Annotated in this window: 47 protein-coding genes and 3 tRNA genes; 29 read left to right on the top strand and 21 right to left on the bottom strand. The window is 67.2% G+C overall.

Annotation, left to right across the window (positions count from 1 at the left end; translation table 11 throughout):
* Window positions 1–138: 138 nt before the first annotated feature.
* The 3 genes from C666_RS03820 to C666_RS03810 form a co-directional block, all read right to left on the bottom strand.
* A complete protein-coding gene (locus tag C666_RS03820) occupies window positions 139–2,565 on the bottom strand; it encodes a TonB-dependent siderophore receptor (RefSeq protein WP_004333981.1) in 2,427 nt (808 codons plus the stop codon).
* Between the two features lie 131 nt (window positions 2,566–2,696).
* On the bottom strand, window positions 2,697–4,109 hold the full coding sequence (locus tag C666_RS03815) for a sigma-70 family RNA polymerase sigma factor (protein WP_162173256.1): 1,413 nt from the start codon (window positions 4,107–4,109) through the stop codon (window positions 2,697–2,699).
* An 89-nt stretch (window positions 4,110–4,198) separates the two neighbouring features.
* On the bottom strand, window positions 4,199–4,987 hold the full coding sequence (locus tag C666_RS03810; protein WP_004333977.1) for an N-acetylmuramoyl-L-alanine amidase family protein: 789 nt from the start codon (window positions 4,985–4,987) through the stop codon (window positions 4,199–4,201).
* A gap of 180 nt (window positions 4,988–5,167) precedes the next feature.
* On the opposite strand from C666_RS03810, the gene C666_RS03805 reads away from it, so the two are divergent.
* The 3 genes from C666_RS03805 to C666_RS03795 all read left to right on the top strand — a co-directional run bounded on the left by C666_RS03805 (window position 5,168) and on the right by C666_RS03795 (window position 8,258).
* Window positions 5,168–5,593 carry a c-type cytochrome gene (locus C666_RS03805; RefSeq protein ID WP_004333975.1) on the top strand — a complete coding sequence of 142 codons (426 nt, stop codon included), beginning with the start codon at window positions 5,168–5,170 and terminating at the stop codon, window positions 5,591–5,593.
* Window positions 5,594–5,643: 50 nt separating this feature from the next.
* Entirely contained in the window at window positions 5,644–7,023 is a 1,380-nt protein-coding gene (locus tag C666_RS03800) for a cbb3-type cytochrome c oxidase subunit I (protein ID WP_004333973.1), read from the top strand.
* Between the two features lie 185 nt (window positions 7,024–7,208).
* Entirely contained in the window at window positions 7,209–8,258 is a 1,050-nt protein-coding gene (locus C666_RS03795) for an NAD(P)-dependent alcohol dehydrogenase (protein WP_004333971.1), read from the top strand.
* Window positions 8,259–8,298: 40 nt separating this feature from the next.
* Here C666_RS03795 and C666_RS03790 read toward each other — a convergent pair whose 3' ends face one another.
* The 6 genes from C666_RS03790 to C666_RS03765 form a co-directional block, all read right to left on the bottom strand.
* Window positions 8,299–10,620 carry a heavy metal translocating P-type ATPase gene (locus tag C666_RS03790; protein WP_004333970.1) on the bottom strand — a complete coding sequence of 774 codons (2,322 nt, stop codon included), beginning with the start codon at window positions 10,618–10,620 and terminating at the stop codon, window positions 8,299–8,301.
* A gap of 162 nt (window positions 10,621–10,782) precedes the next feature.
* On the bottom strand, window positions 10,783–11,157 hold the full coding sequence (locus C666_RS03785) for an ArsR/SmtB family transcription factor (RefSeq protein ID WP_004333968.1): 375 nt from the start codon (window positions 11,155–11,157) through the stop codon (window positions 10,783–10,785).
* A gap of 168 nt (window positions 11,158–11,325) precedes the next feature.
* Window positions 11,326–12,945, bottom strand: coding sequence for a PepSY-associated TM helix domain-containing protein (locus tag C666_RS03780; RefSeq protein WP_004333966.1), 1,620 nt, complete (start codon window positions 12,943–12,945; stop codon window positions 11,326–11,328).
* A 3-nt stretch (window positions 12,946–12,948) separates the two neighbouring features.
* Window positions 12,949–13,266 carry a hypothetical protein gene (locus C666_RS03775; RefSeq protein WP_004333964.1) on the bottom strand — a complete coding sequence of 106 codons (318 nt, stop codon included), beginning with the start codon at window positions 13,264–13,266 and terminating at the stop codon, window positions 12,949–12,951.
* Window positions 13,263–13,541, bottom strand: coding sequence for a hypothetical protein (locus C666_RS03770; RefSeq protein ID WP_004333962.1), 279 nt, complete (start codon window positions 13,539–13,541; stop codon window positions 13,263–13,265). Before C666_RS03770 ends, C666_RS03775 begins: the two co-directional genes overlap by 4 nt.
* A gap of 27 nt (window positions 13,542–13,568) precedes the next feature.
* Window positions 13,569–14,585, bottom strand: a complete 1,017-nt coding sequence (locus tag C666_RS03765; protein WP_004333959.1) for an alpha/beta hydrolase — start codon at window positions 14,583–14,585, stop codon at window positions 13,569–13,571.
* Between the two features lie 198 nt (window positions 14,586–14,783).
* Between C666_RS03765 and C666_RS03760 the strand changes: the two genes are divergently transcribed.
* The 7 genes from C666_RS03760 (at window position 14,784) to C666_RS03730 (ending at window position 20,863) form a co-directional block, all read left to right on the top strand.
* On the top strand, window positions 14,784–15,854 hold the full coding sequence (locus tag C666_RS03760) for a type I glyceraldehyde-3-phosphate dehydrogenase (RefSeq protein WP_004333957.1): 1,071 nt from the start codon (window positions 14,784–14,786) through the stop codon (window positions 15,852–15,854).
* A gap of 119 nt (window positions 15,855–15,973) precedes the next feature.
* On the top strand, window positions 15,974–16,582 hold the full coding sequence (locus tag C666_RS03755) for a cytochrome c oxidase subunit 3 family protein (protein ID WP_004333956.1): 609 nt from the start codon (window positions 15,974–15,976) through the stop codon (window positions 16,580–16,582).
* Window positions 16,583–16,592: 10 nt separating this feature from the next.
* Window positions 16,593–16,874 carry a cytochrome C oxidase subunit IV family protein gene (locus C666_RS03750; RefSeq protein WP_004333954.1) on the top strand — a complete coding sequence of 94 codons (282 nt, stop codon included), beginning with the start codon at window positions 16,593–16,595 and terminating at the stop codon, window positions 16,872–16,874.
* Entirely contained in the window at window positions 16,871–17,683 is an 813-nt protein-coding gene (locus C666_RS03745) for a CbbQ/NirQ/NorQ/GpvN family protein (RefSeq protein ID WP_004333953.1), read from the top strand. Before C666_RS03750 ends, C666_RS03745 begins: the two co-directional genes overlap by 4 nt.
* A gap of 15 nt (window positions 17,684–17,698) precedes the next feature.
* A complete protein-coding gene (locus tag C666_RS03740; RefSeq protein ID WP_004333950.1) occupies window positions 17,699–18,106 on the top strand; it encodes a magnetosome magnetite crystal formation protein family in 408 nt (135 codons plus the stop codon).
* 34 nt (window positions 18,107–18,140) lie between these two features.
* Window positions 18,141–20,078 carry a nitric oxide reductase activation protein NorD gene (locus C666_RS03735; RefSeq protein WP_004333947.1) on the top strand — a complete coding sequence of 646 codons (1,938 nt, stop codon included), beginning with the start codon at window positions 18,141–18,143 and terminating at the stop codon, window positions 20,076–20,078.
* A 17-nt stretch (window positions 20,079–20,095) separates the two neighbouring features.
* Window positions 20,096–20,863 (top strand): Crp/Fnr family transcriptional regulator, encoded by a 768-nt coding sequence (locus C666_RS03730; protein ID WP_004333945.1) that lies wholly within the window; start codon window positions 20,096–20,098, stop codon window positions 20,861–20,863.
* A gap of 364 nt (window positions 20,864–21,227) precedes the next feature.
* On the opposite strand, the gene C666_RS03725 is transcribed toward C666_RS03730, so the two are convergent.
* The 4 genes from C666_RS03725 to C666_RS03710 all read right to left on the bottom strand — a co-directional run bounded on the left by C666_RS03725 (window position 21,228) and on the right by C666_RS03710 (window position 26,665).
* Window positions 21,228–22,415: an NnrS family protein gene (locus tag C666_RS03725; RefSeq protein ID WP_004333944.1), complete on the bottom strand. Its 1,188-nt coding sequence runs from the start codon at window positions 22,413–22,415 to the stop codon at window positions 21,228–21,230.
* A gap of 137 nt (window positions 22,416–22,552) precedes the next feature.
* Complete coding sequence (locus C666_RS03720) at window positions 22,553–24,130, bottom strand: cytochrome D1 domain-containing protein (RefSeq protein ID WP_004333942.1); 1,578 nt, start codon at window positions 24,128–24,130, stop codon at window positions 22,553–22,555.
* Window positions 24,127–25,338, bottom strand: coding sequence for a heme d1 biosynthesis radical SAM protein NirJ (nirJ, locus tag C666_RS03715; RefSeq protein ID WP_004333940.1), 1,212 nt, complete (start codon window positions 25,336–25,338; stop codon window positions 24,127–24,129). Before nirJ ends, C666_RS03720 begins: the two co-directional genes overlap by 4 nt.
* A gap of 136 nt (window positions 25,339–25,474) precedes the next feature.
* Window positions 25,475–26,665, bottom strand: coding sequence for a class I SAM-dependent rRNA methyltransferase (locus C666_RS03710; protein ID WP_004333938.1), 1,191 nt, complete (start codon window positions 26,663–26,665; stop codon window positions 25,475–25,477).
* A 216-nt stretch (window positions 26,666–26,881) separates the two neighbouring features.
* On the opposite strand from C666_RS03710, the gene C666_RS03705 reads away from it, so the two are divergent.
* Entirely contained in the window at window positions 26,882–28,153 is a 1,272-nt protein-coding gene (locus C666_RS03705; RefSeq protein ID WP_004333936.1) for a bifunctional O-acetylhomoserine aminocarboxypropyltransferase/cysteine synthase, read from the top strand.
* An 83-nt stretch (window positions 28,154–28,236) separates the two neighbouring features.
* A complete protein-coding gene (dtd, locus tag C666_RS03700; protein ID WP_004333934.1) occupies window positions 28,237–28,686 on the top strand; it encodes a D-aminoacyl-tRNA deacylase in 450 nt (149 codons plus the stop codon).
* 60 nt (window positions 28,687–28,746) lie between these two features.
* Here dtd and C666_RS03695 read toward each other — a convergent pair whose 3' ends face one another.
* From C666_RS03695 to C666_RS03685, 3 genes are all read right to left on the bottom strand, one after another.
* Window positions 28,747–29,724 (bottom strand): WD40/YVTN/BNR-like repeat-containing protein, encoded by a 978-nt coding sequence (locus tag C666_RS03695; RefSeq protein ID WP_004333932.1) that lies wholly within the window; start codon window positions 29,722–29,724, stop codon window positions 28,747–28,749.
* 292 nt (window positions 29,725–30,016) lie between these two features.
* A complete protein-coding gene (locus C666_RS03690; RefSeq protein WP_004333930.1) occupies window positions 30,017–30,577 on the bottom strand; it encodes a sterol desaturase family protein in 561 nt (186 codons plus the stop codon).
* A complete protein-coding gene (locus C666_RS03685) occupies window positions 30,570–30,758 on the bottom strand; it encodes a hypothetical protein (RefSeq protein ID WP_004333929.1) in 189 nt (62 codons plus the stop codon). The genes C666_RS03690 and C666_RS03685 overlap by 8 nt, the downstream gene beginning before the upstream one ends.
* Window positions 30,759–30,952: 194 nt before the next feature.
* Between C666_RS03685 and C666_RS03680 the strand changes: the two genes are divergently transcribed.
* The 8 genes from C666_RS03680 to C666_RS03645 all read left to right on the top strand — a co-directional run bounded on the left by C666_RS03680 (window position 30,953) and on the right by C666_RS03645 (window position 37,987).
* On the top strand, window positions 30,953–31,432 hold the full coding sequence (locus tag C666_RS03680; protein ID WP_004333926.1) for an SUF system Fe-S cluster assembly regulator: 480 nt from the start codon (window positions 30,953–30,955) through the stop codon (window positions 31,430–31,432).
* 18 nt (window positions 31,433–31,450) lie between these two features.
* Window positions 31,451–32,926, top strand: coding sequence for a Fe-S cluster assembly protein SufB (sufB, locus tag C666_RS03675; protein WP_004333924.1), 1,476 nt, complete (start codon window positions 31,451–31,453; stop codon window positions 32,924–32,926).
* Window positions 32,927–32,943: 17 nt separating this feature from the next.
* A complete protein-coding gene (gene sufC, locus C666_RS03670; RefSeq protein ID WP_004333922.1) occupies window positions 32,944–33,723 on the top strand; it encodes a Fe-S cluster assembly ATPase SufC in 780 nt (259 codons plus the stop codon).
* 3 nt (window positions 33,724–33,726) lie between these two features.
* Entirely contained in the window at window positions 33,727–35,037 is a 1,311-nt protein-coding gene (sufD, locus tag C666_RS03665; RefSeq protein WP_004333920.1) for a Fe-S cluster assembly protein SufD, read from the top strand.
* Entirely contained in the window at window positions 35,034–36,299 is a 1,266-nt protein-coding gene (locus C666_RS03660; RefSeq protein WP_004333918.1) for a cysteine desulfurase, read from the top strand. Before sufD ends, C666_RS03660 begins: the two co-directional genes overlap by 4 nt.
* Window positions 36,300–36,311: 12 nt before the next feature.
* A complete protein-coding gene (gene sufU, locus C666_RS03655; RefSeq protein ID WP_004333917.1) occupies window positions 36,312–36,764 on the top strand; it encodes a Fe-S cluster assembly sulfur transfer protein SufU in 453 nt (150 codons plus the stop codon).
* An 11-nt stretch (window positions 36,765–36,775) separates the two neighbouring features.
* Window positions 36,776–37,345 carry a putative Fe-S cluster assembly protein SufT gene (gene sufT / locus C666_RS03650; protein ID WP_004333915.1) on the top strand — a complete coding sequence of 190 codons (570 nt, stop codon included), beginning with the start codon at window positions 36,776–36,778 and terminating at the stop codon, window positions 37,343–37,345.
* Window positions 37,346–37,459: 114 nt separating this feature from the next.
* On the top strand, window positions 37,460–37,987 hold the full coding sequence (locus C666_RS03645; protein ID WP_028792280.1) for a DUF3617 domain-containing protein: 528 nt from the start codon (window positions 37,460–37,462) through the stop codon (window positions 37,985–37,987).
* A 21-nt stretch (window positions 37,988–38,008) separates the two neighbouring features.
* Here C666_RS03645 and C666_RS03640 read toward each other — a convergent pair whose 3' ends face one another.
* Window positions 38,009–41,791, bottom strand: coding sequence for a DUF748 domain-containing protein (locus C666_RS03640; RefSeq protein ID WP_004333912.1), 3,783 nt, complete (start codon window positions 41,789–41,791; stop codon window positions 38,009–38,011).
* Window positions 41,792–41,952: 161 nt separating this feature from the next.
* Here C666_RS03640 and C666_RS03635 point away from each other — a divergent pair, with 161 nt between their 5' ends.
* Window positions 41,953–43,191 carry a BaiN/RdsA family NAD(P)/FAD-dependent oxidoreductase gene (locus C666_RS03635; protein ID WP_004333910.1) on the top strand — a complete coding sequence of 413 codons (1,239 nt, stop codon included), beginning with the start codon at window positions 41,953–41,955 and terminating at the stop codon, window positions 43,189–43,191.
* An 81-nt stretch (window positions 43,192–43,272) separates the two neighbouring features.
* Here C666_RS03635 and C666_RS03630 read toward each other — a convergent pair whose 3' ends face one another.
* The gene (locus C666_RS03630) at window positions 43,273–44,190 is read right to left on the bottom strand and encodes an AraC family transcriptional regulator (protein ID WP_004333908.1); all 918 of its coding nucleotides are present in this window, start codon (window positions 44,188–44,190) and stop codon (window positions 43,273–43,275) included.
* Window positions 44,191–44,255: 65 nt separating this feature from the next.
* Here C666_RS03630 and C666_RS03625 point away from each other — a divergent pair, with 65 nt between their 5' ends.
* The gene (locus tag C666_RS03625) at window positions 44,256–45,509 is read left to right on the top strand and encodes an MFS transporter (RefSeq protein WP_004333906.1); all 1,254 of its coding nucleotides are present in this window, start codon (window positions 44,256–44,258) and stop codon (window positions 45,507–45,509) included.
* Between the two features lie 16 nt (window positions 45,510–45,525).
* Here the strand turns inward: C666_RS03625 and C666_RS03620 are convergent, their stop codons facing one another.
* On the bottom strand, window positions 45,526–46,734 hold the full coding sequence (locus C666_RS03620; protein WP_004333905.1) for an MFS transporter: 1,209 nt from the start codon (window positions 46,732–46,734) through the stop codon (window positions 45,526–45,528).
* A 193-nt stretch (window positions 46,735–46,927) separates the two neighbouring features.
* Here C666_RS03620 and C666_RS03615 point away from each other — a divergent pair, with 193 nt between their 5' ends.
* The 6 genes from C666_RS03615 to C666_RS03590 all read left to right on the top strand — a co-directional run bounded on the left by C666_RS03615 (window position 46,928) and on the right by C666_RS03590 (window position 49,196).
* On the top strand, window positions 46,928–47,383 hold the full coding sequence (locus tag C666_RS03615) for a hemerythrin domain-containing protein (protein ID WP_004333903.1): 456 nt from the start codon (window positions 46,928–46,930) through the stop codon (window positions 47,381–47,383).
* On the top strand, window positions 47,380–47,598 hold the full coding sequence (locus C666_RS03610; protein ID WP_004333901.1) for a DUF2249 domain-containing protein: 219 nt from the start codon (window positions 47,380–47,382) through the stop codon (window positions 47,596–47,598). The genes C666_RS03615 and C666_RS03610 overlap by 4 nt, the downstream gene beginning before the upstream one ends.
* Window positions 47,595–48,866 (top strand): hypothetical protein, encoded by a 1,272-nt coding sequence (locus C666_RS03605; protein ID WP_004333900.1) that lies wholly within the window; start codon window positions 47,595–47,597, stop codon window positions 48,864–48,866. Before C666_RS03610 ends, C666_RS03605 begins: the two co-directional genes overlap by 4 nt.
* A gap of 58 nt (window positions 48,867–48,924) precedes the next feature.
* Window positions 48,925–49,001: transfer RNA gene (locus C666_RS03600), tRNA-Pro, on the top strand.
* Between the two features lie 27 nt (window positions 49,002–49,028).
* Window positions 49,029–49,105, top strand: a tRNA-Arg gene (locus C666_RS03595).
* A gap of 15 nt (window positions 49,106–49,120) precedes the next feature.
* Window positions 49,121–49,196 (top strand) — tRNA-His (locus tag C666_RS03590).
* A 93-nt stretch (window positions 49,197–49,289) separates the two neighbouring features.
* Here C666_RS03590 and C666_RS03585 read toward each other — a convergent pair.
* A complete protein-coding gene (locus tag C666_RS03585; RefSeq protein WP_004333898.1) occupies window positions 49,290–56,111 on the bottom strand; it encodes an LPD38 domain-containing protein in 6,822 nt (2,273 codons plus the stop codon).
* Window positions 56,112–56,228: 117 nt separating this feature from the next.
* Between C666_RS03585 and C666_RS03580 the strand changes: the two genes are divergently transcribed.
* On the top strand, window positions 56,229–56,519 hold the full coding sequence (locus C666_RS03580) for a WYL domain-containing protein (protein WP_004333896.1): 291 nt from the start codon (window positions 56,229–56,231) through the stop codon (window positions 56,517–56,519).
* Window positions 56,520–57,046: 527 nt separating this feature from the next.
* Here the strand turns inward: C666_RS03580 and C666_RS20775 are convergent.
* Window positions 57,047–57,313 (bottom strand): helix-turn-helix domain-containing protein, encoded by a 267-nt coding sequence (locus C666_RS20775; RefSeq protein ID WP_051019867.1) that lies wholly within the window; start codon window positions 57,311–57,313, stop codon window positions 57,047–57,049.
* Window positions 57,314–57,391 lie beyond the last annotated feature (78 nt).

The following is a 57,391-nucleotide window of genomic DNA, read 5'->3' as shown; positions in this document are numbered from 1 at the left end:
GCCAGCTGGGCTGGCCTTCTCCGTGCTCACGGCCAGGCTGTTGGGCACAGCCTTGCAGGGGAATGCTGCAAGGCAGCACGAATAGCCAGAAAGCAAGATGGATGAAAAGCGGCACCCGCGCCGCATTGGACTTGAAGCTCAGAACTTGTGCTTCAGGGAAAGCATGAAGTTCCGCGGGGGGCCGTACACGCCGATATCGGCAAGCGCCGTATAGTATTTCTTGTCAAAGACGTTATTGAGATTGGCAGTGATCTCCGTCGAACCGGACAGCTCGTAGCGCACCATCAAATTTGCCAGAACGTAGCTTTTCTGATCGTCCCATCCATTGTCCTTGGCGCCTTCCCAACCATACCTGCTTTGCCAGATGGCACCGCCGCCGAGGGTCCAGCGATTGAGCTCACCCGGCAGACGGTAGGTCGTGAAGGCTTTTACCGTATGGCGCGGAATGCGTTCCATCACACGCTTGCCTTCCTTGTCCTCGCTCACGCTGTAGGCGTAACCGGCGGAGACGTTCCAGCCATCGGCCAATTCGCCGCTCAGTTCCACTTCCGCGCCTTGGGTATTGATGCCTTCCAGCAACTTGTAAGCATTGATCGTGGCATCGAATTCCGCCACCTTCTCCTGTTCCACCTTGAACAAGGCCAAGTTGGCGTTCAGCTTCTGATCGAAGAAACCGGCCTTGACGCCGACTTCATACGCAGAGCCTTCTTCCGGGTCCAGCGGTTTTCTATTGATATCGACTACCGATGCACTCTGTGGTTGGAATATCTGTGTGTAGCTGCCGTAAAGTGTCCAGGTATCGTTCAGGTCATAGGTAACACCGGCATAGGGCACCACGACACCCGTCTCTTTTTTGACGGTTTTGCTCCTGGCGCCCGACAAGGGAATCGTTTCGCTCACGTCTTCCCAGTCCATCACCCTGGCGCCGACGATCAGATTGGCCTGGTCGGTCAAGTTGAAACGCGACGAGAAGTAGGCGGTATATTCCGTTGTCTTTCCCCTGCCATCGCTAACCTTGGTGAATTCCGGATAGTTGGCCTGGCTTCCATCCCACTCCCATATGGGGCTGTTGATCGTCCCGTCGTAACTGCTGTTCCAGGGCCAGAGCCACCCCCCGTAACCACCATAGTTGTCGCTGCGATTTTTTCGCTGAGAAAGAGAGAGCCCGGCAACGAATTCATGGCTGCGGCCAAACAGGGAAAAATCACCACTCAGAGATGCATCGACGTCGTATTGCCGACCATCGCCGTACCAGCGTGCCGGGGCCATGGTCTGCCCCAGCCCGGTTGCACGATCGACACTCCCGGTGCGCCAGTATGAAATTTCATCATGGCGGTCCTTCAGATAATTGAATTCGAGATTGGCTTTCCAGCCATTGGAAAAGCTGTGGCGAAGGGAGGCAAATGCATACGACTCCTCGATGTCGGAGTAAGACCAGTCTGGCGCATTGTTATAGGAACGTGGCAAGCCAATCTTGCTGCCATCGCTGTAGTACAGGGTGACACCTGACCTCAAGGGAGAATCATTGTCGTTTTTCTGATGGCTGAATCCCAGAGTCAGCAACGTATCATTGCTCAGGTCTATCTCGGTGATGCCATAAATCAGGCTGCGCTGGGTTTCATAACGATCCAACCAGCTTTTCTGATCCTTGTAATCGACCACCAGGCGGCCTCGAACATGACCGCTATCGGTCAGTGGGCCAGCCATATCCAGGCCCACGCCATGGCGATCCCAACTGCCCGCCTCCAGGCTGAGGCTGGTCTGTGCCTCACGGGTCGGCCGCTTGCGAACCATGTTGACGGATGCGCCGGGGTAACCCATGCCACTGGTCAGGCCGGTGGCACCGCGCAGTATCTCGACACGGTCAAATGCGGCCGTATTCATTTGCGTGCTTCTCGTCGATCCTGAGCGGGACACACCATCAACGAGGTAATTGGAAATGGAAAATCCTCGGGAATAGGGCTGGTCCAGGTCGGCCCCGACACTTTGCCGGAAAGTCGAAACACCAACGGTTGCCTCCAGCACATCGACTATTTTTTCCAGCCGCTGATCATCCAGCCGCTGGCGCGTGACGACACTGACGGACTGCGGCGTTTCCTTCGGCGTCAGCGCCAGCCTGGTCGCCGCGCGACTGGGGCCTTTCTGGGTGTAGCTGCCGGTGCCCTCGGTGGTGCCGCTGTAGCCGGTACCCGCGGTGACCGTGACGGGCGCCAGCTGCACATCCCGGCCTCTCGGCGCCGGCTGGATCACCAGCGTCTCCCCTCGCCGCACGGCCTGCAGGCCAGTGCCGGCGAGAAGGCGGTCGAGGGCCTGCGCGGTGGTGTATTGGCCGTTGAGCGCCGGCACGTTGCGGCCGGCGGCGAGCGCGGGGTCCAGTGCCAGTTGCAGGCCACTCTGGCGGGCAACGCTGGCAAGTGCGCCTTCCAGCGATTGTGCCGGCAGGTCGAGATTCAGGTTTTGCGCGTGGGCGGCCTGGGCGCCGGCCAGCACGGCGCCGGCGATCAGCCGGGCGAGCGTGCGGCGGGTGAGGAAGGACCGGGGCTCCCGGCATTTGTGCGGCTTCATGGGCAAGACTCCGATCGGTAGTGGTTGGGCTTACCTTCCACAAGTCGGATTTGCGCGCGGATTCCAGCACGAATTTTTGGATCGCCGGCATGCCTTGATGACAAAAGACGGAATCCGCCGGGGGCGGCACCTCACCCCAAGGGCCGCGCCGGTATCGTGCGGGCGTCGATGGCGAAGCCGGTGGCGGTTTCCCGCAGTTCGACCGGCAAGGCGGTGGGCAGCGCGCGCAGCCAGTCCTCGACGCGGTCGAGGCGGACGTCACCGCTGACCGGCAGCGCGGCCACGGCCTCATCCACCTGCACGGCACGGCCGTGGTAGCGTGCCAGCCTGTGCACGGCGTCCTTCAGCGGCACGCGGCTGAAGCCGATGCGGCCATCCCGCCACGGGGCGACTTGTTCCGCCGCGCCGGCCTGCGCGGGGGCGGCCTGCCAGGGCTGGCCGGGGACGATGCGCAGGCGCTGCGCCGCGCCCAGCACCACTTCCTGCTGGCTGCCCAGCCAGGCGCGCCAGCCGCGCGGCGCCACGGCAACGCGGCCGGAATCGACGTGCACCTCGATCCAGCCGTTCTCCTGCGCCGTACGCTCGCTTTCCACGGCGAAACGGGTGCCGAGCACGGTGACGCGCACGTCGGCCAGGTCGACCACGAAGGGCCGCTCCGGCGCGTGGGCGACGTCGAACCAGACGCTGCCGTGCAGCAGGCGCACATGGCGGCGGCCGGCGTCGAAGACGATTTCGGCGGCGCTGCCGGCGTCGAGGACGATCTGCGAGCCGTCCGGCAGGCCATGCGGCTGCGCCCAGCGCTGCGGGTTGCGCCATGCCTGCCGCCATTCCACGCGGCTTTCGCGCTGTGACTGCCAGGCCGCGCCACCGGCCCCGACGCCCAGCACCAGCATGCCAAGCAGGGCTTGCAGGCTGCGCCGCTTGCGCCCGCGTTCGGCCGGGCCGCCGGGCGCATCGCCGCGCCAGTGCCCGAGGGCGCGGTGCATGCGGTCGGTTGCGCGGATGACTTCGCGCTCGATGGTGCTGCGGGTGACGCCGTAGCGCGCGGCCAGTTCGTCGTGGCCGATGCCTTCGATGCGATGCAGCAGGAATACCTCCCGCGTGCGCTGCGGCAGCGCCTGCAGCGTACGCGCGACTTCCTGCAGGGCTTCGCGGTGCAGGTGCCGGTCGAGGACGTCGGCGCAGGCGAGGGTTTCGGGCTCGGGCAGGTCGTCGCCGTCCTGCGCCACGAACACCTGCCGCTTCTGCCGATGCTCGCGCAGGTGGTCGACGATCATGTTGCGGGCAATGGCGAAGAGGTAGGCGCGGGGGTTGGCGGGGCGCGCCTGGCCGCTGCCGGCCATGCTCAGGCGCACGCCGAGTTCCTGCACCAGTTCGCGCGCATCGTCGCTGTTGCCGAGGCGGCGCATCATGTAGCCGAGCAAGGCGCCGTACTGGCACTGGAAGGCCGCCAGCAGATCGCCCCGGGGGTCGTCGCCTGCCATGCCGGACGCGCGCCCGTCCTTGCTGAAGGCTGTCGGGGTGGCGCTAAGGCGTGCGGGCATGTCCATGGCGGCGAACGGGGCAGAAAATCGGCCGCCAATGTTACTCGACAACGCTACTGAGATGCATTCACATCCGTAGCTGGCACGGCTCACTCGCTGCTGGGCAGGACCGGCGGGCCATCCGCCGTGGGCTCGTCGTCGGCGGGCTGGCCGTTGAGCAGGCAGGCGGCCACGGCGGTGGCGATGCCGTCGGCCATGCGGGCGATGCGCGCGGGGTCGCGCAGCAGCCCTTCCTCATCCCGGTTCTTGATGACGCCGGCCTCGAACAGCAGCGCCGGCATGTGCGCATGGCGCAGCACGGCCAGGCCGTCGTAGTAGTGCACCGCATGCGCAGGGTCGGCGTAGGCGCGGCGGCGGCCGTTCTTGTGCGTGGGCTCGAAGCCCATGCGCTGCAGCCGCGCGCCGATGATCCTGGCGCACAGGATGCTGCGCGCGGTGTCGGGGTTGTCGCGCGACACGAACAGCGAATGCCCGGCGAAATCGTCGTTGTAGTCCAGCGCCTGCCCTTGCCACTGCCATGGCCGCAGTTCGAAGGCGTTGACCGAATCGTGATGGATGGAGAGCAGCAGGCGCGCGCCTTTGGCCGCCTGCGGCCTGGCCTTCAGGCTGGGGATGAGGCCGTCCTCGTTGATCAGGCGTGCCGAAAAGCCGCGCACCCGCAGGGCGGCGGTCACTTCGCGCCCCAGGTCGAGGTTGAATTCGAATTCGCTGCGCCCGCGCGCGCTCGTCGCCCCCGGCGCCGCCAGCGTATGGCCGATGTCCACCGCGATCTCGCCATGCAAGGCGGCGCCCGCCATTGCCGGGACAACCGCTAGTGCTGCCGCCAGCACGGCCACGCAGCCGCCGTGCATGGCCGGTTCTGCCGCCGTCATGATCATTTCCGCTCTCCAAGCCTGCCGCTACGGGGCCTTTCGGCGCCCTGCCAATCTTGATTCAAATCATGGAGGGGGGGCATGCACCTCCCTACCATTCGCTCACCGTCGGCCCTGCCGTGGAATGTAGTACCCCTGACCACAGACACCAATCCTGAAAACGAGACCAATGATGAGGAGTGCGCGATGAGCGGCATTTTCACCAAATCAATGGCGCGGAACATTTTCTACGGGGGAACGGTTTTCTTCTTCCTCCTGTTCCTGGCGCTGACCTTCGATACCGAACGCGAACTGCCATCGCGAGACAATTCGGCCAACATCACGCCCCAGGTCGCCGCCGGCAAGCACATCTGGGAAACACGCAACTGTATCGGCTGCCACTCCCTTCTGGGTGAGGGCGCCTACTTCGCCCCGGAACTCGGCAACGTCTACGTTCGCCGCGGCCCGGATTTCATCAAGGCGTGGATGATGAGCCAGCCCACGGGTGCTCCCGGACGTCGCCAGATGCCGAACTTCCATCTGACCGATTCGGAGCTCGACGAACTCGTCGCCTTCCTGAAGTACACCTCCGAGATCAACACGGCCAACTGGCCGCCGAACATCGAAGGCTGAGGCAGCGCAACCGCTGAGGCAAACCCGGAGAACCGACAAGGGGATCATCCATGCAATACAAATCACAAGCGGTCGCCATGCCCTACTTCATCGCGGCGATCGGTCTGTTCGTGGGGCAAATCATTTTCGGCCTGATCATGGGCATGCAGTACGTCGTCGGCGATTTCCTGTTCCCGGAAATCCCGTTCAACGTGGCCCGCATGGTCCATACCAACCTGCTCATCGTGTGGCTGCTGTTCGGCTTCATGGGGGCGGCGTACTACATGATTCCGGAAGAGTCGGAAACCGAACTGTTCAGCCCGAAGCTGGCGCTGATCATGTTCTGGATCTTCCTCGTCGCCGGCGCCGCCACGATTCTCGGCTACCTGCTGGTGCCCTACGCCACGCTGGCCGAGATGACGGGCAACGACCTTCTCGCCACCATGGGGCGTGAGTTCCTCGAGCAGCCGCTGCCAACCAAGGTCGGCATCGTCATCGTCGCACTCGCCTTCCTGTTCAACATCACCATGACCTCGCTCAAGGGCCGCAAGACCGCGATCAGCATGGTGCTGCTGCTCGGTCTGTGGGGTCTGGCGATCTTCTTCCTGTTCTCCTTCTACAATCCGGTGAACCTCGTCCGCGACAAGTTCTACTGGTGGTGGGTGGTCCACCTCTGGGTGGAAGGCGTGTGGGAGCTGATCCTCGGCGCGCTGCTGGCCTTCGTGCTGATCAAGGTGACGGGTGTCGACCGCGAAGTCATCGAGAAGTGGCTGTACGTGATCATCACGCTGGCCCTGGTCACCGGCATCATCGGTACCGGCCACCACTACTACTGGATCGGTGCGCCGGAATACTGGCAGTGGTGGGGTTCGATCTTCTCCGCGCTGGAACCGCTGCCCTTCTTCGCCATGACCGTGTTCGCCTTCAACATGGTGAACCGCCGCCGCCGCGAGCATCCGAACAAGGCTGCCGTGCTGTGGGCCCTGGGCACCGGCGTGATGGCCTTCCTCGGCGCCGGCGTGTGGGGCTTCCTGCACACCCTGGCCCCGGTGAATTACTACACGCACGGTTCGCAGATCACCGCCGCGCACGGCCACATGGCCTTCTATGGTGCCTACGTGATGGTGGTGCTGACGATCATCAGCTACGCGATGCCGATCCTGCGCGGCCGCGCCGCCAACTCGAACAAGGCGCAAGTGCTGGAGATGTGGAGCTTCTGGCTGATGACGATCGCGATGGTCTTCATCACCCTGTTCCTCACCGCCGCCGGCATCCTGCAAGTGTGGCTGCAGCGCGTGTCCGATGCGCCGATGTCCTTCATGGCAACCCAGGATCAGATCTCCCTGTTCTTCTGGATGCGTGAATGGGCTGGGGTGATGTTCTTCATCGGCCTGCTGGTGTATCTGGTCAGTTTCTTCGTCAAGGGTGAAACCCAGCCGACAAAGGCATGACGACAACCGGTGTCTCTCCGCAGTAACTCCTGGGCGACCAGGGGAAGGGGTTGGGGCGGCTTAGGCCGCCCCTTTTTTTTCTCGTCGCTGATCGCGCCGCCGGAGAAAGCGCGCCACGGCTTTTGCCTGCGGCGCCACTCCCTGTACGATCCCTTCCTCACGAGCCCTTCCACCGGAGACCGGACATGCAGACTTACGGCTATGCCGCCTACAGCAACGATTCGCCCCTGGCGCCCTTCAAGTTCGAGCGCCGCGCGCTGCGGCCGAACGACGTGGCGATGGAGATCCTCTACTGTGGCGTGTGCCACTCGGACCTGCACACCGCCCGCAACGACTGGGGCTGGAGCCATTACCCGATCGTGCCGGGACACGAGATCGTCGGCCGCGTGACCGGGGTCGGCGCCGGTGTTACCCGGCACAGGGTCGGCGACCACGTCGCGGTCGGCTGCATCGTCGATAGCTGCATGGAATGCGACCAGTGCGAACGGGGCGAGGAACAGCTCTGCCGCAACGGCTGCACCGGCACCTATGCCGGGCGCGACCGCATCACCCAGGCGCCGACCCAGGGCGGCTATTCCAAGCATCTGGTGGTGCGCGAGGAATTCTGCCTGCGCGTGCCCGACGGCCTGGACCTGGCCAAGGCCGCGCCGCTGCTGTGCGCGGGCATCACCACCTGGTCGCCGCTGCGCACCTGGAAGGTCGGCCCCGGCAGCCGGGTGGCGGTGATCGGCCTGGGCGGGCTGGGCCACATGGCGGTCAAGCTGGCGGTCGGGCTGGGTGCCGACGTCACGGTGCTGAGCCGCAGCAAGGACAAGGAAGCCGACGCGCTGGCGCTGGGCGCGCACCGCCTGCTGGTGTCCGCCGACGCCGAGGCGATGCGCCAGGCGGCCAGCGGCTTCGACCTGATCATCGACACGGTGCCGGTCAAGCACAGCCTAAAGCCCTATCTGCCGCTGCTGGACGTGGATGCCACGCTGGTGCTGGTGGGCCAGATCGGCCCGCTGGACGAACTGAGCACGGTGCCGCTGCTGTTCGGCCGCCGCCGCATCGCCGGCTCGCCCATCGGCGGCATCCGCGAGACGCAGGAACTGCTCGACTTCTGCGCGCAGAAGAACATCCTGCCCGACTGCGAGATGATCCGCATGGACCAGATCAACGCGGCTTTCGAGCGCATGGAGAAAGCCGACGTACGCTACCGCTTCGTGATCGACATGGCCACGCTGTCCGCCGCCTGAAGCCTCGGCCCGCCCCGCGCGCTGCGCACGGGGCGGAAATTCAGCCCCGCCCGAAGCGCAGCAGGCGCAGCGCGTTGAGCGTGACCAGCGCCGTCGCGCCGGTATCGGCCAGCACCGCCACCCACAGGCCGGTCACGCCCAGCACGCTCGTCACCAGGAACACGCCCTTGAGGCCGAGCGCGAACACGACGTTCTGGTGGATGTTGGCCATCGTCGCGCGCGACAGGGCGACGAGGTGGGCGAGATCGGTGACACGGCTCTTCAGCAGCGCGGCATCGGCGGTTTCGATGGCGACGTCGGTGCCGCCGCCCATGGCGATGCCGACGTCCGCCACCGCCAGCGCCGGCGCATCGTTGATGCCGTCGCCGACCATTGCCACGCTGGCCCCACGCTTCATGTCGCCGATCAGGCGCAGCTTGTCCTGCGGCAGCAGTTCGGCCTCCCACGCCATGCCCAGGTCGCCCGCAATGGCCTGAGCGGTGCGGCGGTTGTCGCCGGTCAGCATGACCGGACGAATCCCCATCGCCTTGAGGCGGGCGATGCCTTCGCGCGCATCCTGCCGCAGTTCGTCGCGCAGGGCGACCAGGCCCAGCACGCTGCGCGCTTCTTCATCGAGCAGCACCGACACGGTCTTGCCTTCGTTCTGCAGTTCCTCGATGCGTGCCCGCTGCTCCGGCGCCAGCCCCGCGGCCTGCTCGGCATACACGGGCGAGCCCACCGCCAGGCGGCGGCCGCCCACGCTTGCGTGCACCGCCCTGCCCGCGCTCGCCGAGGCCTCCGCCGCCGCCGGAATGGCCAGCCCGGCGCTTTCGGCCCGGCGGACGATGGCCTTGCCCAATGGATGGCTGGAGCCGGATTCGACGCCCGCGGCCAGGGCGAGCACGCCGTTGCCGTCTTCACCGGCAAAAGCGGCGACGTCGGTGACGCGCAGCCTGCCCTCGGTCAGCGTACCGGTCTTGTCGAAGGCGATCGTGCCGACGCGGCCGATGGTTTCCAAGGCATGGCCGCCCTTGACCAGCAACCCGCGCCGCGTGCCCGCGGCCAGGCCCGAGGCGATGGCGGCGGGGGTCGACAGCACCAGCGCGCAGGGGCAGGCGATCAGCAACAGCGCCAGGCCGCGATAGAGCCAGGTGCTCCAGTCGCCCCCCAGCGCCAGCGGCGGAACGAGCACCACCAGGGCCGCGATCGCCATCACCGCCGGCGTGTAGTAGCGGCTGAAGCGCTCGATGAAGCGCGCGGTGGGCGACTTGGCCGCCTGGGCCTGCTCGACCAGCTTGATGATGCGCGAGAGGGTGTTGTCGGCAGCGGCTTTCTCCACACGGATCCGGAGCGCGCCTTCGACATTGATCGTCCCCGCAAACACGCTGTCCCCGGTGGCCTTCGGCCTGGGGACGGACTCTCCGGTCACCGGCGACTCGTCCAGGCTGGAGACGCCCTCGACGATCGCCGCGTCGGCCGGCACGCGGTCGCCGGGACGGACCAGCACCTGGTCACCGACGCGCAGCGACGCGGCGGGCACCTCGCGCTGCCCGCCCTGCGGGTCCAGCAGGACGGCCGTCTTCGGCACCAGCGAGGCCAATGCCTTGATGCCGGCGCGCGCGCGGCCCGCAGCCACGTTCTCCAGCAGTTCCCCGATCGAGAACAGCAATACGACCGCAGCGGCTTCCTCGGCCTCGCCGATGGCCAGGGCGCCGAGGGCGGCGACGGACATCAGGGTTTCGATCGAGAACGGCGAGCCCGCCCGCGCCAGCGCGAAAGCCTTGCGCACGAACGGGAAGACGCCGAGCAGCACGGCGGCGGCGAACACCCATTGGCCGAACTGAGGCAGGAAATGCGCGATCGCATAGGCCGCGCCCATCAGCACGCCCAGGCCGACGACCACCCTGCCCTTCTTCGTCCGCCACCAGGACGGATCATCCGCGGCAGCGGGGGCCGCACTTGCCTCGGACGCCTGGTGCTGGAGGGCGGACACGCCGAAACCCAGCCCGCCGATGACTTTCTCGATGTCGCCGACGGCGGTGGCCGAATCCGGCGCCAGGGCCAGTTCGAGCGTTTCCGCGGCGAAGTTGAGCCGGATGCACGAAACCCCCGGCATGCGCGCCAGCGCGGTTTCGATCTTGCTCACGCAACTCGCGCAATCCATGCCCTCGACCCGCATGGCGACATTGGGCGGGCTTTCGCGGACGGCCGCGGTTGCCACCTCGCCCGCCGCGTGGCCATGCCGGACGGCGGCATCGTCCGCGCCCTGGCGGGCCGTGCAATGGCAATGATCTGTGCAGCCGCCCTGCTCCTGCCCCCCATCGTGCTGGAGGTGAGCGTGACCGTCGTGCGCCGCAACCCGCCCATCGATGTTCGAAGACATGCCGATCTCCTTGCCTGCCGATGCGGGAGGCGCGGAGTCGCGCCCCTTTCCCGCGGCATCATGTGCACCAATACTAGCACACATGAACAATTGTTCATGTATTTAAAAAAGACAGCCCCGTCCTGCCGCGGCGCCCGAACCGCACACCGGGCCGGAGCGCATTCAGTCGTCGGTATGCTCTTCGGCGATGTGGCTGGCCATGTCCTGCAGCACCTGGCTGACATGCTGGTCCGCGACTTCGTAGAAGATGTGCTTGGCGCGGCGAATGCCCTTGACCAGCCGCGCGCCGCGCAGCAGCCGCAGGTGGTGGCTGACCAGCGACTGCGAAAGGTCGAGGCTGTCGGCGATCTCGCCCACGGAGGTGGAGCCTTCCATGCAGCACAGCATGATTCTGAGGCGCGACGGATCGCCCAGCAGGCGGAAAGTTTCCGCCAGGATGGTGATGTCGTTCTGCGACAGCGCGGACAAGGCGAAGGCTTCGCCTTCCGCTGGCGCAGGCGGCAATTCGCTGCCGCCACGCGGTATGTATGAAGTCATGGCACGAAGATGGCTGTTCCCGGGACTGGCACGCCCGGCCCCGAATGGGCACGGGCAGCGGCATCGGCTTGCCGTGCCCGAAGCCGGCTTCAGAGCCCGGTAGCCGAGGATTACAACGCAGAACCCGGACCACGTCCAGCCCGCCGCGCATCCCGGCCCGGCCTGCGCTCAGGTCACCGCGCGGGCATCGGCGCCCTCGGCGGCGGGGTCAGCCGAGCCGCCCGCTGTGGACCAGACGCTGTCGGTATGGCCGTCGGCCATCCGTTTGCGCGTGTAGCGCGCCAGCATCAGGAAAACGGGCACGGCCGCCAGCGCAACGGCATCCACGGCAAAACCGGCGCCGGGATGATTCCAGGTGCCGCCGATGCCCCAGACGCCCGCCAGACTGCCAAGCGGCACCAGCAGGCTCGCCAGCGCCGCCAGCCGCAGCAGTTCGTCGGCGCCGCGCGCCGCGCCCCTGGCAAAGGCCCACGCCACCGCCGCGGCGAAGAACGCGTAGTAGAGGCCCTGATGCCACAGGGCGACGTCGTCGACACGCCCCGGCAGCCATTTGGTCGCCGCCAGCGTCGCCGAAATGCCGATCACGCAACCGAGGGACACGCCGACCGTGAGGCAGCCCAGCACCTGGGCCGAGCGCTTTTGCGCCGGCACGAGGCCGTCGCGCTGCTTCCTGCGGCGCGACTCGATCCACAGCAGGTTTCCGGTGTAGAACAGCAGCGCGCCGGCCAGCCCCATCACCAGATACAGCCAGCGCATCGCGTTGCCGCCGTAGCTGCCGAAATGCAGCATGAAGAAGGCATTCACGGCGGCATCCCATGATTCCATGCGCCCGGGCAGATCGTGCGGGTCGACTTCGCCGGTATAAGGATTCAGGTGCGTGCTCGCCTGGGTTCGCCCACGGGTACCGTGGCGAACGTCCAGGCCGGTGACGCTCGCCTCCAGTTGCCCCTGATCTTCACGGAAAATGAAACTGTACACCTCGAAGCCCGGCAGTTGCGCCTCGACGCTGCGCAGCAGTGCGTCCGCCGGCAGCGGGTATTCGTCGGGACCGGGCAATGGCGCAGGCTCGTGCTGCCCCCAGGGCAGGCCATGGGGATACACCACTTTTTCCTGGACCGCATAGAAAGGCGTATGGAAGGCGAACACCACGCTGGTCAGGGCCATGACGAGGTGAAAGGGCAGGCTCACGATGCCCAGCGCATTGTGCACATCCATCCACATGCGCTTGATGTTCTTGCCGATGCGCAGGGCGAGGAAATCCTTGACCAGCGTCGGCAGCACGATGATGAGCCCGGAAACCAGCGCCACGGCGTACATCAGCGCCACCGCGCCCATGATCTGGCGCGCCACGGCGTCGGGGAAAGGCAGGCCGACCAGCTGGTGGAGCGTGTCCACCAGTTGCGCAACCGGCGCCTTGGCCAGCTTTTCGACCTGCAGGCTGCCATCGGCGGCGAAGCTCGCGCCGTATTCGGTGAATTCGCGCCGCGTCTTTCCGGGTTCGCGCCAGATCACCCGCGCAGGCGCTTCGGCGCTCGGCCGAACGACGACGAGGTAGTGCTTCGCGGCTTGCGGATGGCTGGCGAAAACGGCCTGCAGCAGCGCTTCCGTGCGCTCGATCGGCGGCGGCGGAGCCAGCGCCGACGGCGGCGTGGCCCAGCGTTCGAGCGGCTTCTCGAACATGGTGATGGCGCCCGCGTAGAAGGCGATGAAGAGCATCAGCCCGCTGATGATGCCGACCCAGATGTGTACATCCTTGTACACCTTGATGATGTCGTTACGGATCTTCATTGCCTAACCCATGACCAGGCGGATCGCGCCCAACAGGCCGAAAGCGGCCAGGTTCGCCGCCCCCAGCCACAGCCACGCGCGCAGGCTGTCGCGGAACAGAAACACGAAACACAGCACGCCCGCCCAGATCGGCGAGATCAGCCACATGTTGAACTGCGTCTTGCCGCCATTGCCTTCGACGCCGCCCGGGCTGAGCCAGGCGAACAGGCCGGACAGGGCGACGGCCAAGCCGAAGCCCAGCAGCGCGCCGGCACAGCTCTTGCCGAACCAATGGCGGCTCTCGAGGCGCCGCGCAGCCGGCATGGCCCCCTTCCCGCTCATGAGAGCGTCCTCCGTCCTGCCCGCCACGCGCCGAGGAACGGGGCCAGCGTCCAGACCAGCATCACCAGCACCATCCAGCTCGCCACCGCCTCGGTCGCGCCCATCATCGACAGCAGCAGCGCCAGGGACAGCAGCAGCAAGGCCGTTCCGACCCCGGCAGATACGCGCGGCGAAGAGCGATGGGCCAGCCACTGCTGCCGTGGCGACGCGAGGTAGAGCAGCCACGCGCCGGCCACGCCGGACAGCGCCGAAAAAAAGACCATCCATTCGTTCATCGTATCGTCCTCGTCCAGCAACGCGCCTCAGCGCCCCTCGGGAAAGAGCGCGTCGAGAAACAGCGGCAGCGATGCGCCCAGGGTCTGCCCGTGGGACACCCCGGGCAGCTCCGCCAGCGCCACCTCCATGCCGCGCGCGCGCAGGCGCTCGGCCATTCTTTCCGCGGCATCGGGCGGCACGCTGCGGCGCGCCTGCTGCATCGCCTCGCGGGCGGCGCCGGCTGGCTGCACGGACGGCCCGCCCGGACCAGCACGCCCGGCGTCAGAGTCGCCGAGCCACAACCACAATCGCGGCGGCGGACCGGGGGCGGCGGCCGCGGCCGCCTCCTCGCGCAGGACATGGCCGTCGCCCCACCACAGCGAGGGGTCAATCGCCGCGTAATCGGAGAACGCGGCGGGCCGGGTGAACAACACGTGCAAAACGAATACGCCGCCATACGAATGCCCCCACAGGGCCTGCCGCGCCGGGTCCAGCGCGGCCCGCTCCGCGACGGCCGATCTCGCCTGCCCGGTCAGCAGGCCGAGAAAGGCATCGGCGCCGCCGTTGCGGCGATGCGCCGCCAGCGGGTCGCGCTGGGCGTCTTCGCCTCCGGTGCGGCGCGGCGTGTAGTCATGGGCGCGCGCATCGCCATCGATGCGCAGATCGTTGTCATGGGCGACGAACACGATCACCGGCGCCGGGGTCCGCCGCGCCAGACGCGCCAGCGTCTCCTCGCCGATATCCATCAGCGCCGCGTTGCCGTCGAGCAGCCAGACCGCCGGGTGGCCGCCCGGCGGCGCGGGGCTGTCCGGCAGCGCCACCCGCAAGCGATAGCCCCGCCCGTTGGCTGCCGGGTCCAGGGTGATGGTTTCGAAGCGATAGCCGGCGACGCCGGTGTCGGCAATGGTGGTGCCGGTCCGTTGCGCCAGATTCGGCTGCGCCAGCGCCGGCAGCACATTGAGCATCAGCACCCACCCGAACAGGCAGGCCCACAGCCGGGGCCCCGCCATGCGGCCCCTGCCGGCCAGGGTTTTGTTGTTCAGGCTTGCGATCCGGTCCTTCATGGTTTCCCCGTTGAGGCGAGCAGCAGTCATTTTCGACAGAGCTGTCCATTATATGGACAGAAACGAGAATCCTTCTTATTCGACCGGATTGTCGGCCGGATCGCATGCGCACACAGCGCCTTCCGCTGCACGGATACCGGCGACACGGCCATCAGCCAGTAGAATCCCGCTTCTCCATCCACCCAACCGGAAACCACCGTGTCACGCACCCAGCCTCCCGTCCTGTCCCACCCGCAACGCATCGCCATCAACGGCTACGGCCGTATCGGGCGCTGTTACCTGCGCGCCCTGCACGAGGCGGGATTGGCGGAACGCTTCCGGGTGGCGGCGATCAACGAGCCGGCGGACCTGGCGAGCATCGCCTACCTGACGCGCTTCGACTCCACCCACGGGCGCTTTCCCGGCAAGGTCGAGGCTGGCGACGGCCATCTGCTGATCGACGGCCAGGCCATCGCGATCTCGCATGCCAGCACGCCGGAGGCGGTCGACTGGGCCGCCCACGGCATAGACTTGGTGGTCGAATGCTCGGGCCAGTACGGCAGCCGCGCCGAACTCGAACGTTTCCTGCGGGCAGGCTGCCCGCGCCTGCTGCTGTCGCAGCCCGGCAACAGCGCCGAGGACGTCGACGCCACCATCGTGCACGGCATCAACGACGCCAGCCTGCGGGCCGGCGCGCGGCTGGTGTCGAACGCGTCCTGCACCACCAATGCCGTGGTGCCGGTGCTGGCCCTGCTGCACCGCGAGCTCGGCCTGGAAAACGTGCTGCTCACCACCTTGCATTCGGCGATGAACGACCAGCCGCTGATCGACGGCTACCATCACGCCGATCTGCGCCGCACGCGCTCGGCGATGCAGTCGATCATCCCGGTATCGACCGGCCTGGCGCGCGGCGTCGAGCGCCTGCTGCCGGAGCTCGCCGGCAAGGTGCAGGCCAAGGCCATCCGCGTGCCGACGCATAACGTGTCGGCCATCGACATGGTGCTGCAGTTCTCCGGCGGCGCCGACGCGGCGCGGATCAACGCCCTGCTGCGCTCCGCCGCCGAGGGCGCCTGGCGCGGGCTGCTGGCGTGGTCCGACGACCCCCACGCATCGATCGACTTCAACCACGACCCGCATTCGGCGATCGTCGACGGCGGCCAGACGCGCATGGTGGGCGCGCGGCTGGCCAACCTGGTGGTGTGGTTCGACAATGAATGGGGGTTTGCCAGCCGCATGGTGGATGTGACGCGGCACTGGCTCGAACGCCTGGCGCAAGCACGGGAAGCGTAGGCGCCGCCGCGCGTTCCGCCACATCGCGCACGCCATCCATTCCGCCCCAGGGCGCGGCGGCGCCTTTCAGTTAACCACGATCAAGTTAATTCCATGCGCCCCTGCCTAGACTGCGGCGCATGGAACAGAACACTCTCCCCACCGTCACGGCGGCTCCGCTCGAACAGGCTTCCGGCCCACGGCTGGCGGGCGACTTGGCGATCTGGTTCTTCATCCTCGCCGAACTGCTGGCTTTTGGCGTGTTCTTCGCCGCCTACGCCTTCACCCGCGCCAACAACATCGAGCTCTTCGACGCCGAGCAGGCGGCGCTGAACCGCAATGCGGGCGCGCTCAACACCGTGCTGCTGCTGACCGCCAGCTACTTCGTCGTGCGCGCGGTGCAGGCCGCCGAGCACAGCCGGTCGCAGGCCTGCGCGCACTGGCTGCTGGCCGCGATCGCCTGCGGCGCGGGCTTCCTGGTGGTCAAGATGTTCGAGTACGCGGCTGCCTTCGAGCACAACATCAGCCTGTCGAGCAGCCCCTTCCACATGTTCTACCTGTCGCTGACCTTCTTCCATTTCATGCACGTCATCCTCGGCATGGTGATCCTGGTCGCGATGTGGAACGGCGCGCGCGCGGGCCGCTACCGGCCGGGCGACATGAACGGCATCGAAACCGGCGCCGCCTACTGGCACATGGTGGATCTGGTGTGGCTGATCCTGTTCCCGCTGGTCTATGTCATCCACTGAGGGGGCGAAGATGAGTTCCGACGTACATGGCACACCGCGCCGTGCCACCCTGTTGTGGGCGACGCTGATCGTCGCCACGCTGCTGACCTGGGGCATGGGCGCGACGGGCGCCACCGGCAAGGGCGCGATCGCCATCCTGGCCGCGATATCGTTCTGGAAGGGCGCGGTCATCATCCTCGACTTCATGGCCCTGCGCCACGCACCGCTGCTGTGGCGCGCGCTGACGCTGGGCTGGATGATCCTCGTGTGGGCGGTCATCGCCATCGCATACATCAAAGGACTGCCGCAATGAAAATGGAAAACCTCACGGGCGCAGCGAAGCTCGACATCCCTTTCTACCAGGCCGCGGGCGACGAGGTCGCGGTGTTCGAGCACGCCTGGAAAAACCGCCTGCCGCTGCTGATCAAGGGGCCGACCGGCTGCGGCAAGACGCGCTTCGTCGCGCACATGGCCGCCCGCCTGGGCCTGCCGCTGCATACCGTGGCCTGCCACGACGACCTCACCGCCGCCGACCTCGTCGGCCGCCACCTGATCGGCGACGGCAGGACGGTGTGGTGCGACGGCCCGCTGACCCGCGCCGTGCGCGAGGGCGGCATCTGCTACCTGGACGAAGTGGTCGAGGCGCGCAAGGACACCACGGTGGTGCTTCACCCGCTGGCCGACGACCGCCGCATCCTGCCCATCGACCGCACCGGCGAACTGCTGGAAGCGCCACCCAGCTTCATGCTGGTGGTGTCCTACAACCCCGGCTACCAGAACCTGCTGAAGGGCATGAAGCCCTCGACCCGCCAGCGCTTCGTCAGCGTGCGCTTCGATTTCCCGCGCGCCGAACAGGAAGAAGCCATCCTGATCGGTGAAACCGCCTGCCCACCCGACCTCGCCCGCCGCCTGGTGACAATCGCCGGCGCGCTGCGCGCGCTGAAGGACCGCGACCTGGAAGAAGCCGCCAGCACCCGCCTGCTGATCTATGCCGCGCTGCTGATCAAGGACGGCATGGACCCGGTGGCGGCCTGCCGCGTCGGCATCGTCGAAAGCCTGACCGACGACGCCGAAGTCGCCGAGGCGCTGATGGAAGTCGTGTCGGCCACTTTCGGCCGCTGAAAGGGACGGCCGGCCATGTCGATCGAACGCCCCGACCCCCTGCGTCACGTCATGCCCGGCCCGCGTCTTGCGGTCGCCGCCGAGGCCCTGTTCCTGATCAACCTGATGCTGGCGCCGGGGCTCGCCTTCCTGGTGCTGATGGTGCTGTGGGCGAAACACCACGACCACCCCGATCCGCTGGTGCGCAACCACCTGCGCCAGACCGGGTGGACCTGCATCTGGGGCGGCACGCTGCTGGTCAGCCTGAGCGCCGCCATCTTCGTGCTCGGCGGCTTCGACAACCCGTGGTCGTGGGTGGTCGGCGTGCTGTACTTCACCTTCGTCCATTCCGGGCTGATCCTGCTCGGCGTGCTCGGCCTGTCGCGCGCGGTCAATGGCCGCCCCTGGCGCTATCCGATCTTCGGACCGCGCGAAGATGGCTGAGCCGACCGTTGCCCGCGCGAAGGAGCGCTGAATCATGGAAGAAACCGTCGGCAAACTCTGGCATCGCTTCATCACCCGCGCCGCGGGCGGCCACTTTCCCCAGGCCGCGGTCAGGCTGAAGGACATCGAACGCATGACGGGTGTGTTCTTCCGCGCCCTCGGCGGCGACCCCGGCCTGCGCGTGGCGGCGGCCACCGCCGACGTGCACGGCGCGCGCCGCAGCCTGCTGTCGCGCATCGCCGGCAGCGACGAACGCCTCGCCCGCGCCCGCATGGACAGCACCACGCTGCGCCTGCCGATGGAGCTGGACGCACTGCCCGAGCGCAGCCTGAACCGCGACCTCTACCTGTGGCTGGCCGCCCTCGCCGCGGCGCAGGGCGCGCCGGCCGGCGTCGAGGATGAAACCGCACTGGCCCAGGCCCAGGCACGCCTCGCCCCCCTGCCCGAAGGCGCCAGCGCCGACGCCGCGACGCTGGAGCTGCGCCTAAACCAGCTCGCCACGCTGCGCGCCCTGCTGCGCTGGCCCGGCCTGCAGTCGCGCTACGACCGCCTCGTGGCCGCGGTGCTGAAGCAGCGCCCCGATCCGGCCCGCCTGCCCCCGGTCGAAGCCGAGCGCGAGAATCTCGTCCGCCAGGCGCTGCGGCAACCCGGCAGCGTCGCCGCGCTGCCGCCGCTGCCCCCCAAGGGCATGCCACATCAGCCGGTGCTGCTGTGGCTGGGCGACCTGCTGCCGGGCGACGCCGCCACCGCGCGCGGCGGGCGCGGCGCCGAAGCCAGCGCCAACGCGCAGAACAAGCGCGACGAGCGCGAAACCGAACGCCAGGCCCACCGTGTCGAACGCGTCGACCAGCCGCAGGAAAAACACGGCCTGTTGATGATCTTCCGCGCCGAAAGCCTGCTGTCGGTGGCCGAGTTTCTGAAGGTCAAGCGCAGCACCGACGACGACCCCGACGACAACGCCGCCGACGCTGCCGCCAACCTCGAACAGCTTGCGCTGTCGCGCGACGAGGAGCGCGTCGCCTCCAAGGTGCGCTTCGACCTCGACCTGCCGTCCGCCGCCGAGGACGACGTCGTGCTCGGCGGCGGCATCCCGCTGCCGGAGTGGGACTACCGCAAGCAACTGCTGCGCGAGGACCACGTCCGCCTGCAGGAATTCACCGCCTCGCCGCACGACCCGCGCGCCGCGCCCACGCCGCTGCCGGCCCACCTGCGCCGCACCGCGCGCCATCTGCACCGCCAGTTCGCCGCGCTGCAGCCCGGCCGGCGCTGGCTCAAGGGCCGCATCGACGGCAGCGAACTCGACCTGGATGCCGTCGTGCGCGCCGCCACCGACCGCGCCATCGGCCAGCACCCGTCCGATCAGCTCTACCTGTCGCTGGAAAAGCGCGAGCGCGATCTCGCCTGCCTGGCACTGGCCGACCTGTCGCTGTCCACCGATGCCTGGATCTCGTCCGAGGCCCGCGTCATCGACGTCATCCGCGATTCGCTGCTGCTGTTCGGCGAGGCCTTGTCCGCCACCGGCGACGGCTTCGCGCTGTGCGGCTTCTCGTCGGTCAAGCGCAGCAACGTGCGCTTCCACCGCCTGAAGGATTTCTCGCAGCGCTTCGACGACGCCGCGCGCGGCCGCATCATGGCGATCAAGCCGGGCTACTACACCCGGCTGGGCGCCGCGATCCGCCATGCCACCAGCGTGCTCGAAAAACAGGCCGCGGCCCGCCGCGTGCTGCTGATCCTGTCCGACGGCAAACCCAACGACCTCGACCTGTACGACGGCCGCTACGGCATCGAGGACACCCGCGTCGCCGTCATCGAAGCGCGCGGCCGCGGCATCGTGCCCTTCTGCGTCACCATCGACCGCGAGGGCGCCAGCTACCTGCCCCATCTGTTCGGCCCCGGCGGCTACGCGGTGATCCGCGAGCCCGACGAGCTTCCCGCCCGTCTGCCGATGTTCTACGCCCAACTGACCCGCTGACGCATGAGAACCACGCCATGAATCATTGCGACATCCCGTGCCAGGAGGCACTGCGCGACGCAAGCCCGCCCGCCGACGCCCTCTCCCTGACACCCGAAGTCGAACGCCTGTGCCGCCTGCTGCGCCACGCCTCGCTGTTCCAGGGCCTGGGGCTGGGCGATATCGCACGCTTTGCGCGCGGCGTGCGCGAGATCAAGGCACCCAAGGGCGAGATCCTGTTCCACCGCGGCGACGCCTGCAGCGGCTTCCACCTGATCCTGTCCGGCCAGATCAAGCTCGCCTTCACCTCGTCCGAAGGCAACGAAAAGGTGGTCGACATCCTGCGCCCCGGCCAGAGCTTCGGCGAGGCGGTGATGTTCATGGACAAGCCCTACGTGGTGATGGCGCAGGCGCTGACCGACAGCACGCTGCTGCACATCGGCAAGCAGGTCTTCTTCGAGGAAATGAACGGCGACCCGCGCTTCTGCCACAAGATCATCGCCGGCCTCGCCCAGCGCCTGCACCGGCTGATGGGCGATGTCGAAAGCTACTCGCTGCGCTCCGGGCGCGAGCGCATCATCGGCTACCTGCTGCGCGAAGAGGAGATGAGCGGGGAAAGCGTCGGCACCGGCCGCGTCTCGATCCGCCTGCCCACCAGCAAGGGCACCATCGCCTCGCGCCTGAACCTGACGCAGGAACACTTCTCGCGCATCCTGCACGAACTCACCAGCGCCGGCCTGATCGAGGTCGAAGGCCGCACCATCCACATCCCCGACATCGAGCAGCTGCGCAGCAGCTTGGACTGAAGCACGGCAGCGGAAGATCAGACAAGAGGATTGGCGACGCGGATACCCGGCAGAGCATGGCCATGGTGCATGTCTTCACTGAGCAGGGTGTCGCAACCAGCCTCCCCCGTTTTCGCCGCAGCACGAAACCCAGCTCATTGATTATCTGCGGCGTGATCACCACGACTTCGGCGGCCTGGATAGCGTCCCGGGCACGTTCGTGGCGAACAGGATCAGAACTCGTCGGACGACTCAGTGCATCGACCTAGATGTTGGTGTCAACGCAGACGGTCATCATAAAGCTCATCCCGGTCAAGACCAGGATCGATGTCCGAGTCAACTGCCATATGTTGCCAGACAGGCAGCGAGTGCTGGTGAGCCGCTGTCACCCCTCCTTGCCGTCCACCCGCGCCTTCAGCAAGAACGGCGTGTAGCGCCACAGGTAGAGCAGGAAACCGAGCGACCACAGCGTGGCCGCGGCGTGGATGCCGCCGATCGCGGCGGCGGGGATCACGGCCACGGTCAGCACGCGGGCCAGCGCCGCGAGCTGCACCAGCGCATAGGCGGCGGTTTCGATCGGCCCGGCCACCAGCATGCGGCCGGTATGGCCGAGCGCGGTACGGGTGATCATGCCGATGATGAGCCCGCCGGTGGCGCCGATCGCCAGCGCGTGGATGCCGGCGGTGCGCGGCAGCAGGCCGAGCTGGGCCAGGCCGATCAGCGCCAGGCCCAGCGGAATCCACATGTAGGACAGGTGCAGCACCCACAGCAGCGACACCTTGCGCGTCGCCCACGGATTCCAGCCGCCGACGCGCAGCCCCTGCAGCACGGCGGCGGCGAAGGACACGGCCGCCGCCCAGGTGCCCGCCCCGGTCGCCCACAGCAGCAGCGCGATGCCGGTGGCGATGGCGGCCGCCCAATCGACGCGCTTGTCGCGCCACTGCTTGATGCCGCGGATGGAATTGAAGGTGAACATCGGGATGACGCGGCCGCCGATGATGGTCTCCAGCACCACGATCAGGCCCAGCGCGAGGTGCATCGCGGTCAGCGGATCGACGTCGATGACCTGCAGTACCGCCAGATGGAACACCAGGTTGGCCAGTGCCAGCAGGCCCGGCAGCACGCCGACGAAATAGTTGCGCCGGCTCTTGGCGCGGACCAGCACCCGCAGCAGCAAGGCCGCGGCCACCGGCAGGAAGGCGATGTCGACCACCGCCACCCAGGCCCCGCTGCCGAAGGCCATCGCCAGCCGCCCGGCCAGCCACAGCCCGGCGAGCACGGCGAGCTGGCCGCCGGCGGGCGTGTCCAGGCCGGTCCAGTTGCGCCCCGCGGTGAACAGGAAGCCGATGATGACCGCCACCGCGAAACCGAAGATCATCTCGTGCGCATGCCACCACATGCCGGGGATCGGCGTCTGCAGCCCGCCGGAGAACACGACCGCCCACACGGGGATCGCCAACACGGCGAAGGCCGCGGCCAGCAGGTAGAAGGGGCGGAAAGCCAGTGCCCACAGCGAGAAGGTATCGGGCGGTATGCGCTTGGTGGTCGGTTCTTCGAGGGGAATCAGGGCCATGTCGATCGCTCTTTGTCAGGGTGTTGCCGAGGCACTCCTACCGGCTTGCCTTCGGAGCGGGAACGAGGCGCACAACCGCGGGCAGTGCCGTGGCACGGGCAGAGCAACGCCGTCGTCGCTTCGAAGGCAGGGCGGTATCAGTGGCTGGTGCCTTCTTCGCGTGAAATCTTGTTCCACACATTGTATTTGCCTACCGGCTTTCTCATCGGCAGGCGTTTCACTTCTTCCAGCGTTTGCGCGTCATAGACGATGACGGCGCCCTCATCCTCCCACAAGCTGGCCAGCGCATAGCGGCCGTCTCGGGTGAATTCGACGTGTGCCAGCGTCTTGCCCGGCTCGCCGGTGATCTCCTTGACCACCTCCAGCGTCTGCTTGTCGATGACCTGCAGGATATGCTTGGCCTGCGGGCTCATCATCGAATCGACGAAGGCGTAGCGGCTGTTTGCATGGCTGCGCAGGAAGAAGCCGGGACCGCGGGTGGCGATGCGCTTGACGACCTCCCAGGACTTCATGTCGATCACCGTGACCTCGCCGGCCTTCAGGTTGGTGCTGGCCATCACCGTGCGCGCCGCGCCGCTGGCGTCAATCCACTCCCAGGTGATGCCCGAGCCCAGGTGCGGCATGCCGTCCAGCGGCAGGTCGGCGATCTTGCGCCGGATGTCGAGGTTGACCACCTGGCCCACACCCTCGCGCGAGGCGCCCATCAATTCGGCGTAGTCCTGGGTGAAGAAGAAATCGTCGAGCACTTCGCCCAGAACGGTGCGGCGCGGGTTCAGGTAGCCGGGGATGAAGCTGCCTTCCTTCTGCGCGTAGTCGTGGATGAAGCCGGTGGGAATGTCCTCCACTGCCTTGGTGTAGCTGATCTCCCACACTTCCGGCACGTCCTTCAGCGCGGCGATGAAGGACTGGCGCGGCGTGGCGTCATACACCGCCGACACGCGCGAACTGTGCTTGCCGTCGCGGTCGGTGGCGGCGATGGTCTTGACCAGGTTCAGGTCGCCGTCGAGCAGCACCAGGGTGTTGGGCAGGTAGTTGGCCACCGCCACGTGCTTGCCGTCCGGCGACGCGGCGACGTTGCGGGTGTTGATGCCCGCCCTCACCTCGGCCACCACCGTCAGGTTCCACAGGTCGTACTTGGTGATCCAGCCGTCGCGCGAGCCGAAGAACACGTAGCGCCCGCCCGCCGCGAACTTGGGCCCGCCGTGCAGGGCGAAGCGCGACTGGAAGCGGTGGATCGGCTCGAGCCTGTCGCCGTCGAGCACGCTGACGTGGTGGTCGCCGCCCTCGACGACGAGGAAGACGTTCAGCGGATCGGCATCGAACACCGGCTTGTCGGACAGCGTGGCCGAATCGACGTGCTGGATGCGCGAGGCGCGGATGTCGTCGTCGGTCCAGCGCGGCGGCGGATCGACCGGGCTGTAGATCCAGTCGATCAGCGCGGCGATCTCGTCCTTGGACAACTGTTCTCCGAAGCCCAGCATCTGCGTGGCCGTACGCCCCTCGGCGACGATCTTCAGCGCCTCGGGCTTGCGCAGGCGGGCGAGATTGTCCGGCAGCAGCGCCGGCCCCATGCCGCCGAGGCGATCGCCCGAGTGGCAGACCGCGCAGTGCCGGGCGTACAGTTCGGCGACGCCGGGGCGGCCGGCATCGGTCGCGTTGCCGCTCGCGGCCGCCAGCGCGGCGGCGGCCAGGAAGATGGAATGCAGCGCCTTCATGCCGGCACCTTCTCGATACGGGTCCAGGGGGTGGTGACGACGCGCGCGCGGCCGTCGTAGTCGGCGGCGGAGACGCCGATCTCCTCGTCGTCCAGATAACAGCCGGGGTCTTCCGCCCACGGGTTGTTCGTCACCTGCGCTGCGCGCACGCGCGAACTGCCGTTGCAGATGGCCAGGTGGCGACAGGCGCCGCAGCGCCCCTCCAACGTGCGCGGATGCTGCTTCAGGCCGGCCATCAGGGGGTTGGAGAGATCGTTCCAGATGTCGCCGAAGGCGCGCTTGCGCACGTCGCCCAGCGGCACGTGCCACCACATCGTGTCCGGATGGACGATGCCGAGGTTGTCGATGTTGGCCACGTTGACGCCGCTGGCGTTGCCCCCCCACTGGCGCAGCTTGGCCTCGATGTGCGCCGCGCGTTCGGGAAAGCGGCGCTGCACCCACTGCAGCAGGAAGGGCCCGTCGGCATCGTTGTTGCCGGTGACGAAATCCTTTTCGATGCCGCGCCGGTGCAGGTCCAGACAGGTGTCGAACAGCAGCTCCATGGCCTCGCGCGTGGTGCGGTGGCGGGCATCGCCGGCGCGGTTCTTGTTGCCGCGGCCGGCGTAGTTGAGATGCGAGAAGTAGAACTTGTCGATGCCCTCGTCCTCGACCAGCTTCAGCAATGCGGGCAGGTCGTGGGCGTTGCCCTCGGTCATCGTGTAGCGCACGCCGACCTTGATGCCGCGCTCCAGGCACAGGCGGATGCCGTCCATCGAGGCTTCGAACGCGCCCTGCTTGCGGCGGAAATGGTCGTGCGTGGCACCGATGCCGTCCAGGCTGACGCCGACGTAGTCGAAGCCGATGTCGTCGATCGCGTCGATGTTCGAGGCGTCGATCAGCGTGCCGTTGGACGACAGCGCGGTGTAGAAGCCCATCGCCTTGGCGCGGCGGGCGATGTCGAAGATGTCCGGGCGCAGCAGCGGCTCGCCGCCCGACAGGATCAGCACCGGCACCCGCGCGGCCTTCAGGTCGTCCATCACCTTGAACACTTCGGCGGTATCCAGCTCGCCGGCGAAATCCTTGTCGGCCGAGATCGAGTAGCAGTGTTCGCAGGTCAGGTTGCAGCGCCGGATCAGGTTCCAGATGACGACCGGGCCGGGCGGGTTGCGGCGCGGGCCGGCAGGCGTGGGCTGGTCGAGTTCGCGGATGAAGTGGGCGATGCGGAACATGGAGGCTCTCCTGAGTGGAACTCATTAGAGCCGAGCGGGCCGCGGGGAAAAATGACGCGGGTCAAGAGACCTGCGTGACGGCGTCCGGGCGGAGCAACGGCCCGGGCCGGCGGACGGGAAAACGGCGGCGGGAGCCTCAGCCGATCTGGCAGGCCAGCCCTTTCAGGTATTCGCCTTCCGGCACGGCCAGCCCGACCGGGTGGTCGGGCGCGGCGGACAGGCGGTACAGGACGCGCGCGTCGACGCCCGCATCCCTGGCCGCGCCGGCGACGATCTTCTGGAACAGTTCCAGCCCGATGCCGCCCGAGCACGAATAGGTCATCAGGATGCCGCCCGGATTGAGCAGGCGGAAGCCGAACAGGTTGATGTCCGTGTACGCCCGCGCAGCGCGCTCGGCATGCGCCGCGGACGGCGCGAACTTGGGCGGATCGAGCACGACGAGGTCGAAGCGCTGCCCTTCGTCCTTGAGATTGCGCAGCGCCTTGAACACGTCCGCCTCATGCCAGTCGGCCAGGCTGGGATCGAGCTGCGGGTTGAGCGCGAGGTTGCGGCGCGCGCCTTCCAGCGCCGGACCGGACGAGTCGATCGACAGCACCGACTTCGCCCCCCCGGCCAGCGCCTGCAGCGAAAAGCCGCCGGTGTAGCAAAAGCAGTTGAGCACGTCCCGCCCGGCGGCGAGCCGGCCGGTGAGCAGGCGGTTGTCGCGCTGGTCGAGGTAGAAGCCGGTCTTGTGCCCGCCCACCACGTCCACCTCCATGCGCACGCCGTTCTCGACGATGGAGAGACCGCCGGACGGCAGTTCGCCGTGCGCGCAGCCGGTGTGCGGCGCCAGCCCTTCCAGTCGGCGCACTTCGGAATCGGAACGTTCGTAGACCGCCGCGCAGCCGGTGGCCTGCACCAGGCCGGCGACGATCGCCTCGCGCCACTTGTCCGCCCCGGCACTGGTGAGCTGCAGCACGACGACATCGCCGTAGCGGTCGGCGATGACGCCCGGCAGCCCGTCCGATTCGCCGTGGATCAGGCGCACGCCCTCCTGCCCGCGCAGGGCCGGGATCGCCGCGCGCCGCGCCACCGATGCCGCCACCGCGCGCTTGAAGAAGGCGTGGTCGATCGCCGCCTCGGGATCGAAGCTCCACACCCGCGCGCGGATCTGGGATTCGGGCGCCCACCCCGCCCGCGCCAGCGCCTTGCCGTCGGCAGCCAGCACCGTCACCGTGTCGCCCGGCCGCGCCCGGCCGTCGAGCCGCTCGACCGAACCGGCGAAGATCCAGGGATGGCGGCGGAACAGAGAACGTTCCTTGCCGGGCTTGAGGATGAGCTGGGCCATGCGGGATTCCGGGCGAAATATGATGGATCGGGGGATGGATTTTAGCGGCTCGGCACGTTCGCGCCCATAGCGGACACGGGAAACAGCCCGCTGCGCCGCCCAATGAATACACATGGCATTTTCACCCGCTGGCATTGGTCAGAACGTTTAATGCTTACGTCCGCATGCCCGCGCTGGCTATACTCCCCGCACTTAGACCAAGGGGAGACCTGTCACATGAAGCTCGAAACCATCGCCGTGCACGGCGGCTATTCGCCGGACCCCACCACCAAGGCCGTGGCGGTGCCGATCTACCAGACCACCTCCTACGCCTTCGACGACACCCAGCACGGCGCTGACCTGTTCGACCTCAAGGTGGCAGGCAACATCTACACCCGCATCATGAACCCGACCACCGCCGTGCTCGAGCAGCGCGTGGCCGAACTGGAAGGCGGCATCGGCGCGCTGGCGGTGGCCTCGGGCATGTCGGCGATCACCTACGCCATCCAGACCATCGCCGAAGCCGGCGACAACATCGTCTCGGCCTCGACGCTGTACGGCGGCACCTACAACCTGTTCGCCCATACCCTGCCGCAGTTCGGCATCGAAGTGCGCTTCGCCGACCACCGCGATCCGGACAGCTTCGCCAGGCTGATCGACGGACGCACCAAGGCGGTGTTCTGCGAATCCGTCGGCAACCCGCTGGGCAACATCACCGACATCGGCCGCCTGGCCGAAATCGCGCACAAGGCGGGCGTGCCGCTGATCGTGGACAACACCGTGCCCTCGCCCTACCTGTGCCGCCCCTTCGAACACGGCGCCGACATCGTGGTGCACGCGCTGACCAAGTACCTGGGCGGCCACGGCAACTCGATCGGCGGCGTCATCGTCGACTCGGGCAAGTTCCCGTGGGCCGAGCACAAGGCGCGCTTCCGCCGCCTGAACGAGCCGGACGTTTCCTACCACGGCGTGGTCTACACCGAAGCGCTCGGCGCGGCGGCCTTCATCGGCCGCGCGCGCGTGGTGCCGCTGCGCAACACCGGCGCGGCGCTGTCGCCATTCAACGCCTTCCTGATCCTGCAAGGCATCGAGACGCTGGCGCTGCGCATGGACCGCATCTGCGAGAACACCGTGAAGGTGGCGGAATACCTGAAGGCGCATGCCAAGGTCGAGTGGGTGAACTACGCCGGCCTGCCCGAGCATGCCGACCACGGCCTGGTGCAGAAGTACATGGGCGGCCGCGCGTCGGGCATCCTGTCCTTCGGCGTCAAGGGCGGCATCGAAGGCGGCACGCGGTTCCAGGATGCGCTGAAGCTGTTCACCCGCCTGGTCAACATCGGCGACGCCAAGTCGCTCGCCTGCCATCCGGCGTCGACCACGCACCGCCAGTTGTCGCCGGAAGAGCTGGCGAAGGCCGGCGTGGCGCCCGACATGGTGCGCCTGTCGATCGGCATCGAGCACATCGACGACCTCATCGACGACCTGGAACAGGCGCTCGCCGCCGTCTGACCGGAGACGCCGCCCCGATTCCCTGGCGGCGGCGTCTCCGTGCCCGGACACCCAAAGGGGTCCGGGCCCCGAAGGCCACATCCATGCTCGCGATCCTGCAGCGCGTTTCCGAAGCACGCGTCACCGTCGATGGCGAAACCATCGGCGAGATCGGCCATGGCCTGCTCGCGCTGGTCTGCGCCGAACGCGGCGACACCGCTGCCGAAGCCGACAAGCTGCTCGCCAAGATACTGAAGCTGCGCATCTTTGCCGACGACGCCGGCAAGATGAACCGCTCGCTGCAGGATGTCGCCGGCGGCCTGCTGGTGGTCAGCCAGTTCACGCTGGCAGCGGACACGGCCGGCGGCAACCGCCCCAGCTTTACCAAGGCCGCCGCTCCACAGACCGGCCAGGCGGTGTACGAACACTTCGTCGCCAGCGCGCGCATCGCCCATCCCGAGGTGCAGACCGGCTGCTTCGCCGCCGACATGAAAGTCGAACTGGTCAATGACGGCCCAGTGACGATTCCGCTGCGCATCGCGCCGCCCGCCTGAGCGTTGCCGGGCCACACGCACGGTGGGCCTGCCGTGACGGCTTTTGGCAGAGCAACAGACTCATCTGCCGAGAATCGTGCCGCCGAAACCCACTGCCCAGCCGGAGCGGCCATCCGGTGTGAAGACGACCGCACGAAGTTCGTTCGGTGTGTCGCTTTGCTGCGGTACCCAGCTCTGCCCACCATCGATTGTGGCCAGAATCGTGCCACCAAATCCCACCACCCAGCCGAAACGACCATCTGGCGTGAAAGCGACCGAGTGAAGCTCGTTCGATGTGCCGCTCCGCTGCGATATCCAGGTTTGCCCACCATCGGCCGTGGCGAGAATCGTGCCGCCAAAACCCACTGCCCAACCGGAACGACCATCCGGCGTGAAAGCGACTGAGTGAAGTTCGTTCGGTGTGCTGCTCCGTTGCAGCACCCAGCTCTGCCCACCATCGACCGTGGCGAGAATCGTGCCGCCGAACCCCACCACCCAGCCGGAACGGCCATTCGGCGTGAAGGCGACCGAGCGAAGTTCGTTCGGTGTACCGCTTTGCTGCGGTACCCAGGTCTGCCCGCCATCGGCCGTCGCGAGAATCATGCCGCCAAATCCCACTGCCCAGCCGGAACGGCCATCCGGCGTGAAGGCGACCGCACGAAGTTCGTTCGGTGTGCCGCTCCGTTGCGGCACCCAGCTCTGCCCACCATCGATCGTGGCGAGAATCGTGCCGCCGAACCCCACCACCCAGCCGGAACGGCCATTCGGCGTGAAAGCAACTGAGTGAAGTTCGTTCGATGTGCCGCTCCGCTGCGATACCCAGCTTTGCCCGCCATCGGCCGTGGCCAGAATCGTGCCGCCGAACCCCACTGCCCAGCCGGAGCGGCCACCCGGCATGATGACGACCGAGTGAAGCTCGTTCGATGTGCCGCTCGGTTGCGGTACCCAGGTCTGTCCGCCGTCGGCGTTTGGTGGCAAGGCAAATGCGACGATCGATCCCAGGAACGTTGCGACGGCCCGCAAAGAAAAACCGAAAACGCGAGCAAGAACCGGCTTCATCCTATTTCACCTCCATCAGAGACCTGTCTCGTATCTGCCAGCGAATCCATTCTGGCTCATGCACTTCCCAGCCTCGGCGAGCGAAGCGAAGCCATCGAAAAGACGCGTCCGCGCGCTTGGGCATTCACGGCTTCCGCCTACAGTGCCCGCCTTCGCTTCTTGTACCGGCACTGGGCGGACCACGCTGGCTGGGCGCAGTGGCACCCGTCGGCGGTACCCTGATGATCCCGGGCTGGGCCACGCTCGCCAGCGAAGTGGCGCGTGCCAGCCGCCGCTGGCCCTGGATCCCGCTTCAACGCCTCTCCGCGGATGGCGGACAGGTACCGAAGCAACGGTCCCAGAAATCCGTCAACGTGCCGAAGGCAAGGCTTTCGTCCCTGAAGTGGTGCCCGCCATGGTGTTCGCGCAAGTGCGACAGCCAATGGCCGGACACCTCCTGCGCGTGCAGCCGCTGGTGCACGCTTTCCTGCAGCACGTCGCCAAGCAGCAGGCCGACCGAAAATGGCGCCGCCAGGCCATCCATCCCCAGCACGCCCAGTACCGCGAGCGGCAGGCCGAGCATGACCAGCACCAGCGCGAGGCTGAATGCGACCGGCACCCGGATCGGCGCCAGCGGGTTGCGGTGATGCGCCAGGTGCCAGGCGCGGAATGGCTCCACGTGATGCATCATGAAGCGGTGCAGCACGTATTCGAGCAGCGTCCAGGCGGCCAGCCCGGCCAGGGCCGCGATCGCCACGCCCCCCACGCCAGCCGCCTGCGGCCACAGCAGCCAGACGGCGCACAAGCCGAGCGCCGGTAGCGCAAGCGAAGCAGGAAAAGGCAGCGCCGCGCGGATCCACCACGACTCAGGCATCGCACTCTCCCTCGGGCAGAAGCTCCCATGCATAGAGCACGCCCGCCTCGGAAAAACCCACGCCCGTTTCCGCGTCGCGCCACCAGGCAAAGCCGCGGCCATCCCGGCCCTCGAAACGCCATGCCCGGATTTCGCCGCTGCACAGGCGCACCGGATAGATCCGGCCCGTTTCCAGTTCCATGTTCAGTCCTCCCGCAACGCCTCCTGCGCTTTCCATCATAGGCCCGGCGCCGGATTCACGCCCCGCTCCAGTGGCGCTCGCGCCACGCATCCGCCGGTTTCCATTTGCTTCCAAGGCGGCATCTTGCAAATACAGTACCAATTTAGTACAGTTTGCACACGCTCGACAGAAAGCCTTCCTGGAGACATCCCATCATGCTTCGGATCAGCAAGCTCACCGACTACGGCACCCTGATCGTGACCCAAATGGCGGCCACACCCGCACAAGTGGTGAGCGCGACCGAACTGGCCGACGCCCTCGGCCTCGGCCTCGCCACCGTCAGCAAGGTCCTCAAGGCCCTGGGACGGCACGGGCTGGTGCTGAGCCATCGCGGCACCCGCGGCGGCTACCTGCTGTCGCGGCCGCCCGAGCAGATCAGCATCGCCGACATCGTCGATGCACTGGAAGAACAGCCTTTCGGGCTCACCGAATGCAGCGCCGGCAGCGGTACCTGCAGCCTGGAAACCGGCTGTCGGATCCGCGGCAGCTGGATCCGCATCAACGCCGTGGTGCGCGAGGCCCTGCAGGGCGTGAGCATCGCAGAGATGACACCGCCCCCCGATCTCTCCAACGCCCCTTCCCCGGCCAGCCAGCGTGTATCCGGCCCCGGCCGTCTCGCACGCAACGCAGGCTGAACGACAGGAGAATTCCACATGAACGCCCCGCTCTCCCCCCCCTCCGCGGCCACCCGCGCCGACGCCCTCGGTGCCTTCCTCGAACAGGACTACACGGCGGGTTTCGAGACCCGCCTCGAAACCGACACCGTGCCCAAGGGCTTGTCCGAGGACACCATCCGCCTGATCTCGGCGCGCAAGGGCGAGCCGGATTGGCTGCTCGATTGGCGGCTGGAAGCCTACCGCCGCTGGCTGACGATGACGCCGCCGACCTGGGCGGCGGTGAGCTTCCCGCCGATCGACTTCCAGGACATCGTCTATTACTCCGCACCGAAGTCGAAGAAGGACGGCCCCAAGAGCCTGGACGAAGTCGACCCCGAGCTGCTGCGCACCTTCGAGAAGCTGGGCGTGCCGCTGCACGAGCGCGCGCGGCTGGCGGGCGTGGCGGTGGACGCGGTATTCGATTCCGTGTCCGTCGCCACCACCTTCCAGAAGGAACTGGGCGAACACGGCATCGTCTTCTGCTCGTTCTCGGAGGCGGTGAAAACCCATCCCGAGTTGGTACGCCAGTACCTCGGCACCGTGGTGCCGCCGGGCGACAATTTCTACGCCGCGCTCAATTCGGCGGTGTTCTCCGACGGCTCCTTCGTCTTCATCCCCAAGGGCGTCAAGTGCCCGATGGAGCTGTCCACCTATTTCCGCATCAATGCGCGCGACACCGGCCAGTTCGAGCGCACGCTGATCGTCGCCGAGGAAGGCGCATCGGTGAGCTACCTCGAAGGCTGTACCGCGCCGATGCGCGACGAGAACCAGCTCCATGCCGCGGTGGTGGAGCTGATCGCGCTCGACGACGCCAAGATCAAGTATTCCACCGTGCAGAACTGGTACCCCGGCGACAAGGACGGCAAGGGCGGCATCTACAACTTCGTCACCAAGCGCGGCGACTGTCGCGGCGCACGTTCGCGCATCTCGTGGACGCAGGTCGAGACCGGCTCGGCGATCACTTGGAAGTATCCGAGCGTGATCCTGCGCGGCGACGACTCGGTGGGCGACTTCCACTCGGTGGCGCTGACCAACAACCTGCAGCAGGCCGACACCGGCACCAAGATGATCCACATGGGGCGCAACACCCGCAGCACCATTCTCTCGAAGGGCATCTCGGCCGGCCGCGGCAGCAACACCTTCCGCGGCATGGTGCGCGTCACGCCCCGCGCCGAGGGCGCGCGCAACTACACCCAGTGCGACTCGCTGCTGATCGGCGACCGCTGCGCGGCGCACACCTTTCCGACCATCGAGGTGCGCCACCCGTCGGCCCGCGTCGAGCACGAGGCCACCACCTCGCGCATCGGCGAAGACCAGCTGTTCTACGCGATGCAGCGCGGCATCAGCGCCGAGGACGCGGTATCGATGATCGTCAATGGCTTCTGCCGTGAAGTATTCAAGGAACTGCCGATGGAGTTCGCGGTGGAAGCGCAGAAATTGCTGGGCGTGAGCCTCGAAGGCAGCGTCGGCTGAGGACAAGGAGAAAGAACATGCTGAAGATCGACAACCTACACGCCGCAGTGGATGGCAAGGCCATCCTGAACGGCCTGAACCTCGAAGTGAAGGACGGCGAGGTGCACGCCATCATGGGGCCCAACGGCTCGGGCAAGAGCACGCTGGCCCAGGTGCTGGCCGGCCGCGACACCTTCCAGGTGACCGGCGGCGCGGTCGACTGGGACGGCACCGACCTGCTCGCGCTGCCCGCCGAGGAACGCGCCCGCGCCGGGCTCTTCCTCGCCTTCCAGTACCCGGTCGAAATCCCCGGCGTTTCCAACGCCTACTTCCTGAAGGCGGCGGTCAATGCCATCCGCCGCCATCGCGGCCTGCCCGAATACGACGCGATGGATTTCCTCTCGCGGGTGAAGGCCGAGATGAAGGCCGTGGGCATGCGCGAGGAGTTTCTCTACCGCTCGGTGAACGAAGGCTTTTCCGGCGGCGAGAAGAAGCGCAACGAAGTGCTGCAGATGGCGCTGCTGGAGCCGAAGCTGGCGGTACTGGACGAGACCGATTCGGGCCTGGACATCGATGCGCTGCGCATCGTCGCCGAAGGCGTCAACCGCCTGCGCTCGCCCGAGCGTTCGATGATCGTCATCACCCACTACCAGCGCCTGCTGGACTACATCGTGCCCGACCAGGTGCATGTGCTGTCGCACGGCCGCATCGTGCGGTCCGGCGGCCGCGAGCTGGCGCTGGAGCTGGAAGAGCACGGCTACGGCTGGATCGACGCGGGCGCCAAGGCCGCCCCGGCGACGGGCGCGACGGGAGGCTGAACCATGAACGCCATCGACACCTGGGTCGCCCGCCATCGCGAGCGCGCCGCCACCCTGCCGGGTGCCGCCGTGCCGTGGCTCGCCACGCGCCGCCACGACGCGATCGAACGCTTCGCCGCGCTCGGCTGGCCGACGAGCCGGCTCGAAGCCTGGCGCCACACCTCGCTTGCCTTTCTCGAACAGCACGAGCTGGCCGCACCCGAAGCCGCGCCGCATCCGGCCACGACACTGGCCGCGCTGCGCACCGGCTTCGACGACGGCGACCACTGGCTGGTGTTCGTAGACGGCCGCGCCGAGCCGGCCCTGTCGGTGATGGCCGCAGTGCCGGCAGGCGTCACGATCTGCGCGCTGTCCGAGGCCCTGGCACACCGCCCCGAGGCGGTCGAGACCGCCTTCGGCACGGCCCGGGACGCCGCCGCCCCCCATGCGCTCAACCTCGCCCTGTGCAGCGACGGCGCCTTCGTCCATCTCGCGCGCGGCACCGCCCTGGAACATCCGCTGCACCTGGTCTTCATCGGCGCCACCGGCGCGGCCGACACCCATGTGCGCAACCTGATCGTGGCCGAGGCCGGCAGCGAAGCCAGCATCGTCGAACACCACCTCGGCGGCGGCGCCACGCTCGGCACCGTGGTCACCCGCGTGCAGGCCGCGCAGGATGCGCGCGTCACCCACGTCAAGCTGCAACGGCAGGACGAACGGGCGATCCACCTGGCACAGATCGAGGCCAGCCAGGCACGCGGTGCGCATGTCGCCTCGCACTCGCTGTCCTTCGGCGCCAGGCTGGCGCGCAACGACATCCACACCCGCTTCGACGGCGAAGGCTGCGAGGCGTTGCTCAACGGCCTGTACCACGTCGATGGCCGGCGCCACGTCGATCATCACACGCTGATCGAGCATGCGCATCCGCTGGGCACCAGCCGCGAGCACTACCGCGGCCTGGTCGACGGCAACGCGCGCGGCGTGTTCGCCGGCCGCATCATCGTCGCCCAGGATGCACAGCGCACCGACGCCATCCAGCGCTGCGACAACCTGCTGCTGTCGAAGCTGGCCGAGGCCGACGCCCGCCCGGAACTGGAAATCTACGCCGACGACGTGAAATGCGCGCACGGCGCCACCGTGGGCCAGATCGACGAGGACGCGCTGTTCTACCTGCGCACGCGCGGCGTGGATGAAACCCACGCGCGCCAGTTGCTGACCTACGCCTTCGCCGCCGAGGTGATCGAACGCATCGCGCAGGATTCGCTGCGCAGGCATGCCCGCGCCACCCTGCTCGCCCGCCTGCCGGGCAGTGCCCTGCTGGAGGAACTGCTGTGAGCACGACCACCCCTGCCGCCCGGCACACCGGCGCCGCGCCGCTCGACACCGCCGCCGACTTTCCCATCCTCTCCCGCACCGTGCATGGCCGCCGCCTCGTCTACCTAGACAATGGCGCCACCACGCAAAAGCCGCTGGCCGTGGTCGAGGCCGAGCGGCGCTTCTATCTGGAATCCAACGCCAACATCCACCGCGGCGTGCATTGGCTGTCGCAGCACGCGACCGAACTCTACGATGCCGCGCGCGCCACGGTGCAGCGCTTCATCAACGCCGCGCACGCGGATGAGATCGTGTTCACCCGCGGCACCACCGAGGCGATCAACCTCGTCGCGCAAAGCTGGGGGCGCGCCGAACTGCGCGCCGGCGACGAGATCCTCGTCACCGCGATGGAGCACCACTCCAACATCGTGCCCTGGCAGCTGCTGTGCGAGCAGACCGGCGCCGTGCTCAAGGTGGTACCGGTCAGCGATGCGGGCGAACTCGACCTCAACGCCTTCGATGCCTTGCTGACGTCGGACACCCAGCTCGTCGCCATCACCCACGTGTCGAACGCGCTCGGCAGCATCAACCCGGTGGCCGAACTCACCGCGCGCGCCCATGCTGCCGGCGCGGTCGTGCTCGTCGACGGTGCCCAGGCCGTCGCCCACCAGGCGGTGGACGTACAGGCCATAGGCTGCGACTTCTACGCCTTCTCCGGCCACAAGCTGTACGGCCCGACCGGCATCGGCGCACTCTACGGGCGCGGGCGCATCCTGCGGGCGATGCCGCCCTGGCAAGGCGGCGGCGACATGATCCGCACCGTGTCCTTCGAACGCAGCACCTGGGCCGACGCGCCGCAGCGCTTCGAGGCCGGCACCCCGAACATCGCCGGCGCCATCGGCCTGGCCGCCGCCATCGACTACGTGCAGGACATCGGCCTGGAACGCATCGCGGCGCACGAACACGCCCTGCTCGACCACGCCACGGCGGCACTCGGGGCGATTCGCGGTGTAAGGCTGGTGGGCACGGCCAGGCACAAAGCGGGCATCCTGTCCTTCCTCGTCGACGGCATCCACCCGCACGACCTCGGCACCATCCTCGACGCCGAAGGCGTCGCCATCCGCGCCGGCCATCACTGCGCCATGCCGCTGATGACGCGGCTCGGCATCCCCGGCACCGCGCGCGCCTCGCTGGCGATGTACAACACCACGGCTGATATCGATGCCCTGACCGCCGCCATCGGCAAGGCGCAGGACCTGTTCGGCACGCACCGGCATGCCTGAAAGGACGACGACATGAACGACAGCGCCCCCGATCTGCGCGAACTGTACCAGGAAGTCATCTTCGACCACAACCGCCAGCCGCGTAACTTCCATCCGATGCCCGACGCCGATCACCAGGCCGACGGCCACAACCCGCTGTGCGGCGACCAGCTCACGGTCTATCTGCACATCGAGGACGGCGTGGTGAAGGACGTGAGCTTCGTCGGCCACGGCTGCGCCATCTCCACCGCATCCGCCTCGCTGATGACCGAGGCGGTCAAGGGCAAGCCGGTGGCCGAAGTCGAGGCCTTGTTCCACGATTTTCACGCCCTGCTCACCGACACGCCGCCGGCGCGCGACTTCGGCAAGCTCGCGGTGCTCGCCGGCGTGCGCGAATTCCCCGCGCGGGTCAAGTGCGCCACGCTGGCCTGGCACACCCTGCACAACGCGATCGTCGGCGCACAGGCGCCGGCCCGCACCGAATGACGGAGACGATCATGGGCGAACGCTACGCCGAAACCGAATCCCGCGTGCTCGCGCGCGACTGCGACGCCGTCAGCGTGCCCTGGGGCCGGCCCGAGACATTGCCCGAGGGCGCTCATGCCTTGGTGACACAGCGCCTGGGCGGCTCGATCACGGTGATGTGCGGCGGCAACCTGTACCGCATCGCCGAACGCGACGCCGATGCGCTGGGGCTGGAGCCCCGGGCGGCAGCGCCGCGGTCCGCGCCGGCCGAAGGCGAACTCGACGCCGATACCGTCGAGCGCAGCGCCTGGGAAGTGCTGGGCACCTGCTATGACCCGGAAATACCGATCGACATCGTCAATCTCGGCCTGGTCTATGGCTGCACCGCGGAAGCACTGCCCGAAGGCGGGTTCCGCCTGGCAGTGCGCATGACCCTGACCGCGCCGGGCTGCGGCATGGGCACGCTGATCGCCGACGAGGCGCGCGAGAAGCTGCTCGAACTGCCGGGGGTGACGGAAGCCACGGTCGAACTGGCCTGGGACCCGCCGTGGAGCCGCGAGATGATGAGCGAAGCGGCGCGGCTGGAAATGGGAATGTTCTAAGGGGACTGTTCTTAAGCTCGCGAAAACAGGGCCGAGTATTGTCCATACTCAATTTCCACGCTGCGGCACTCAGTTAATCTGACGCCCATATCCAACCTATCGCTGGAACTGAACATGCGCGCCCTCGCTCCGCTGCTGCTCGCCGCCGCAACACTTCAAACCGCTTACGCCGATCCAGCGTCCCCCCCACACTCCATCGAAGCACCGCAACGGATGCATGGCCTCTGGCTGGTCAACCACGGGCCCGCAGGCGAAGCGGCAAAGACCGAGGGCTTTCACATCTGCATCACCGGGAAAGTCCGGGACGATGCGCTGGCCACACCGGCGAACGCCGGAACCAACTGCCGGGACCAGGCATGGTCGAAGGACGATCTGTACATCTACTACCGTGCCCAGTGCGACACGCAAGACGGCATCGCGACGATCGAAGGCAAATTCTCAGGCGACTTCCAGTACAACTTCCAAGGCGAGCTCAGCACATCCGCGGCAGGTGGCCGCGCTACAGCGGCCCGCACCGAGATCAACGGCCGCCGGCTCGGGCCCTGCCGCAGCGACCAGACGACAGGCAAATTCCTGATCAAGGGCCAGGACGGCGTCGGCAACCTGAACCTTGCCGAACCGATCAAGCCGCCCACGCGTTGAACGCTGCCCGGCGGATGCAGCTCAGCGCAGCGAGAACGTCACCTGCCCTTCGTCGCCAACTGCCTCGACCTTGGGTTCGAGCACGAAGATGCGCTCGCCGGGCACCCCGCCCTCGCCCGCCAGCCAGTCGCGCACCGCCTGGGCACGCTGCTGCGCCAGCGCACGCAGTTCGTTGTCGCCGACTTCGGTGTTGGCCAGGATCAGCGCCTCCATGTCGGCCACGGGCACATCCTTGGTCATGCCGATGAGATTCCTCGGCTTCTTGAAGTCGCCTTCGCGATAGGCCTTCTTCAACAGTTCCGGATACTCCGCCTCACCGAGTTCGATGTCGTCGAGCGACGGTGCCTGCTCGCCCTTGGCCACCAGCGCCTTGAGCTTCTGCGCCTTGACCATGCGCTGCAGCGCCGCCTGCTTGAGGCCGTCGACATCGACCGCGGGGTCGGCGCGGCCGGTGACGTCGAGCTTGAGCGCGGGCCGGTCGACCAGCGCCGTCGCCAGCGTGCCGAGTTTTTCCCGCTGGGCCTCGCCCGGCGCGGCCACGCCCGGCGCCAGCTCGAGATGCGACAGTTCCTCGCCTCCGCCCAGCACCGAGCCGAGCAGGGAGAACGGCGACGTGACCGCCTTGCCGATCAGGTTGAACAGCACCTTCACGACCAGGCCGAAGACGCTGAACTGCGGATCGTCCAAGGTACCGCTGACCGGCAGGTGCAGATCGATCTCGCCACGGCTGTTCTGCAACAGCGACACCGCGAGCTGCACCGGCAGGTTGACCGCGTCGGGGCTGTCCACCTTGTCGCCGAAGGTGAGCTGGTCGAGGAAGATCTGGTTGGTGGCGCTGAGCTTGCGTTCTTCGATCTTGTAGTTGAGTTCGGCCGACAGCTTGCCCTTGGCGATGCCGTAGCCCACGTACTTGCCGGCATAGCTCGACAGGCCGGTCAGTTCGAAATCCTTGACCGAAGCGAGGATATCGAGGTGCGCGTCGTGGCGGAAGGGATTGAGCTCGCCCGCCACCTTGACCGGCGCGGCCTTGTCCACCCTGCCCGTCAGGTCCAGCGTGGCGAGCGTGTCCGGGTCGGTCGACAAGCCGGTCAGTTCGCCCGCCATGTCGGTCAGGTTGACGTCGTAGTTCGGACGAATGAAACGGTCGCTGAAAGCGATGTTGCCGCGCTTGACCTCGATGCGGTCGATGCGGATCGGCGGCGGCGGCGCGCTGGGCTCGGGCAGTTCGGCGCTGCGCTGGCCTTCCACCTCGCGCGGCCCGCTGTTGGTCAGCGTCTGGTCGATGAAAGGATCGAGCGCCGCAGACTGCGAAGCCTGCTGTGACGCCGCCGAGGCATCCCCGCCGGCCTGCTCGCCGCCCCCCTGGATTTCACGCAGGTTCAGACGCCCTTGCTCGTCGAGGATGAGACGAGTGTAGAAATCGTCGAGCGTGATGCGCTGCACCGCCAGCGAAAAGGGCTCGGTGTGGACGTTGATGCCGCCCACGCGCAGGGTTCGCCAGCGCAGGAAGTCGGTGGCGTTGAGCCTGTCGACCGAGGCGAAATTGCCGACGCTGACGTCGCCGCGGAAGTTCGCGAGCAGATCGCCCTTGCGTCCGCTGTCGAGCTTGAGCCGCCCCTGGGTGCTGACGTTGCCACGCGAGATCGCGATCTTGGTCTGTTCGAGCACGTAGGGCTGGATGGGCAGCAGGTCCACGCTGCGCACATCGAGCTTCAGGTCTGCCTTGAGCGGCTCCAGGCCGAAGCTGCCCGACACGCCGAGGCGGCCGTTGCGGTTGATGCGCGAGTCGAGTTTGAGCTGGCTGAGCACGCCCTTGGCCGTCGAAAAGCCGTCGACCTCCAGCCCGATGTTGTCGACGGCCAGGACCACCGGCTTGCCGACCGTGCGGTCTTCGACACGCACCGACGCCGCCTGCAGCGCGAGCTTGCCGACGGCGACGGTCCACGGCGCCTCGGCCTGCTTGCCCGCCGATTTCGCGTTTCGGGCCTGGCCTTCGGGCTTGGCGCCCTTCGCCGCCGGCCCGGTGAGTCCGAGCAGATCGATTTCGCCGTTCTTGAGGCGCACGGCGGAGACGCTCGCGCCCTTGATGCCGAGTGCGGCGAGCTTGACGTTCTGCGCGCCGAGGTCGATCACCGCCTCGCGCACGTCCAGCTCGGGCACCTTCACCGCGGCATCCTTGGCCCCCTTCAGCGCCAGCGCGAAATCGCGCACGGCCAAGGCGTCGGCGCTGAGGTCGATACGGGGTTCGCCCTTGTCGTCGAGCACGATCCGATAGCGCAGATTGCCGCTGAGCTTGCCGCCGCGAAGCTCGCCGCCCGGCAAGGCTTGCGCCAGATAAGGCCCGTAGCGCGGCGCATCGATGGCCTCGAAATTCAGCAAGCCGTCGAATTCGAAGGGTTCGAGGCGCAGGCGGTCTTCGTGCACCAGCTTCTCGCCGGCATCGGTCACGTAGTCGAGCCGGATTTCGGCCGGCATGTCGGAATCGGTCGCGAGGTCACGCAGATCCAGGTTGATGGCGTCGATGCGCGCCTTGAAAGGCTGCGCCAGGCTGCGGTCCTCGAAGCGCAGCACGCCGTCGCGGATGCGGGCATGCGCGAGCAGGAAATCGGGCGCTGCGCCCTTGGCCGCAGCGGCCGCGGCAGCATCGGGTGGCACCGTGTCCGCCGCGGCGGCATCCTTCTTCGCGGCGGCATCCTTGCCGGTCGCCGCCGTCTTGGGCGCGGCGGCTTCTTCCGCCACCACCGGCACCAGCTTCATCAGATTGAGGCCGCCATCCGCCAGACGCACCAGATCGATTTCGGGCTGCGCCAGTCGCAGGCGGGTGAAATGCCAGCGGTTGATCAGCGGCTGCACGTCGGCGAACTCGAGCTCGAATTCGGGAACGCTCGCGACCGGCACGCCCTCCTTGTCCTGCAGCTGGAAGGCTTCGAGCTTGAGCGGCCCGCGCAGCGCAAGTTCGGGCGCGCCCTCGGCGGCCTGTTTGAACGACAGTTCGATGTTGCTGCTGAGCAGTGCCGACGGCAGGCGGAAAGCCGGCTCGAAGGGCGCATAGGCCAGCCACGGGGTGACGTCGAACTTGTCGAGCACCACGTCGAGGATGGTTTCGTTCAGATCGGCGAAAGGCTTGAGCCGCGCCTTCATGTGCAGCGGATTGCCGTCGAGCGTGGCCGACAGGCTGGGCTCGACGAAGACATCCACCTTCACCGGCAGGTTCGAGATGAAGGGCACGCCCACTTCGAGATCCGCGACCTCGTGCTGCAGCCCGCGCGGCTTGTCGTCGACGCGGATATGGCCGCCGCTGATGCGGATGTTGCCGATCGAGAACAGCGCGCCGGATTCGTCGGCCGCCGGGTCCTCGTCCTTCGCTTCGGCCATGGAGGCGATGCGCTCGGCGACGTCGCTCCAGCTGTGGCGCCCGTTTTCGTCGATGCCGATCTCGACGCACGGCCCGCTCAAGGCCACCTCGTGCAGCACGACGCCGCGCTGCACGAGGGATTCGATCACCTCGACGTTGGCGCGCAAGGCGTCGAAGGCGAATGCCTCGGTCCCGGCATCGGCGGAAAGAATCTTCAAGCCACGCACTTCGGCCGTGGCGGTGAAGGGGTTGAGGGCGACGCCTTCGACCGAAACCGGCCGGCCCAGCGTCTCGCCCAGGATCTTGACGGTGTAGTGCTTGGCCACCGGCGGCACGGCAAAAAAGCCGATTGCGCCGATCACGATCACGACACCCGCAGTCCACATCGCCGGACGAAGCAGGGCCCGCTTGCGGGGCGACGCGTTCGGGCCGGTGGTGGTATCAGTCATAAAGCACTCCAACGAACTGGCATTCCAGGTCTGGTTGTCATTAGATTCCGCTGCCCGGCCTGTGCCTGGCACTGCAGGCAATACGGGGGCAAACCGCTGCGGTTTGCCCCCTGGCGGCGCAGCGCGTATTCTGCGCCGCTTTCGTCATCGCAGGTACCCACGTGGCGCACTCCGCCCCACCCGATCGCCAGCCGGCGGACCGCAGCTACGATGTCGTCATCATCGGCGCGGGTGCCGCCGGCATGATGTGCGCAGCCACTGCCGGACAACGCGGGCGCCACGTGCTGCTCATCGACCACGCCGAAAAGCTTGCCGAGAAGATCCGCATCTCCGGCGGCGGACGCTGCAACTTCACCAACCTCCGCGTCGGCGCGGAAAACTATCTCGGCCGCAATCCACATTTCGTGCGCTCTGCCTTGTCACGCTACACGGCGGCGGATTTTATCGGGCTTGTGCGACACCACGGCATCGATTTCCACGAAAGGGGCTGGGGCCAGTTGTTCTGTGACGATTCGGCGCAACGGATCATCGACATGCTGCGCAGCGAATGCGAGGACGGCGGCGTCGATTGGGCCATGCCAGCCCGGGTCCTGGGCGTGGCGCATGGCGACACGCAGGCCGAGCGCTACACCGTCGACACCAGCATCGGCCGTTTCACCGCCCACAGCCTGGTGGTCGCCACCGGCGGGCTGTCGATCCCCAAGATCGGCGCCAGCCCACTGGGCTACAGGCTGGCCGAGCAGTTCGGCCTGGCCGTAATCGCGCCGCTGCCGGCCCTGGTGCCACTGACGCTGCCGCCCGAAACGCTGTCGCGGCTCGCGCCGCTGGCGGGCATCTCGCTCGAAGTGGAGGCCCGCTGCCGCGGTCCGGTGTTCCGCGAAGCGGCGCTGATCACCCACCGCGGCCTGTCCGGCCCGGCCATCCTGCAGGTATCGAACTATTGGCAGGCCCAGGCCTATGGAAACGGCGAGCGGGAACCCGTCATGCTCGACCTGCTGCCGGGCGTGGACGCCGAGCGCTGGCTGCTCGATCACGCGAACGAGCGCGGCCTGCTCCCCAATCTGCTGTCCGAGCGCCTACCGCGCCGCTTCGCCCACGCCTGGTGCGAGCTGCATGGCTGGACGCGGCCGCTGAACGCTTTCCGCCATGCCGAACTGCGCGCCATTGCCGCCGCGCTGTCCGGCTGGAAGCTGGCGCCGTCGGGCACGCAAGGGTATGCCAAGGCGGAAGTCACGCTCGGCGGCGTGGACACGCACGCGCTGTCGTCGCGCACGATGGAAGCGCGCGCCTGCCCCGGTCTGTACTTCGTCGGCGAGGTGATGGATGTCACCGGCCACCTGGGCGGCTACAACTTCCAGTGGGCCTGGTCGTCGGGCGTCGCCTGCGGCCAGGCGGCCTGATCGGCGGCCGCCTGCCGCACGTCGCCGCCCGGCCGATCGCTGCCGCGCACTGCGATGCCAGCCGGCAAGGCGCTCCGCCGCTCAGTCGTGCTGCAACCCCAGGAAGCGCGCCGGCGGCATGCCCACGGCACGGTGCACCATGGCGCTGAAGGCGCTCGGGCTGTTGTAGCCCAGTTCCGCCGCGATCTGCTTGATCGGCATGCGGCCGGCGGCCAGCGCCACGGCCCTGGCCAGGATCACCTGCTGGCGCCACTGGGTGAAGGTGCGTCCAAGGTCCTGGCGGAACAGGCGCGCGACGGTGCGCGGGCTGGCCCCGGTATCACACGCCCAGTCAGCCAGCGTCTCGTGGCGCGTGGGGTCGGCCAGCACTGCCTCGCACAACTGGCGCAGGCGCTTGTCGCGCGGCAGATCCACGCCGAGGGGCACGGCGCTGGCGCGGCGCATTTCCTCCAGGATCAACGCGCTCAGCAGCCGCTCGCGCTGCAGCGCCTCGGGCGGCAGCGGCGGCGCGTCGTCGGGCACGCAAGGCATCTCGCGCACCAGCGCGCGCAGCAGCTCGGATACTTCCAGCACCCGGCATGTGCGCCAGGGCGCCTCGTCCGCGGGCGCCACGCCCGGCCCGCAGCAGTCCGCCGGCTGGTGGAAGTACAGCGTGCGCATGTCCGCGTCCTCCACCACCGTCACCGCATGTTCCACCCCCGGCGGAATCCACAGCGCACGCCACGGCGGCACGATGTAGGTGCCGCGCTCCGTGCTCAGGCGGATCACACCGGTGGCGGAGATGGCCACCTGCGCCCAGGCATGGCTGTGCGGCATCACCCGCGTGTCGGCGCGCAGCTTGCGCATCTTCGCCCTCACCGGGCGTTCGGCCGTGGGCACGTAGAGGTGCGGCGTCATCGCCGCCACGCAGGCCTGGACGCGCCCACCACGGGACAGCGTCCGCGGGACGGCGCCGGGGTCTGCGGAAACGGCGGGATGGTGTTCGGCGTGGCTTGGCATGATCGCGACAGATTTTGTCCTGCTATCGTACATCTGCCGCCGGCGCGATACCTATCATCAGCCGCATGACTTCCATCGCACACGCCCCCTCGCTGCGGCAGGATGCCCGCACCATCAGCCTGATCGGCCTGGCCCACGGCTCGTCGCATTTCTTCCACATGCTGCTGCCGCCGCTGTTCCCGTTCCTGATCGCGGAATTCGGCTTCAGCTATTCCGAGCTTGGCCTGCTGGTTTCGGTGTTCTTCGCCATCTCCGGCGTGGGCCAGGCGCTGTCGGGCTTCATCGTGGACCGCGTGGGCGCGCGCCCGGTGCTGTTCTTCGCGTTGACCTGCTTTGCCGCGGCAGGGCTGGCCGCCGGCACGGCAAGCGGCTACGGCGGGCTGATGCTGGCCGCGGCGCTGGCCGGGCTGGGCAACGCGCCCTTTCATCCGATCGACTTCACCATTCTCAACCGGCGCGTCTCCGCGCAACGGCTGGGCCACGGTTTCTCGGTGCACGGCATTTCCGGCAATCTCGGCTGGGCGGCCGCGCCGGTTTTCATGGCGGGCATCGCCAGCGCCACCGGCTCGTGGCGCCTCGCCTGCCTGGGCGCGGCCCTGCTGGCGGCCACGGTGCTGGCGATCGCGCTATGGCACCGCGCCGACCTGGACGACCGCGACACCGGGATCGCATCGCCCCACAGGCAGACGGCGGACGCCGGCGCGCCCGAGCACCCCTTGGCCTTTCTCAGGCTGCCATCGGTATGGCTGTGCTTTTCCTTCTTCTTCTGGACCACCTGCGCCCTGAGCGTGATCCAGAGCTTCGCCGGCCCGGCCCTGCACCTGATGTACGGCCTGCCGCTGTCGGTGACCGCCATGGTGGTCACCGGCTACATGCTGTGCGGCGCCGCCGGCATGGTGGCAGGCGGATTCCTGGTGGGACGGACTGAACGGCTGGAACGCACCATCGCCGCCAGCCTGCTGGCCGCGGCCGCGATGCTGGCGCTGGCCGGCAGCGGATGGCTGCCCGGCATGGCGGCGCTGGCGCTGGCCGCTCTGGCGGGCCTGGGCACCGGCCTGGCCGGCCCGTCGCGCGACATGCTGATCAAGCGCGCCGCGCCGCCCGGCGCGACCGGACGCGTGTATGGCACGGTGTATTCGGGCCTGGACCTGGGTTTCTGCCTGGCGGCGCCGGTGTTCGGCGCGATGCTCGATGCCGGCATGACCTCGGGCATCTTCTACGGCTCGGCCGTGGCGATGCTGTTTGGGGTCGGCTCGGCCGGGCTGGTGGGGCTGGGCGTGGCCGCGCGCGCGGCCCAGCAGCGCCGCGCAGTGGCCTGACGATGACCCCGCCCCCTCAGTTCGTGCGCTTGAACAGGGGCAAGTAGCTGAACACCTGCAGTATCAGCAGTGCGGCCAGGGCGAGGCGCAAGGCTTCGGGCATCGCCCAGCCCCATGCCCGCAGCAGGTCCAGCGCCAGCCCGATGCCCCACTGCACGAGGAAGGCCCCCAGGAAGACCATGAGGTTGATCGAAGTGCTGACGCGACCGAACATCTCGCGCGGGAAGTGGTTCGCCGACGCCAGATAGGCCTGCGAGTTGACCGCCGACAACATGCCGAGCAGGAACCACAGCGCCACGGCCGGTCCGAGCCCGAACAGGATCGCGGCCTCGACCAGCAGCAGGCCCGCATAGCCGGTCTGCAGCAGACGCAAGGGCTGCACGCCACGCCGCGCCAGGCGCACGCCGAACACGCCGATGGCAAGCTGCCCAACCAGCATCCCCAGGTTCAGCACCAGCAGAATGCGGGCCGCTGCCGCAAGCTCCAGTCCTTCGACGTGCATCAGCCAGGGCACCGCCCACAGGCTCTGCAAGGCCATGAAGCCGCCGACGAAGAACAGCGAGGAACCGGCAAAGCGAAGAAAGGCCGGAGCCACGAAGATGCCCGCAACCCCCTCGAGAATGCCTGCCAGATTCCGCCGTTCGCCGGCCGGCGCCTCGCGCGGCAGGCTAAAGAACAGGTTGGCCGAGGCAAACAGCGCAACGGCGGCGATTCCCCAGAACACCCCCCGCCAGCCGACCAGCGGCATCATCGCCTCGAGCGGCGCACTGGCGGTCAGCGCACCCATCGCGCCGCAGGCCATGACGAAGCCCGTCATCGAACTCTGCCGCTCGGGCGGATACCACAGCGCGAACCCCTTCAGCGCCCCCATCAGACAGGCCGACACCCCCACCCCGATCAGTGCCCGCGCCAGGCCGAGGCTGCCCATCGAATCGCCCAGCGCGAACAGCATGGCGCCCAGCGCCGTCGCCAGCAGGAGCACACTCTCGACGCGGCGCGGGCCATAGCGGTCGAGCGCGATGCCGACCGGAATCTGCGCCAGCCCGAAAGCGAAGAAATACATGCTGGTCAGCAGTCCGAGCTGCGCGGCCGACAGGCCGAGCTCCATCGTGAGTGCAGGCGAGATCACCGCGTTCACGGTACGCAGCAGATAAGACAGGTAGTAGCCGAGCGCGAAGGGCAGGAAGATCCGGCTCCAGGCGCCTGGCGGAGCAGCGCGCGGCATGCCGCCTCCAGCGGGACGAAAGCGGCGATTGTGCGCCTTCGGCCCTCGATTCCTCAAATCCCGCGCCAGACGCGGCTCCGCGCCCGCACGGCCGTCCCGGCAAGCCGCCTCGGTGCCCGGGATCGACTTGACTCGCATCAATGCCAGTCGCCTGCCGCTGCGGAGAATGGCCTCCATCCCACCGGAGCAGAACATGAGCACGATTGCCGATCTGATGACCCACGACCATCGCGCATGCGACCACGACTTCGCGCATGCCGAAACACTTGCCGCCCAGGGCGACTGGGCCGGCGCCGCCGAAGCCCTGGATGCTTTCTCCCGCGCGCTGAATGCGCACTTCAATGCCGAGGAGCAACAACTCTTCCCCGCCTTCGAAGCCGCCACCGGCATGACCCAGGGGCCGACCCAGGTCATGCGCGGCGAACACGTCGACATGCGCGCCGGGCTCGAACGCCTGCGAGCGGCGCTCGAGGCCCACGATGCGGATGATTTCGCCGGCGAAGCGGAAACCTTGTTGATCATGATGCAGCAGCACAACATGAAGGAAGAGAACATCCTCTATCCCATGTGCGACGCCCGCCTCGGCCACGCCAGGGATGAACTCTGTACCCAGCTTTCACACTCACTCGCCGCGGAGCACACATCATGAACATGCCAATCGTCGACGCCCGCGGCCTGGAGCCGCCCGAACCCTTCGAACGCGCCATGGAAGCGCTGGCCGACCTGCAACCCGGCCAGCAGTTCACCCTCGTGCTCGATCGCATGCCGCATCCGCTGCTGCGCATGCTCGACCGCGACGGCTATCGCCACGACGTGAGCTTCCGGGACGATGGCGCCGTGGCGATCCTGATCGCCCGCCCATGAGCAGCGCCAACCCCGGGCTCGCCTACGAGGACACGCCGCCGCTCTCCGCACCGCTGCGCTTCTTCCTGACGGCGCCCTTGTTCGGCCTCTGCGCCGGGCTCGTGCTGCTGCTCGGCGACGGCGTGCTGAGTTCGCGGTGGACGCCGGGCGCACTCGCGGCTGTCCATCTGTTCGCGGCCGGCTTCATGCTGCAGGTCATGATCGGCGCCCTGCAGCAGATCCTGCCCGTCGTCGCCGGCGTCCGCTTCCCCGCGGCACTCGGCGTCGCCGGCAGCAGCCATGCCTTGCTCACGCTCGGCGCCATGGGGCTCGCCGGCGGCCTCGCCTTCGGCCGCCCCGATGCCATCATCGGCGGCGCCGTCCTGCTGCTCGGCGGCATCGGCATATTCCTCGTCGCCGCACTGGCGGGCCTGATCCGCTCGCCGTCGGTCAAGATCGCCAGCCATGCCCCGCGCGACCTGCGCCTGGCCATGGCCGGCCTGGCCGTGACGGCGGTGCTCGGCGTGGCGCTCGCGCTGGCCATCGGCCGCGGCGTGGTGCTGCCGCTGCCGCTGCCACAGGCCGTCGACCTGCATGCCACCTGGGGCTGGCTGGGCTGGGGCGGCATCCTGCTGGCCGCGACCAGTTGGGTCGTCGTACCGATGTTCCAGATCACGCCGGGCTATCCCGCCCGCTTCACCAGATGGTGGGGCCCCGGCGTGCTGGCCGGGCTGGTGTCGTGGTCGCTGGCGCGCGCGCTCGGCGCGGACGGTGCGAGCAGCGTGCTGGGTGTCACACTGGTCCTCGGATTTGCCGCCTTCGCCCTGCTTACGCTGCGGCTCCAGTCGCGCACCCGCCGCAGCACGCCGGACGCCCCCTTCCGGGCCTTCCGCATGGCCATGCTGGCAATCCTTGCCGGGCTCGCCGCACTGAGCTGCAACCTCGCCGATGACGCCGAACACTGGTCCGTGCTCGCCGGCGTCCTCATCCTGCACGGCGGCTTCGGCGGCGCCATCAGCGCGATGCTGTACAAGATCGTCCCCTTTCTTGCCTGGCTTCACCTCACCCAGGCCGGCATCCGGGCGCCGAACATGAAGAAGCTGCTGCCCGACACTCCCGTCCGGCGACAGCTGGCGCTGCACCTCGCGGTACTCGCCGCCCTCGTCCTCGGCGTATTCGCCGACAGCATCGCACGCATCGCGGGCTTGCTGATGATTACCGAGTTCGGCTGGCTGCTGCTCAACATGCTACGTGTTTTACATAACTTGAAACGCGCAAGGCATACATAAAAAATCCTGCAAAAGATGTTTGACGCCACAGCGGGACCTCTGTATAGTTCGCGGCTCTCGGGGTGTAGCGCAGTCCGGTAGCGCGCTTGCTTTGGGAGCAAGATGTCGGGGGTTCGAATCCCTCCACCCCGACCAGCTCACACTCCGATTGCCCGCGGGAATCTGCCCGTAGCTCAATTGGATAGAGCACCAGCCTTCTAAGCTGGGGGTTGCAGGTTCGATCCCTGCCGGGCAGGCCAGGACAGGTTTTAGTGGCGGCATTAGCTCAGTTGGTAGAGCACTGGATTGTGGCTCCAGGTGTCACCGGTTCGATCCCGGTATGTCGCCCCAAGTACAGAAAGGCCCCTGAGGAGTTATCCACAGGGGCCTTTGCTCTACAAAACAGTGCTTGCTCTACAAATGGCATGCCGCGGCAGGCCTTCCTTACTGCGCCCTCACCTCCTCGATCCTCTTCCCCTGTCGCTCCGTGATTGCGCTCTTCAGCGTGCTCAGGCGGTCGATCTCGCGGCGCTTCCACTCCCCGTCCCGATCCGACCGGCGCACCGCCTGCATCCGCTGGTTGATGTCGCTCAGTCTGCGCTGCTCCCGGTTCAGCGTCTGGCGCATCGCCAGCACGTTGCGGTGCTTCTCCCTCAGCGCGCCGGCATCCCCTCCCCTCCCCAGCTTCTGCAACTCCATCACATCAGCGTAGATCCGGTTCGATTCGCGCAGCCCTTCATAGAAGAGCGTGCTGTACCGCGTGTAGGGCGCCGGTGCGCCCAGGTCGCGGTAGAAGCGGCGGATCGGCTGATACTCACTCCAACGCTTGTCCGGCGCCTCCTGCCCCGTTGCCGTGCGCCAGATCGTATCGATCATGCCTGCGCCAGTTGTGCCTACGGCTCCCAGGTAGCCGCGGATCAGGTGATCCGCTTGAACAGGCGACACCGCCAGCGGCGTTTCATCCCCGAACGCCCTTGAAGCCGCGGAGAGCGCCCGGCCAGCGGCCGTGGTCGTGTCGCGCGCCCGCAGGCCTATGCTCAGACGCTCCATGCCTGTTGTCTCGATGTCGCGCCCCGTGAAGGCATCCTTGTTCGAATAGATGTCGATCGCCGGCTGGAACATCTGCGGAGTGGGGTTGAACGCAAAGGTCTGCAAAAGCATCTCCCACATCCTCTCGCGGAACAGCTTGCCGGTCGCCTTGTCGTCCATGAACTGCTGTGCCACGCGCTCGGCCATCGTGGCGATCGCGCCTACCTCGAATGGCTTGGGCAGGAAGAAGGCGTTGTCGCCGATGCGGAAGAACCAGTACGTGTCCTTCTGCCATTCCTCCAGCTTCTGGTACTCGTCGTCATCCGCATTCGCCATGTACAGCGCCAAGCTCGCCAGCGTCAGCGCGCCGGTCACAGTGGCGAAGCGTGCTGCAGCAACCCTGTCGCCGGCCGTACCCTTGCCCATCGCCGTCAGCAGAGCCGGCTTCGCGCCGGAACGATAGAGCTTGTCCAGGCCCTGCAGACGCGCGTTCAGGAATGGCACCACGCGGATCAGGAAACGTACCGCCGGCCATGCGCCGTGCTGGCTGAAGTCCATCACATCGCGCGCCTCGAAGGCTGCACGCAGCCGGCCCATCTGCTCCACGTTCTGAACATAGGTCGCCGCACGGCTGATGTTCTCCGAGGTGTTGATTGCCTCGTTCCACTTCCGCCAGCCCTGTCGCAAGATTTGCGGGATCATGCTCGAGTCGCTCACGAGCTGCGCGCCGCGAACACTCTGTCGAAGGCTCGCGCGTACCTCATCAGGGTCCATGCCGTAGATGTGCCCGAAGCTGAACGCCCCGCCGCTCGCCAGCATCTCGGCGCGCGTCTTGTCGTTGCGGAACGCCTGCACGCCCTGTACCGCATTGCGAAGCATGTTCTTGCTGGCAGGGCTCGTCGCAGACGCCTGCATCAAGTCGCGCAACGTGTTGGCAATGACAAACTGCGGCGTGACCGTGGTCATGTTGGTGAACGTCCGCTTGAAGGCCGACATAGCCCGCACTGCAAAGTTGTTCAGGCCAGGATCGGACAGTGACGTGATTGCCTCGAACACCAGCGGGTCATCCACCTGGTAGAAAACGCGCAGCCCCTTCTCGAGCACGAACGTACTGGTGTCGGTATCCCGGTTGCTTTCCGGCACCTTCCGCGCAATGCCCAGCTTCTCGGCGTTCTTGATCGCCTGCGCAGCCGCCTGGTTTTTCAGGCTAGCAGACAGCAGGTGATGGAAGTTCATCAGGGTGTTTTCCAGCAGATCGTTCAGGTTCTCGCGCCCGCCCTTCAGCTTCTTGTACGCTTCCTGCCGACTCAGCCCCTTGCCGGCACGCGGCCCCTTCGCGGCCCCTTCGTCTTCCATCACGCGGTAGAACGGCACATAGAACTCATCGCGCCACATCGTGCGGCTCTCTTCGCTGATGATGCCGGCTTCCTCGGCGATCGCCAGCACATCATCACGATACTGCTGGAACTCCCGGAACACCTTCGCGTACAGCGTCGGGCGCACCTTGTCATCAGCCGTCTTGCCGCCGTTCATCCGCTTGCCGGCTGCGATCTCCTCGGGCGAGAACAGGTGCTCCCGCCCCTCAGCCATCAGCTTCTCGGCCCGGTTCGCTGCGAGCCAGCCGAAGAACCGCTCGACCTCGGCCGGCGAACCGAGCTGATGCAACACTGCCGTCAGACCTCCCGTCGCATCGCCGTCCTTCATGGCGATCACTCGCTGCGCGCCGTCGAACACGATCCGGCCGGTGCTCATCATCGCATTGAGCGCGCCCGAGGCAGCCGATGACATCTTCGCCAGCACCCACGAGCTGTCTGTGATGGCAGAGTCGATGAAATCCTTCCCATGCAGATTCTCGTCGAGTTCCTTCAAGGCGGCGTAGCGATCGACGGCGCCTTGGCGAATCTTCAACCCGGCCCTGTCGAGGGCAGAGCGGATCGCATCGGCCGCTGGCGTGCGGCTCGCCCCGATCTTGCCCAGGTACTGCTGTTGCATGGCATCCAGATCTGAGAATGCCTTCGCCGCTACCGGACCGAAATCTCTTCCGGTGATCCTGCGACCAGCAGCCCGGGCGCGGTCGATAACAGCCCCCGTGGTATCGATGGCGGCCCCTGCTCGACTGAACCTGATACCCCCTCTCCCCGCATCCCCCTGGCTCGCCAAATCCCCTACGTTCATCTTTGCCAACGCAACAAGGTCGTCGATGCTCGGGTCGATCACTCCTACACCAGCGCGCAGCGCCCACGCCCTCACCATCGCAACGAAGTCACGCACCAGCTTGCCCACAGGCACGCCGATATGCGCATCGATCCAGTTCATCAGAGGGCCGTCGACCGCCGAGAACCCAGCCCGCCGGCCGGCGATCACGGCCTGCTCAACGATGTACGACGCAGCTTCCGCCGCATTGCCTGTCTCGCCGGCATTTTCCATCCGCGCAGCCACGCCATCCAAGAACGTCCGCAACGGCTGAGCCAGCGTCGTGCGGCGCTCGATCATGCTCAGTGCTCGAGCATCGATGCCGGCCCGTTGCTTGCCGTGGACCGCCTCATGCAACAGCACCGCCGGCGCCGTTACCGGATTGAGGTTCGGTCCGACCAGGAAGGTCATGCCCGATCTCGGATCGAAGAAGCCGTTGATCGCCCCCGCCTCGCTGAAAAGCTCGATCGAGTCATCCAGCGATCTCCCCGTCTTGCTTGAGAAGGCCTCTGCGATCCGCCGCGGACGGGCGTCATCGATCACAACCAAGCCGCCCCGCTTGCCCTCCCGGCCCTTCTCCAGCATGCGCTGCACTGGCGCCACCAGGCTGGGGAATTGCATCTCCATCGCGCGCAGCAAGCTGCGCTCGTTCATTGGGACCCGCCGGCGGGCGGCACTTTGGCCGGCAAAGCTGAACGGGACATTGACAACGTCAGCCTCGGTGATTACCCTCGGGTTGAGCCTCTTGATGGTGTTCGCCTCGGGCAATTGCAGCCCGACCGCACGAAGCCATTGAGGGGCTTTTCCCGTTTGGTAGTAACGCAAACTGCCATTCATCCATGCGGAAATTTCTTTCGCCCCGCCGCGACCGTAGATACTGGCAATCTTGTTGATGCGATGGAAACCGCCTCCCTTTGCGTCCAGGTGGATAGCAACGGCGACATCTCGGCCGCTCGCATCCTTGGCCTCAATGAACGCAACCAAGGCCCCGGTTTCGGTCTGAGAGTCGAACACCATCACCGGGTCGGCCAACAGAGCCGGCAGGTTGCGCAGCACTTCAACAGGCACGTCGTGATCACGCACTTCTGGCCGGCTGGCTTTGTGGATCACGCTTGACGGCATTTGAACCGGCAGAGCCTTGGCGCCCAGCGCACGCAGCACGGCCGGCGTGTCGCCCACGGTCAGATCAGTACGCGGCGCGGTTTCTGCTGCTGCGATGCGATCCACTGCCTGGGCGAACTGTTGTGCATCATATGGATCTGGGGAGAATGCGTTCCGTCCAGTCCGGCTGAAGCGAACACCATCCGGATCAGCCTCACCAGAAACGTCGCCCACCGCCTCGGCCGCGGTTGCCTGCTGCCCGGTACGCTCATCCAGCCAGTCCAGGAACGGCGTCCGGCGATCCTTCAGGTTCCCGGTCGGGATGCCTGCCGCGTCGTACAGCAGCCGCTCGACCTGCGGCACGCTCGTGCGGAACTTGTGGTTCGGCGCCGCCTCGATCTCGGCCGCGCTCTGTCCAGTGATCGCCGCAACGATCGCCGTGCGGGCATCCGCATTCTCCGGGCCGGTGAGACCATCGGGCGAGCCGTTGCCGTCGGTGCGATCCAGCAGGACGGACAAGGCCCGGCCGACGGGCGACCCATCGCCCGGCGCTACTGTCGCCCGCCCACCACTGGCGCCTCCAGCAGCCCCACCCTGCTGGCCGCCGGCCACAGTGTCTCGGGCAACGGGTTCCACTCCGCCCACGGCGGGCACATCAGACTGCTGTGGCGCAGCGCCTGCGCTTCCGGCCATGTCAGCGCCTGCTTGCGCAGCGCCCGGCGCAACCACAGGGGCATCGGTTCGTTCAGCAGGGATTGCGCCATCGGTCGTCGCTCCTTCATTCTGTGCCGCCGGCTGCGTCATGGCCCGCGCCAGCCTCTCACGCAGGCCGGCATTCAGCACCGTCCAGGGGATGCCCGGCACATTTCGGCGCTGGATCGGGTTGAGGCCGGCGCGATCTGCGATGGCTTGGCGATCTGCTGCAGGCATGCTCGCCCAGCGTGCGCCAGCCTCGACCGAAGAAACGGGCGCCTCGCTTCCTCGGGCTTCTGCCCGCGCGGCTACTTCCTCGCGGGCCTGCTGCGGCGCTTTCGGGCGGCGCTCGCGAATCCCCATCGCTGCCGCATCCAGCTCATTCGGCGCGCTCGGCTCGATGCTCGGTGACGGTTGCGCGTCACGCACATCCTGGAAGCGCTGGATGGTCTGCAGTTCCTCAGTCGTCGGCGCGTTTTCGCGGAAGCCAAGCCTGCTCAGCATGGCCCCGAAGCGCTCGGCCGGGTTCGCCGTCTCCGGGTCTTCCAGCACCGCATCCAGCACGGCGCGTCGGCGAGTCTGCGCCTCGCGCTGCATGGCTTCCGCCGTGCGCCGGTCGGCTTGCTCGAATTCGAATTCGCGGCGCTGCGTCTGTGTCTCGGCGACCTGTTGGCGTCGGCTGGATACGTCCTGGCGCTCCTGCCCGAGCAGATCGGCGAACTCGTTCATGGTTGAGAACGAGCCGGATGGCGGTGGAACGAAATCCCGCTCCCGGTCGACTGCCTGGCGCCGCCCGGCGGCAACAGGCGCCACAGGCGCTGCGCCGCTATCTACGGCCAGCGCCGCAGCAGACGACATCGGGCCGGCGCTTGGGTCTAGACCCATCTGCTCGGACGGCCGGCGAGCAGCCTGCAGCCTCTGACCGGCTTCAACGTTGCGCGACCGCTTCGCCATACGTTCATCGATCTCCGCATGGAACAAATCGATCTCGTACTTGCTGGTGGAAGTCTTCTGGCGGCCGTTCTCATCGATGATGACCTGCGGCTCGACCTCTTCGCGCAGCGCCTCCTTCATGGCGGTACCGCCGTCGTCCTCTGGATAGTCGGTATTGCGATCAATGAAATCGAGTACCCGCGCCCTTTGAACGCCAGTCACCCTATCCACTCGTCGCTGGACCTCCAGCGGGTCGCTGGCCATATCGGTGGGAGCGATCGGCGCTGCCTCGGGGGCTTGGTCAGCGTCTTGTTCGGGCTGCGGGCTGGGCTGGGCGCCGCGGCTTGCCGGCAACACGTTCGCCCCCGCCCCCATCATGCCGCCAGCAAGAGTGCCCTCCACTGCCGCGCGCGCCGCGCCTTCCATCAGCGGCTTGCCTTCGGCCCAGTTCTGCCACATCTGCTCCTGGACGGACTGCGGCAGCTCCTCGAACGCGCCCTCGGACATCGCGCCACCCAGCATGCGGCGCACCAGCCCGACCGGGGGGCGATCCGTCACTGCTCCAGCGGCTCCACCAGCGATGACGCTTTCAGGATCAACCACGCCCATGCGTTGCGCCAGGCGACCGCCGGCATAGCCCAGACCTGCGCCCACTGCGCCCGCGCCTGCCGCCGCGGCGGCTGCGGTTCTCGCATCCACGTCGTCGCTGATCTGGTCCATCGTCTGGCCCGCAATCACCGCGCCTTCGCCGCCGGCACCGGCGATTACCGCCTGCCGCGCAGCCTGGGCTGCTGTGGCTGGCGCCGCGATTGCGCCAGCCGCGCGCCCCGCCCCAAGCGCGGCACGCCCGGCAAGGCCGCCCGCCAGCATCGACGGCACGGACTCAGCCGCCAACCCCAGGACTTTTCCAGGATTGCGCAGGTACGCGCCGGCCACGTCCGTAGCAGAGCCCTCTTCCCAGGCCTTGTCGATCTCGGCGTCTGCCGCTTGGCGCTGCGGGCTGTATTCCGAACGCGCTTCCTCGGCCCACTTGCCGGGCTGGAAACCGGTCATCTCGCCCAACGCATCGGCGGCCCTGCTGGCGTGGCGCTCGCCCGTCAGCGCGGCTACGGGAATGTCAGCGAGCCCTGTCAGCGCACCGGGCAGTTGCTGGGCGCCGCGCTTCAGGTCTGTGCCGATGTCGCTGAAAAGAGATGTGTTCTGCTTGGGGGGCGTGTAATCCAACGGCTTGATATCGCCACGCTCCCAGTCGACATCATTTGACCCTGATGATACTGGCGAGCCAATTTCGCCCGTTTCCCAATCGATCTCAGCCATCACCTACTCCTACCTGTTTTTCCATACAGCACTGGCGATTTCTCCAGTTTCGCAACCGATGCGATAGACATAGATTCCAGGTGCATCACTTGCGATGCATTTAAAGGGAGGATCGCCATGAGCCAAACCATCATCGACGCCATCACCAATCGAGAAGTGCTTACCTTCACCTACGATGGATTTCCACGAACGGTTGAGCCGCACACCTATGGGATCACCACCGCCGGACATAAGGCGGTGCGTGCATACCAAACCGGGGGCAGAAGTTCCACGGGAACCCTTGGGTGGAAGATGTTCCTGGTCAGCGGCATACACGGCCTGACCAAGAGCGGAGCCACATTCGCCAGTGCGCGACCCGGATATAAGCAAGGTGACTCAGGGATGTCCAAAATCCTTGCCCAGCTCTAGCCGCGCCGCAGTCGCACGGACCGGCCGTCATGGCCGGCTCGTTATGCAAAGCGCATTCGCTCCAGTGAGTGCTTCGTGCCGCTCTCTTCACTGCTTCGATCATTTCCATTCCCTGCTCCTTTCTTGGCGAAGCTTCGCTGAGCACGGCATCAATCGCTTGAACGGCGGCGCTTGTGTCGATGCTCCACGTCTCATTCGGCGCAGCGCCGTCAGCGGCAATCAAGCCGTGCAAGGTCGTCAGTTCATGGCGCGCAAGTTCAAGCGCCTCGCGCTCGTTCAGTTGTCCAGTAACGTTCATCGCGTCCTCCACTCCAGTGCGCTCACGATTGGTCTAAAATTCATGCCAAGTTCTTCCTTCTGATGCCTCCAGATGGTTGAAACGAGAAGGCCCCGACCGTTGGTAGCGGTACGGGGCCTTCGACTTTCTGATGCCTTTCCAGGCCCGCCTGCGCATTGTCGGCGGCGAGCCAGCATTTACATCGCCCTACAGGGGTAGCATGGGCGCTCGGCGGTGCGCGCGGATCACGTCATGGCAGCATCCCGAATCCTAGCGGCACCTTCGGCTTAGCCTTCTTCGCGGCCACCACCTCCCGCTCCCTGGCCTCGATCTTCCGCAGTTGGCCGAACAGCTCGGCCGACTGCATATCGCCGCCCAGCGCCAAGTTCAGCAGGATCTGAACAGGCTCCGGGATCTCTCGGCCGCTCTCGTACCGGCTGCCGCCGGACTGCGTGACCCCCAGTGCGCCCCAGAACTCGAATTGCTTCAGCCGCATCGCCTTCCGCTTGGCCTTCACCTCATGTCACCGACCGGCACATTGGAGCCAGTTGATGATCGGCACAATGGAGCCACCGCGTGATCGGCATATAGAAGC

Origin of the sequence: Thauera linaloolentis 47Lol = DSM 12138 (genome assembly GCF_000310205.1) — a bacterium.
GTDB lineage: Bacteria > Pseudomonadota > Gammaproteobacteria > Burkholderiales > Rhodocyclaceae > Thauera > Thauera linaloolentis.
This window is presented reverse-complemented; position numbering and strand designations above follow the sequence as displayed.

Bases quoted from the DNA above. Each gene is read 5' to 3' on its own strand.
- C666_RS03775 (WP_004333964.1), bottom strand. From the start codon at position 13,266: ATGAGCGGGAAGGGGGCCATGCCGGCTGCGCGGCGCCTCGAGAGCCGC.
- C666_RS03820 (WP_004333981.1), bottom strand. From the start codon at position 2,565: ATGAAGCCGCACAAATGCCGGGAGCCCCGGTCCTTCCTCACCCGCCGC.
- C666_RS03625 (WP_004333906.1), top strand. From the start codon at position 44,256: ATGACTTCCATCGCACACGCCCCCTCGCTGCGGCAGGATGCCCGCACC.
- C666_RS03800 (WP_004333973.1), top strand. From the start codon at position 5,644: ATGCAATACAAATCACAAGCGGTCGCCATGCCCTACTTCATCGCGGCG.
- sufD (WP_004333920.1), top strand. From the start codon at position 33,727: ATGAACGCCATCGACACCTGGGTCGCCCGCCATCGCGAGCGCGCCGCC.
- C666_RS03640 (WP_004333912.1), bottom strand. From the start codon at position 41,791: ATGACTGATACCACCACCGGCCCGAACGCGTCGCCCCGCAAGCGGGCC.
- C666_RS03645 (WP_028792280.1), top strand. From the start codon at position 37,460: ATGCGCGCCCTCGCTCCGCTGCTGCTCGCCGCCGCAACACTTCAAACC.
- nirJ (WP_004333940.1), bottom strand. From the start codon at position 25,338: ATGTTCCGCATCGCCCACTTCATCCGCGAACTCGACCAGCCCACGCCT.
- C666_RS03785 (WP_004333968.1), bottom strand. From the start codon at position 11,157: ATGACTTCATACATACCGCGTGGCGGCAGCGAATTGCCGCCTGCGCCA.
- C666_RS03735 (WP_004333947.1), top strand. From the start codon at position 18,141: ATGGAAGAAACCGTCGGCAAACTCTGGCATCGCTTCATCACCCGCGCC.
- C666_RS03610 (WP_004333901.1), top strand. From the start codon at position 47,380: ATGAACATGCCAATCGTCGACGCCCGCGGCCTGGAGCCGCCCGAACCC.
- C666_RS03605 (WP_004333900.1), top strand. From the start codon at position 47,595: ATGAGCAGCGCCAACCCCGGGCTCGCCTACGAGGACACGCCGCCGCTC.
- C666_RS03790 (WP_004333970.1), bottom strand. From the start codon at position 10,620: ATGTCTTCGAACATCGATGGGCGGGTTGCGGCGCACGACGGTCACGCT.
- C666_RS03615 (WP_004333903.1), top strand. From the start codon at position 46,928: ATGAGCACGATTGCCGATCTGATGACCCACGACCATCGCGCATGCGAC.
- C666_RS03690 (WP_004333930.1), bottom strand. From the start codon at position 30,577: ATGCCTGAGTCGTGGTGGATCCGCGCGGCGCTGCCTTTTCCTGCTTCG.
- C666_RS03780 (WP_004333966.1), bottom strand. From the start codon at position 12,945: ATGAAGATCCGTAACGACATCATCAAGGTGTACAAGGATGTACACATC.
- C666_RS03765 (WP_004333959.1), bottom strand. From the start codon at position 14,585: ATGAAGGACCGGATCGCAAGCCTGAACAACAAAACCCTGGCCGGCAGG.
- sufU (WP_004333917.1), top strand. From the start codon at position 36,312: ATGAACGACAGCGCCCCCGATCTGCGCGAACTGTACCAGGAAGTCATC.
- sufB (WP_004333924.1), top strand. From the start codon at position 31,451: ATGAACGCCCCGCTCTCCCCCCCCTCCGCGGCCACCCGCGCCGACGCC.
- C666_RS03585 (WP_004333898.1), bottom strand. From the start codon at position 56,111: ATGGCTGAGATCGATTGGGAAACGGGCGAAATTGGCTCGCCAGTATCA.
- C666_RS03810 (WP_004333977.1), bottom strand. From the start codon at position 4,987: ATGATCATGACGGCGGCAGAACCGGCCATGCACGGCGGCTGCGTGGCC.
- C666_RS03740 (WP_004333950.1), top strand. From the start codon at position 17,699: ATGTCGATCGAACGCCCCGACCCCCTGCGTCACGTCATGCCCGGCCCG.
- C666_RS03815 (WP_162173256.1), bottom strand. From the start codon at position 4,109: ATGCCCGCACGCCTTAGCGCCACCCCGACAGCCTTCAGCAAGGACGGG.
- C666_RS03755 (WP_004333956.1), top strand. From the start codon at position 15,974: ATGGAACAGAACACTCTCCCCACCGTCACGGCGGCTCCGCTCGAACAG.
- dtd (WP_004333934.1), top strand. From the start codon at position 28,237: ATGCTCGCGATCCTGCAGCGCGTTTCCGAAGCACGCGTCACCGTCGAT.
- C666_RS03770 (WP_004333962.1), bottom strand. From the start codon at position 13,541: ATGAACGAATGGATGGTCTTTTTTTCGGCGCTGTCCGGCGTGGCCGGC.
- C666_RS03695 (WP_004333932.1), bottom strand. From the start codon at position 29,724: ATGAAGCCGGTTCTTGCTCGCGTTTTCGGTTTTTCTTTGCGGGCCGTC.
- sufT (WP_004333915.1), top strand. From the start codon at position 36,776: ATGGGCGAACGCTACGCCGAAACCGAATCCCGCGTGCTCGCGCGCGAC.
- C666_RS03680 (WP_004333926.1), top strand. From the start codon at position 30,953: ATGCTTCGGATCAGCAAGCTCACCGACTACGGCACCCTGATCGTGACC.
- C666_RS03730 (WP_004333945.1), top strand. From the start codon at position 20,096: ATGAATCATTGCGACATCCCGTGCCAGGAGGCACTGCGCGACGCAAGC.
- C666_RS03710 (WP_004333938.1), bottom strand. From the start codon at position 26,665: ATGGCCCAGCTCATCCTCAAGCCCGGCAAGGAACGTTCTCTGTTCCGC.
- C666_RS03795 (WP_004333971.1), top strand. From the start codon at position 7,209: ATGCAGACTTACGGCTATGCCGCCTACAGCAACGATTCGCCCCTGGCG.
- C666_RS03685 (WP_004333929.1), bottom strand. From the start codon at position 30,758: ATGGAACTGGAAACGGGCCGGATCTATCCGGTGCGCCTGTGCAGCGGC.
- C666_RS03745 (WP_004333953.1), top strand. From the start codon at position 16,871: ATGAAAATGGAAAACCTCACGGGCGCAGCGAAGCTCGACATCCCTTTC.
- C666_RS03805 (WP_004333975.1), top strand. From the start codon at position 5,168: ATGAGCGGCATTTTCACCAAATCAATGGCGCGGAACATTTTCTACGGG.
- C666_RS03705 (WP_004333936.1), top strand. From the start codon at position 26,882: ATGAAGCTCGAAACCATCGCCGTGCACGGCGGCTATTCGCCGGACCCC.
- C666_RS03750 (WP_004333954.1), top strand. From the start codon at position 16,593: ATGAGTTCCGACGTACATGGCACACCGCGCCGTGCCACCCTGTTGTGG.
- C666_RS03620 (WP_004333905.1), bottom strand. From the start codon at position 46,734: ATGCCGCGCGCTGCTCCGCCAGGCGCCTGGAGCCGGATCTTCCTGCCC.
- C666_RS03720 (WP_004333942.1), bottom strand. From the start codon at position 24,130: ATGAAGGCGCTGCATTCCATCTTCCTGGCCGCCGCCGCGCTGGCGGCC.
- sufC (WP_004333922.1), top strand. From the start codon at position 32,944: ATGCTGAAGATCGACAACCTACACGCCGCAGTGGATGGCAAGGCCATC.
- C666_RS03630 (WP_004333908.1), bottom strand. From the start codon at position 44,190: ATGCCAAGCCACGCCGAACACCATCCCGCCGTTTCCGCAGACCCCGGC.
- C666_RS03580 (WP_004333896.1), top strand. From the start codon at position 56,229: ATGAGCCAAACCATCATCGACGCCATCACCAATCGAGAAGTGCTTACC.
- C666_RS03725 (WP_004333944.1), bottom strand. From the start codon at position 22,415: ATGGCCCTGATTCCCCTCGAAGAACCGACCACCAAGCGCATACCGCCC.